The organism is Litoreibacter sp. JB4-2, from assembly GCF_055693445.1.
This window is the reverse complement of sequence record NZ_CM146334.1, coordinates 1,744,900-1,800,691: the sequence shown is the minus strand read 5'-3', so window position 1 is coordinate 1,800,691 and position 55,792 is coordinate 1,744,900. Positions and strand designations below refer to the sequence as shown.

Genomic DNA, 55,792 nt, shown 5'->3' with positions numbered 1-55,792 from the left:
TTCGCGCCAAGCGCCGCAAAGATCGCGGCGAAGGAACGGTTGAGCCAGAGCATGATGCGTTCCGAGCCCAGGATCGCGTCACGCGCCCGCGCGGCAAACAGCCCGTAGAGCACGAACACCGCGAAGGTCAGTGCCATGAAAACCGCGCCCAGCGTGGCCATTTCCAGCGTTGCGCTGGCCGGGTTGCCCGACAGGAACGGCGGAAGCAGGGCCAGAAAGAAGATCGACAGTTTCGGGTTCAAAATGTTGATCAAGGCGCCGCGCCGGGCGATCAACCAGCCAGATTGCCTGGTGGTTTTGGACGTCACCGCCAGCGCGCCATCGGATTTCAACGCCTGCCACGCGAGATACAGCAAATAGGCCACGCCCGCGAATTTCACCGTTTGAAACAACACCGCAGATGTGTGCAGCAGCGCCGCCAGCCCCAAGGTCGCCGCGGCCAAATGCGGCACGATCCCGAAGGTGCACCCAAGTGCTGCCCAAAGCGCCGCGCGCCTGCCTTGGCCAAGCCCCAGCGCCAGCGTGTAGATGACCCCGGTGCCCGGCGCGATGACGACGACGAGGGCGGTCAGCAGGAACTGAAATGTGATCATGGCGCGCTCCGAGCTAGGGATGGATCAGACGTATCACGCTGGTCGGCGATGTCACGGGGGATGTGCCAGAAAAGATTGCGTCGCGTTTCAAACCCGCGCCCTCTCTGCTAGCGTCATAGCTGCGAAGCATTGCGGGGCAGAGGATGGACGCCGAGACGATAAAAATTGTGCTTCCGGTCGCCCTGAAAGACGTGTTCGACTCCATTGCGCCGTCCTTCACTGCCGAGACCGGATATGCGTTTGACGTGGCCCTGATGCTCAACCCCGAAGTGCCCGGCCATATTGCGGGCGGGGCTGACTGGTCCATTGCGCTGTCGAACCCCGTCTATATCCAACAGGTTGTCGCGCGCGGCGGATGCGACGCGGGCGGGCTGCGGCTGCTGGGCTATTCCCCGCTATGCTTTGCGGTGCAGGGCCAAGACGGGGTGAAGTCGCGCACGCAGCCAGACGACATCGCCGGGTTTCTGGAGCGGGCCGACAGCATCGCCATTACGCAAACGGGCACAAGCGGCGCGCAGTTTGCTAAGTTGGCTAGTGACCTGAAGATCACTGATACGCTTCAAGGCAAGCTGCGGTTGATGCAAGGCGGCGGACCAATGGCCGCGCTTCAAAACGGCGAGGTTGAAGTCGCGGCCTTGCCGCTGACCAATGTGGCGCCGGTGCCGGGCGTTTTCGCAAGATGCATCTGCCCGCGCGACTTGGCCGTGCATATTGACCTCGCCTTTTGCCTGGCGGCGGGGGCAAACGCGGCGGCACACCAATTCGCGCACTGGCTGACGGCACCCAGCTTGGCAGACAGGTTGCGCGATCTCGGGCTTGAACCTGCGTCTAAAGGAGCGGCTTCCTAAGTAACGGGATCAACGCACAGCAGCGTTGAACAGAGCGCTGTCAAGTGCCGCGCTTGCGTCTTGATCGACGCAAGCCTGATAGCTGACAACCACGACCGGGTCGCCGCCGAAGCTCACAAAGTAGGACCCTGCGCCTTCGCCGTTCCAACACAGCCCGCCCGCGTGCCAGAACAGGTTCTGGCCCCGACGCTCGCGGTGAAACGCGCCCATGATGTAATATCTCTCGCGGCCCAGATCGGCATGGGGCCAGGCCAACGGGTCGCGCCCGATGTTGCGTTCAGAGCCGAACCATTCCTTTACGAAGCGGGCATAGTCGCCCACTGACATGGCCCAGCCGCCCCATGCCCCATGCGGCCCCCAGACCGGGTCAAGCGCGGCGGTCGTGATGCCCAAGGGCGCCAGAACCAATGCGTTGCAATCGGCGGTATAGCTGTCTTGCGCCACCGCATCGATGACCGCGCCCAGCACGGCAAAGTTTTCGTTATTGTAGCGAAAGCTGGTCTCCCCGCGCGGGGCGGCCAGCGCGGTTTGGCTCGCGATCTGGTGACGTGGCCTGCGGTCCGGGTCCAAATGCCAAGGCTTTCCTTGCGTGCGATCTGGCCCCAACCCAGATGTTTGCGACAGGAAATCCGACAGGCGGCCTTGGGCAGTGGGCATGCCCAGCAGCGCGGCGATCGGGGCGTCGAGATCAAAAACGCCCTCCTGTTGCAGCACGGCGATGCAGGCCCCGGTAATCGCCTTGGACAAACTGGCGAGCGTGACCGGCGCCTCGGCGGGCTGGCCGTACCCTTTTGCGTCCAGCTGACCGGCCTGGTCGATAACAGCGATGGAGGCCGTCTCGATGTTATACGTATCGAGCCAGCCCTCAAATGCGGCCATAATGCGGTCTGTTTTCGCGGTGTCACCGAAGGCAGGCCATGCAATCAAAGCCAGCAAGATGAAAACCGCGCGCATCGCGCCTAGGCCGGTTCGCGCAGCACGCGCGGCACTTTGAATTCGACGTTCTCTACGGCGGTTTCCACCATCTCGACCGTGGTGTCATATTTGTCTTTGAATGCGTCGACGACTTCGTTGATCAGCACTTCAGGCGCCGACGCGCCGGCGGTGATGCCGATGGAGGTGATCCCCTCCAGCGCGCGCCAGTCGATCTCTGAGGCGCGTTGCACCAGCTGGGCGTAACCGCAGCCCGCACGCGCGCCGACCTCGACCAAGCGCTTGGAGTTCGACGAATTTGGCGCGCCGATCACCAGCATCGCAGGTGTCTTGGCGGCCATGGCTTTGACGGCTTCCTGCCGGTTGGTGGTCGCGTAGCAGATGTCTTCTTTGTGCGGGCCGACGATGCCCGGGAAGCGGTTTTGCAGCGCCGCCACGATGTCGGCAGTGTCATCGACGGACAGGGTGGTCTGGGTAATGAAGGCCAGCTTATCGGGGTCGCGCGGGGTGATGGTGGCCACGTCTTCGGCGGTCTCGACCAGCAGGACCTCCCCATCGGGCAATTGGCCCATTGTGCCCACGGTTTCAGGGTGGCCTTCATGGCCGATCATGACCATCTGCAACCCGTTGTCATGGTGGCGTGCGGCTTCGATATGGACCTTGCTGACCAGCGGGCAGGTGGCGTCCACGTAGATCATCTCCCGCTTGGCGGCGGCAGCCGGGACGGCCTTCGGCACGCCATGCGCCGAGAAGATGACCGGCCGGTCATCGGGGCATTCATGCAATTCCTCGACAAACACCGCGCCCTTGTCGCGCAACCCGTCCACGACGAATTTGTTATGCACGATCTCGTGGCGCACATAGACCGGCGCGCCCCATTTTTCCAACGCCATCTCGACAATCTTGATCGCGCGGTCAACGCCCGCGCAGAACCCGCGCGGGGCGGCAAGATAAAGGGTCAAAGGCGGTTTGGTCATTGGGTGCTCCGGTGTTTGTTCCAGAGGTAATTATGTTGACCCCAAACGTCCAGCCCACGCCATTGCGTTCAACTTAAGCCCGTGCGGCGCGCCGCCGTTTGCGCGCAAGGCCCAACCCGGCAATTCCGCTGAGCAAAAGCGCCCCACCCGCAGGCAGTGGCACAGCCGGAACCCCCGGCGTGCTGGACGTTTCTGCCACGAAGGACACAAATTCCTGGTTGATGTCGCCGTTGAAGCTGAACGATGCGGTTGTGGCCAGATTGCCGAGCAAGGCTTCAATGTCGCTCAGCGTGGTCGGCACGGCAGTGCCCGCAGGGGCGAAGAAACGGAAGGAGCCCGCAAGTGCGGTGCTGTCGGGGATCGTCGATGTGTCGATTTCAATCGCCGAGAATGTGCCATTGGCAAATCTAAAATCACCTGCCGGGCCAAAGGCGAAAATGGACGGCTGGGTCAGCCGTGAGGTCATGTCGCCAAAGCTGGCGGACACTTGCAATAGGGCGTTTATGTTTTCGCTCGGGTCGGGGATATCGGGCGAGCCATTGAACATCGTGTCGTTCAGCGTGACCGTCACTGTCCCGGTCGAACCTACATCGGGTAAATCGAAGGCAGGCACAGAAGGGTCAGGTGCTGGGTTGAGGTCGCGGCTTTCTGTGACCACCATGTCGAAGGTAAATGTTGCGGCATTGGCAGCAGCGGGCGCAAGCGCAAGGCACCCCATCAGAAGAATGGCTTTCATATCAAACACTCCGTCTAAAAAGTAATCGTAAAAGCCAAAGCCTACGCGCAACGAAGGCGCCTCGTCAACGCAAGCACCTGTTTTGCGTCAAACGCGGCAGCATGCTACTTATGATTTTTTAACGAATTTTTGGATTTTGATATGTCTGTTTTAAGAAACTTGGCTTTAACCGCTTTTATTCCGCTCGCTGGATGCAGCATTTTTCAGGGCCTTGGCGGCGGTCTGGCAGAATTGGCTGAACAGGCCGAAGGGTCGCCAGACATCTATGTCGCGCGAGAAATCTCAAACTCGAATGGCGACTTCGAACTCATAGACCGGGTGACCGTGATTAGGGGCCGCCCCGGCGCGGCGCGCGATGTGCTTTATGAGGGGTGGCGTCGGGAATTCCAGCAGATCGGGGAAAGTCAGTTTGAGGGCTTTTTCACGGCGTTGTCTCAGCGCCGCGGGGGTGACCGGATTGCTGGCGTCCTGGAGGAATTCGTGGGCGACACCACCGAATACTACGCCTTTTTATATAGCGCGCCAGAGGGTGACGAACTGCTGGAGACCACAGACGGGGGCGTTGCGGGCGACGTGTTTCGGCAGTGTTTTGACGAAGCCCTCGTGCGTCAGGACGTCGACCAATATCTGCGCGAGGAGGAGTTCATCGACCCCGACATGCCCTATGAGTTGAGCTGGGACTACCTGGAATTCGGCGGCCCGCTTGGGGCTTGGGAGGTAGGCTTTGTCGGTTGGACCCGTCGGGGCGATGTTGTGTTCTCTGTAGCGGACCAGGATTTCGAAGTTACGGTCACGCAAGGCGGTCGCATCATTGCAAGTCTGAGCTTTTATTTTGAGATCCCATCCTCGCAGACGTTTTCCGATAGCGTCGTCTACTCCGGGGAAACCGGCGACCCAGTGGCGTGTTTTGAAAACCAACGCCTCGAAGACCGCTCTGAGACGCGTGCCTTTCAGGTCAGGGTCGGGGAACGCGGGACCGGCGACGGTACAACGAGCGATTTCGCGATCCTGCCGCCAGAGGGTGGCGAATTCACGCTGTTCACCTTTCCCAGCGCAGCACCGCCCGCGCCGTTGGTCTTCGGTGGTCAGGTCACGGGAGTGCTCACACCTGCGGCGCCTTAGTCCGGGCACCTTGCCTGCGCGATGAAGCCGAAGGCCAAGAAAAAGGGGGCCGAAGCCCCCGAAGCCTTCTGGCTTACTCGACCGTGGTTTCCACGGGGCGGCTGGTCGGTGCCATCGTTTCCTCACGTGGAGGGCGGCCGATGACGTCGCGCAGCTCGTCTAGCTCGATGAAGTTGTCAGCCTGGCGGCGCAGCTCATCCGAGATCATGGGTGGGTTTGAGCGAATGGTGGACACCACCGACACGCGCACGCCCTTGCGTTGCACAGCTTCCAGAAGCGGGCGGAAATCGCCGTCGCCAGAGAACAGAACAATGTGGTCCACATGCGGGGCCAGCTCCATGGCGTCGACCGTCAGCTCGATATCCATGTTGCCCTTTACCTTCCGTCTCCCCTCGCGGTCGGTATATTCCTTGGCGGCTTTGGTCACCATGGTGAAGCCGTTGTAATTCAGCCAGTCCACCAGCGGGCGGATCGGTGAATATTCGTCATTTTCCAGCAGCGCCGTGTAGTAAAATGCGCGTAGCAATTTGCCACGTCGCATGAACTCATGCCTGAGGAGCTTGTAATCAATATCAAACCCCAAAGACTTGGCGGCAGCATATAAATTGCTCCCGTCAATGAACAGCGCCAGCCGCTCGTCTTTGTAGAACATTAAATTTCCTTCCGATGTGCGCCCGTCCTGATAAGAACCGTGAGTGTGAATGGTCGGATTGAACGGGCCTTGGGGGAAAATAAGGAAATTAATCTATGCCGCAACCCGTGGAACGAACAATTGTAAACAAATTAGGTTATATTGGCCTCGGAGCTAACGTAACGTCAAGCTTTGGGACCCCATTGTTAACCATTCGTGAGGCAATAAGAAGGTTAACCGGTGAGGGGTTAACCATAAGTAAAGTGAGTCGTTTTTACGCGACCCCCGCATTCCCCGCAGGCAGTGGCCCCGATTTTGTGAACGCGGCGGTCCTGGTCCAGACCACCCTTGACGCAGGGGCACTTTTGGCGCGGATGCACGCGGTCGAGGCGTCTTTGGGACGTGAACGGCACGCGCGTTGGGCGGCGCGTGGGATCGATCTGGACCTGCTGGCATTTGACGATCTGGTGCATCCTGATCGGGAGACGTTTTCAACTTGGCGCGACCTGCCGCTTGAAGAACAACAGCGCCGCGCGCCCGACGGGTTGATTTTGCCCCATCCGCGCCTGCAGGACCGCTCTTTTGTGCTGGGCCCGTTCTGCGATCTGGACCCCGATTGGCGCCATCCCGTTTTGGACCAAACCGCGCGCGCGCTGTTTGACGCGTTGCCCGCAGCCGACCGCGCCACGTTGAAGCCGATAAAAGAGTCGTAAAATAAGGGGGTTTCTGCTTGTAAATGCAACGAAACCATCCTATCTGAGCCATCTGATATTCCCTGATAGTTGTCTGGAGAGCCCATATGGCCCGCGTGACCGTCGAAGATTGCGTCGATAAAGTTCCAAACCGTTTTGATCTGGTGATGCTTGCGTCGCACCGCGCCCGCGAGATTTCCGCAGGCGCGTCGCTGACCGTGGACCGCGACAATGACAAAAACCCGGTCGTGTCCTTGCGTGAGATCGCAGAAGAAACCCAAAGCGCAGAAGACCTGCGTGAGCGGATGATCGAGAGCAACCAGACCCAGATCGAAGTTGACGAGCCCGAAGAAGACGCCATGGCGCTGCTGATGGGCGTTGAGCAGGACAAACCCGCCGATGACGACATGTCTGAGGAAAAACTGCTGCGCGCGCTGATGGAAGCCCAAGAGGCCAAGTAAGCGCCCTTTTGGGGCCTCGGACTAGGACATGCTGGACGCAAGCGACCTGATCGACCTGATCCGCGCCTACAATCCAAAGACCAACGAAACGCTGATCAAGGCCGCCTATGACTTTGGCGGCCTTATGCATGAGGGCCAGACCCGCCATTCGGGCGATCCCTACTTCACCCACCCGGTAGAAGTCGCAGCCCTGCTGACCGAACAACAGCTTGACGACGCGACCATCGTGACTGCGCTGCTGCATGACACGGTCGAAGACACGCGGGCATCTTATTCCGACATCTCAGAACGCTTCGGCGCAGAGGTGGCAGAGCTGGTCGACGGCGTCACCAAGCTGACCAACCTGCAGCTCAGCTCCAGCGAGACCAAACAGGCCGAAAACTTCCGCAAGCTGTTCATGGCGATGTCGAAGGATTTGCGCGTGATCCTTGTGAAGCTGGCCGACCGGCTGCACAACATGCGCACCATCCGGCATATGAAGCCTGAAAAGCAGGTGCAAAAGTCGCGCGAGACGATGGATATCTATGCGCCCTTGGCGGGCCGCATGGGGATGCATTGGATGCGCGAAGAGCTGGAGGATTTGTCCTTCCGCGTGTTGAACCCCGATGCACGCGCCTCGATCATTCGCCGCTTTATCACGCTGCAAAAAGAGACCGGCAATGTGGTCCCCAAGATCACCGAAGACATCCGCGCCGAGCTGTTCGCAAGCGGCATTGAGGCGCGCGTCTCGGGCCGGGCGAAAAAGCCCTATTCCATCTGGCGCAAGATGGAGGAGAAGAAACAGGGCTTCTCCCGCCTGTCAGACATTTACGGCTTCCGCGTGATTTGCCAGACCGAGGATGAATGCTACCGCGTGCTGGGCGCGATCCACAGGCGGTGGCGCTCCGTGCCCGGTCGGTTCAAGGATTATATCAGCCAGCCCAAATCGAACGGCTACCGCTCGATCCATACAACCGTGTCAGGCCGCGACGGCAAGCGGGTCGAAGTGCAAATCCGCACCCACCAGATGCATGAAGTCGCCGAAGCGGGCGTTGCTGCGCACTGGGCCTACCGCGACGGCGAACGCGTCGAAAACCCCTTTGCCGTGGACCCGTCCAAATGGGTCACCCAGCTGACCGAACGCTTTGGCACCGAAAAGGACGAGGATCACGACGAATTCCTCGAACATGTGAAGCTGGAGATGTATTCCGATCAGGTCTTCTGCTTCACGCCCAAGGGCGATGTGATCAAACTGCCGCGCGGGGCCACGCCGCTGGATTACGCTTTCGCGATCCACACCCGCATCGGCCATAGCTGCGTCGGCGCCAAGGTGGATGGGCTGCGCGTGCCGCTCTGGACGCGGCTCAGAAACGGCCAATCGGTCGAGATTATCACCGCCGAAGGGCAACGCCCGCAGCCAACCTGGATCGACATTGCCGTGACCGGCCGCGCCAAGGCCGCGATCCGCAAATCCTTGCGCGAAGAACACCGCGACCGCTTCATCAAGCTGGGGCGCGAATTGACGCGCGCGGCGTTTGAACATGTCGGCAAGAAGGCCACCGATAAGGCGCTTGCGACGGCGGCGAAAGAGCTGAACCTTGATGACGCGGATCACGTGCTGGAACAAGTGGGCTCCACCGAGATTTCGGCGCGCGCTGTGGTGCAGGCGATCTATCCCGATCTGGCGGAGCGGTCCATCAAGCCAAAGGTCGACCCCGACCGTGCTGTCGCGGGCCTTCCTGCAGGCATGCAGGTGCGCCGCGCCTCGTGCTGCCAACCGGTTCCGGGCGAGCGTATCGTCGGCATCAAGCAGCGCGGCGAGGGGGTGTTCGTGCACGCCATTGCCTGTGAAGCCCTGGCCAAGCTCGAAGATGAGCCGGACCGCTGGGTCGATCTGCAATGGCATGACGGCGAACATCCCGCCGGCAACCCGGTCACGCTGGACGCTACGATCGGCAACGAGTTCGGCGTCCTCGGGCGCATTTGCACATTGATCGCCGAGCAGAAGGCAAATATCTCGGACATGCATTTCATTGATCGCAAACCGGACTATTTTCGTATCCTGATCGACGTGGATGTGCGCGACGCCGAGCACCTGCACGGCGTGATGATCGCGATAGACGCCGACAGCGATGTGGCCGCCCTCGAAAGGCATCGCGATTTGGACCGCGCACCGTAAAATTTTTGCCGCATTCGGCGGCTAAACCGACACCGTGGCAACGAAGTGCCGCAAGGAACGAGGACGAATTGGTTTTTAAGCGCCGCACACCGAAGACATGGGCTCTCTGGGCCTTGCATTTGCTGTGGCCACAGGGCGGCTGGGGCCGCGCGGCGCAATATGTCAAACACCGGGTGCGGCGGCTGCCGGACGATCCCAAACGCATCTCACGCGGGATATTTGCGGGCGTCTTCACTACCTTCTGTCCGTTCTACGGCTTCCATTTCTTCATCGCCGCAGGCATCGCCAAACTGATGCGCGGCAACATTCTGGCCTCCCTCATGGCCACGTTTTTCGGCAACCCGCTGACCTACCTGCCGATTGGGGTGATCTCGCTCAAAACCGGGCATTTCCTGCTGGGCACCGAGTTTGAGGAAGACATGAATATCGGGCGCCGCTTCGCGGGTGCCGGGCGCGACCTGAAAGACAATTTCATCGCGATCTTCACCGATGACCGGGCCAACTGGCACCGGCTTGGCGGCTTCTATGACGAGGTGTTCTTCCCCTATCTGGTAGGCGGCATCATCCCGGGCCTGATTGCGGGCACGATTGCCTATTACCTGTCCGCCCCGCTGATCACGGCCTACCAAAACCGCAGGCGCGGGCGGCTCAAGGCGAAGTGGCAAGAGCATAAGCAGAAAAAGGCGGCTAAAGCGGCGGAGAAATCCAGCTCCTGACCCCTCTTGCGCCTGCCTGCGCTCCCTGCCTTTATGCGCTCAAACGAACTGTGGAGATGTGAGATGGAATTTGCTGGCAAATTGCGCTTGGGCGTCAACATTGACCACGTCGCGACCGTGCGCAACGCGCGCGGCGGGGCCGTCCCCGATCCGGTGCGCGCCGCCAAAATTGCGCAGGATGCGGGCGCCGACGGCATCACCGCGCATCTGCGCGAAGACCGCCGCCATATCACCGATCCCGACATCGAAGGGTTGATGGACGCGCTCACTGTGCCGTTGAATTTCGAAATGGCCGCCACGGCCGAGATGCAGCAAATCGCGCTGCGCCACAAACCGCACGCAGTCTGCATAGTGCCCGAAAAGCGCGAAGAACGCACCACCGAGGGCGGGCTTGAGGTCGCGCGCGAAGAAAACCAGCTGGCCCATTACATCGCGCCGTTGCGCGACGCAGGCTGCCGGGTGTCCATCTTCATCGCCGCAGACCAAAAGCAGATCGAGGCCGCCCACCGCATCGGCGCGCAAGTGATCGAGCTGCACACCGGCGCCTATTGCGACGCCCATGCCGAAGGCGATGTCGCCACCCGTGACGCCGAGCTGGAAAAGCTGCGCGCCATGTCGACCTTCGCGCATGATCTGGGGCTAGAGGTCCATGCGGGCCACGGGCTGACCTATGATTGCGTCCAGCCGGTTGCGGCTTTTCCCGAGGTGATGGAGCTCAATATCGGGCATTTCCTGATTGGGGAGGCGATCTTTCGCGGTCTCACCCCCGCCATTTCCGAGATGCGCCGCCTGATGGATGAGGCCCGCGCATGACCGAAGCATTTCTCTTTCCATTGCCCCTTTTGCTGCTCGGTTGGGCGCTTGGTGGCGGCTCCCCCGGGCCCGCGACAATGGCCATATCGGGTACTGCAATGGGCTATGGACGTCTGTCCGGTCTGGCATTGGCGGCTGGGGTCGTCGTCGGCTCCGCCTGCTGGGGGATCGCGGCGGCTTTGGGGTTTTCGGCGATTATGACATCGAATGTCTGGCTATTTGAAACCATCCGCTATATCGGCGCGGCCTATCTGTTGTATCTGGCGATCAAGTCGCTGAAATCCGCCTGGGACGGCAAGCCCGTCACGGCCAATGGCAATACGCCGCGCAAGGCGTTTTTCCTCAAAGGGTTGATGCTGCATCTGACCAACCCCAAGGCCATTTTGGGCTGGGGGTCGATCTACGCGATTGCCTTGGTGCCAGAGGCCCCGGCCTCCGCCGTTTGGGTGCTGTTCCTGTGCCTGTCGGCCACGTCTTGCACAGTGTTTCTAAGCTATGCGGTGATCTTCTCCTCCGCCCCGATTGCGCGGGGATATCTCAAGGCGAAACGGGTCTTTGATGCGGGCTTCGGGCTGCTCTTTGGGGCGGCCTCGCTGAAGCTTTTGACGGCTAAGCTCACATGATTTTGGGCGTCGGGACCGATCTGGCCAATATTGAGCGTATTGCCGGCACGTTGGAACGTTTCGGCGACCGGTTCCGCAACCGCGTCTTTACCGAAATAGAGCAGCGCAAGGCCGAACGCCGTCAGGATGTGGCGGGCACCTACGCCAAGCGCTGGGCCGCGAAGGAAGCCTGCTCCAAAGCGTTGGGCACGGGCCTGCGCATGGGGATTTCGTGGAAAGACATGGCCGTCAGCAACCTGGAGACCGGCCAGCCCGTCATGAAAGTCACCGGCTGGGCGGCGGAACGGCTGGCCGATATGACCCCCGCGGGCCATGAGGCGATCATCCATGTCACGCTGACCGATGACCACCCATGGGCGCAGGCCTTTGTTGTGATCGAGGCGCGACCGCTGAACGCTTGACACGAGCTAACGCAGACCGCACTTACCCCCTGTATTGATGAGGAAGAGCGCGACATGGCGACCACGGACGAAAAAGAAGACGGCCTGACCGAAACCATAAAAACGGTGGTTTATGCGCTGCTGATCGCAGGCGTTTTCCGCAGCTTCTTCTTCCAGCCGTTCTACATCCCAACCGGCTCCATGAAAGACACGCTGCTGGTCGGCGATTTCATGTTCGTCAACAAAATGGCTTATGGCTATTCCAAGTTTTCCTGCCCCTTCGGCATGTGCCCGATCCCCGACCGCATTCTGGCGCGTGATCCGAAGCGAGGCGACGTGGTCGTCTTCCGCCATCCGACCTCGGGTCAGGATTACATCAAACGCCTGATCGGTCTGCCCGGCGACACCGTGCAGATGAAGGAAGGCGTGCTGTATTTGAACGGCAAAGAACAGCGTCAATCACCTGACGGCCAGTTCATCGAAGAATACGCGGCCCAAGGGTCGCAAGGCGGCTACCCACGCTGCGAAAATGGCGCTGTGGGCGAGGGCGCGGATTGCCTCAAGTCCCGTTCAATCGAGATGTTGGACGGCTACGGCCCGCACGCTGTGCTTAACATCGAAAGCCGCCCGAAGCCGCCCGCAGGACAAGCCAATGCGGATAACACGCCGATCTTCACTGTGCCTGAGGGCCATTTCTTCTTCATGGGCGACAACCGCGACAATTCAATCGACTCGCGCTTCCCGCAAGGGCCGATTGGCGGCGTCGGCATGGTGCCTTTCCAGAACCTACTGGGCCGCGCGGACCGGGTGATATTCTCCTCAGCCGGCACCCGGATGCTGTTTTTCTGGACATGGCGCGGCGACCGCTTCTTTGAGGCCATCCAATAGGCATGCGGGGCCAATAGGCATGGCAGAGCGGCGCCGGGCAGAATATCTGCTGATCGCCATCCTTGGGCCAATCGCGCTGTGCTTTGTCGCCCTGTTCCTGATCTGCCGTCCTTATTGGATCCCCACCGGTTCGATGAAGCCCGCCTTGCTGGTGGGCGACTATCTTCTGGTCAACCGCGCAGCATACGGCTTTCCCGCCTTGATGTGCCGGGTCAGCGACTGCGCTAATCATATGGGCCCGTTCGGTGGCCTACCCGCACGCGGCGATGTGGCGACTTTTGCGCATCCCAATACAGACACCCATTACATCAAGCGCGTGATCGGCCTGCCCGGCGACACGGTTGAGCTGCGCGCCGGTGTCACCTATCTGAACGGCGCCGCGCTGGATCAGCAACCCATCGCTGATTTTGAAGAACGCTACTCGCTGGAAAACGGCACGGTACGGTGCAGCAACGCGCCCGTAGCAATCGGCGGCATCTGCGCCAAAACCCAGGCGATGGAGACCCTGCCCAATGGCGCGCGCTTCGCGACGCTCAACATCAAGGACGGGCTGTCCGCTGATTTTGCGGGGCCGTTTGACGTGCCCCCGGGCCATGTTTTCGTGATGGGCGACAATCGAGATAATTCGCTGGATCTCGCGCTACCCCGAAGCGGCGGGCGGCATCGGGTTTGTCCCGCTTGAAAATATGGTCGGAAAGGCGGAGATTATCGTCTTCTCGTTAAAGGGCCAAAAAGGACGGATGTTTAAATGGGTGGAATGAAGGTCTCCGCGGATTTGGCCGCGTTCATGCAGCGTCTAGGCCATAAGTTTGCGCAGCCCGAACGTCTGGTGCGCGCGCTGACGCATGGCTCGATCTCGTCGGCCACCCGGCCCGACAACCAACGGCTCGAATTCTTGGGCGACAGGGTGTTGGGCTTGGTGATTGCCGAGGCGATCCTGAAAGATGACACCTCCGCCGCCGAGGGCATCCTTGCGCCCCGCTACAACGCGCTGGTGCGCAAGGAAACCTGCGCAGACGTCGCGCGCGAGATCGAACTGGGCGCCGTGCTAAAGCTGGGCAAATCCGAAATGGTCTCCGGCGGTCGCCGCAAGGAAGCGCTTCTGGGCGACGCTATGGAGGCGGTGATCGCAGCCGTCTATCTGGATGGGGGCCTTGAGGCTGCGCGCGCCATGATCCTGCGTTTCTGGGCCAAACGCATCGCCACCGTTGAGGCCGACGCGCGCGACCCCAAAACCGCGCTGCAGGAATTGTTGCAAGCCCGTGGCCAGAACCCGCCCCAATATGACATCATCAAACGCGACGGACCCGACCACGCGCCGCAATTCACCATTGAAGCCCGCGCCGAAACCGGGCACAGCGCGCAGGCTCGGGCCGGATCAAAACGTCAGGCAGAGCAGGCCGCCGCCAAGGCGCTATTGGAAAGTTTAAGCAATGAGTGAAGCACAGACACGAGCCGGGTTTGTCGCCCTGATCGGGGAGCCAAACGCGGGCAAATCCACCCTGCTGAACCGCATGGTCGGCGCCAAAGTCTCGATCGTGACCCACAAGGTGCAGACCACCCGCGCGCGCATTCGTGGCGTCGCCATGGAAGGGGCCGCGCAGCTGGTCTTTGTCGACACGCCCGGTCTGTTCAAGCCCCGTCGCCGTCTTGACCGTGCCATGGTGGCTGCCGCCTGGACCGGGGCGGGCGACGCCGATGTGGTCGTGCTGATGGTAGAGGCGCATCGCGGCATCACAGAAGGCGTGAAAGCGATCTTGGAGGGGCTGGGCGACCGCGTCGGGACCGCCAAAGTCGCGCTGGCGATCAACAAGATCGACAAGGTGAAATCGGACGCGCTGTTGGGCCTGACGAAAGAGCTGAACGAGGCCTATCCCTTTGCTGAGACCTTCATGATCTCAGCCGAGAAAGGGCATGGCGCCGATGCGCTGCGCCAGTGGTTGGCGGGTGAAATGCCAGCGGGCCCGTGGCTCTACCCCGAAGACCAGATCGCTGATCTGCCGATGCGCATGATTGCCGCCGAGATCACCCGCGAGAAGCTGACGCTGCGACTGCATCAGGAATTGCCCTACCAAATGACCGTCGAGACCGAAAATTGGGAAGAGCGCAAAGACGGCTCCGCCAAGATCGATCAGGTGATCTACGTGGTGCGCGATGGGCATAAAGGCATCGTGCTGGGCAACAAAGGCGAGACGATCAAAGCCGTCGGCAAAGCCGCGCGGGAGGAACTGGTCGAGTTTCTGGGCCGAAAAGTTCATCTGTTTTTGCAGGTCAAAGTGCGCCCCGGCTGGCTGGAAGAAAAAGAGCGCTATTCCGAGATGGGGCTCGATTTCAAAGACGGGAATTCATGAGCGAGCGTCTGACAGCGGACTTTTGGGTCGGCGCCTATCTGCGCCGGTTGCAGCTTGAAGATATCCCGGCCTTTGTGACGGCCAAGGGCGATGCTACAGCGGGCGCGGTGTTGGTGAAGTTGAACACGCTGGACGGGCAGGCCTGCTGCTACCAGCGCAGCTTTGATCTGATGAGCGGAGAGCGGGCCTGGGTCGTGCTGGCGGAGGGCGCTGAGGCCGAGGTCGACGCGGCCCTTGCCAAACAACGCAGTTTTGACCCTGACCTTTGGGTGATCGAGGTCGAAGACCGTGCCGGCCGGCATTTGCTGGACGCGCCCGGCTTGTCAGAATGAGCGCCTGCGGCGCGCATGAGGTTTTGCGCCGCGCTGCGCGCGCCGCGATGGAGGGGGCTCTGCCCCCGGTGCATGCGCACCTCCCCCGGAATATTTTTGAAACAATGAAGTTAGGGGCATTGGGCTGATGGAGTGGCGCGCGGAGGGAATATTGCTCTCAGTGCGGCGTCACGGTGAGCATGCAGCGATTATTGAGGTGTTTACCAAAGACCACGGGTTGCATGCGGGCGTTGTGCGTGGCGGGACGTCGCGCAAACTGGCGCCCGTTTTGCAGCCCGGCGCGCAGCTGGACCTGTCATGGCGGGCGCGGTTGCAGGACCATTTGGGGGCTTTTACTGTTGAGCCGGTGAAGTCGCGCGCGGGTCAGGTCATGGGCGACCGGCAGGCTTTGGCGGGGTTGAATGCGGTCTGTGGTTTGCTGTGTTTTGCGCTTGCCGAGCGCGACCCGCACCCGGAATTTTACACCCAAACGCTTGATCTGTTTGACCGGTTGGGCGGCGACCCGGTCTGGCCTTTGGCCTATTTGTTTTGGGAATTGGCCTTGCTGGAAGAGATGGGGTTCGGGCTGGATCTGGACAGCTGCGCGGTAACGGGCGAAACGCAAGATTTGCGCTATGTGTCGCCCAAATCAGGGCGGGCCGTGTCTGAGAAAGGCGCAGGGGAATGGGCGGATCGGTTGTTGCCTTTGCCCCCGTCCTTGCGCGGGTTGATTGGCAGTGATGCGCTAGACGAGGTGCCTGAAGGGTTGCGCACGACCGGGCATTTTATCGAAGGGTGGATGGCCAGTGCCCTTGGCAACAAGCCTGTTCCGGCGGCGCGGCGACGGCTGATCGACGTACTTTAGCGGCGCCTATTCGGCCAGAAATTCCATCAACGCGCCATCGGCGGTGCTGAGTATCAGGTTCGGGCCGGAGACCTCCGACAGGGTCATGTGTGCGAGGGCCGCGAAATAGTCGGCCTCCGCCGTGAGGTCGGGGCAGGCGCGTTTCGTGGCCCGAATTGGCCCGGCTTTGAACCACGGGTACGGCACGTCTTGCGTGGCGGAAAAGCTGTTGCAGGGGCCTTGGCCGGTGATTTGGCCTTCTTGCGGGAAGGTGATTGTCGCGCGGGCTGGGTATGGCGCGCCGTTTATGCTTTTCAGAACAAAGACTTGGTCTGCCGCGCCGTAACCGGTCAGGGTTTCATCCGTGCAATATCCCATCAGGAATGGGATCAGGAGGGCCAAGCGATACATGGCCCAACCTTATCTACCCCAGCAGCCTGCGCGCAATGACCTGAGCTTGGATTTCCGCGTGCCGCAGGAAAACACTCCCCGGAGTGTTTTCATCCCAAAAGGCGGCGTGCGATGACTTGCGCTTGGATTTCCGCGGCACCTTCAAAGATGTTGAGGATACGGGCGTCGCAGAGGATGCGGCTGATTTTGTATTCCAGCGCAAAACCGTTGCCGCCATGGATTTGCAACCCGTTATCGGCGCAGGCCCAGGCGACGCGGGCGCCGAGCAGCTTGGCCATGCCGGCCTCTAGGTCGCAGCGGCGGTCATTGTCCTTCTCGAAGGCGGAGAAATAGGTGAGTTGGCGCGCGACCATGGTTTCCACCGCCATCATGGCCAGCTTGCCGGAGACGCGCGGGAAGTTGATCAGCGCCTTACCGAACTGCTTGCGGTCTTGGGCGTATTGCGTCGACACGTCCAGCGCGGAGGCGGCGACGCCAATGGCGCGGGCGGCGGTTTGGATGCGGGCGCTCTCGAAGGTTTGCATCAGTTGCTTGAAGCCCTGACCCTCCACGCCGCCCAGAAGGTTTTCGCCTTTGACTTTGAAATTGTCGAAGGCCAGCTCATATTCCTTCATGCCGCGGTAGCCCAGCACCTCGATCTCGCCGCCGGACATGCCGTCGGTGGGGAAGGGGGCCTCATCCGTGCCGGGGGTTTTTTCGGCCAGAAACATCGACAGGCCTTTGTAGTCGGTCGTGTCCGGGTCGGTGCGGGCCAGCAGGGTCATCACCTGCGTGCGGGCCGCGTGCGTGATCCATGTCTTGTTGCCGGTGACGGTGTAGTCGTCGCCGGTTTTCACGGCGCGGGTGCGCAAGCTGCCCAAGTCCGAGCCGGTGTTGGGTTCGGTGAACACCGCTGTCGGCAATGTCTCGGCGGAGGCCAGCTGCGGCAACCATTTCTGCTTTTGCTCTTCCGTGCCGCCGCAGATGATCAGCTCGGCCGCGATTTCGGATCGGGTGCCCAAAGAGCCCACGCCGATATAGCCGCGTGACAGTTCTTCGGAGACGACGCACATCGCGGTTTTGGACATGCCGAAGCCGCCATATTCCTCAGGGATGGTCAGGCCAAAGACGCCGAGTTCGGCCATTTCTTCGATGATCTCCATCGGGATCAGCTCGTCTTTCAGGTGCCAGTCATGCGCATGCGGCTCGACCTTATCGACGGAGAAACGGCGGAATTGCTCCCGGATCATCTCCATCTCGTCGTCAAGGCCGGAGGCACCGACGGTGATATTCGCCGACTGCTCCTGCATCAGCTCAACCAGACGGGTGCGGGCGGTCTGGGTGTTGCCGTTCTGGGTCAGCGCCATCACGGACGGGTTCATCATGGCGCGCTGGTCGTCCTGGGTCAGCCCAAGATCTTGCGGGCGCAGCATTTCGCCCTGGCTCATCGGGATGCCGCCGTAAAGCTGCCAGAGGTATTCGCCAAATGCGATCTGGTGGATCAGCTGTTCCGCCTCGCCAAACTTGCCGTCAGCCTGCAGCCGCTCCGCCCAGTTCTGCATCTGCTGCAGCGCTTGCGCGTAGGTGGCGATCCAGGCCAGCCCATGGGCGGCGGTCTGATTTTCTTCAAGCAGGCGGCCCGATATGCGGCCATTTTCGGTGACCAGGGCGGCCACGCGGGCCTTGGCGGTCGCCATCAATTCGGTCACGGCGGGGACGGCATCGGCCGTCAGCCCAAGCAACCCGTCCAGAATGATGCTCTGCGTGCTGTTCATCTCAATGCCTTGCCCGTCATGTGCCATGGTCGAGATCCTTCAAAAAGCGGTCTCGACCCTTTTAGATATTGTGCAGGTGCAGCGCAATTATAATTCGCGATGTAGTTACGAATTGAACAATTATGTCGCAGGTCCTTTTGGGGCTGCACCCGTTTGCCCGCCAATGTATCACCATTTCATGGAATTTACGCAAACACTGATGGCGCAATACGGGGCGTTCGTTGTGGCCTTCGCCTGCGCTGTCGCTTTCTTGGGCGGGTTGGTCAAAGGTATGGTCGGTTTTGCGCTGCCCGCGATCATGATTTCGGGGCTGGCCTCCGTGATGTCGCCCGAGCTGGCGCTTGCCGGGCTGATCATCCCGACCTTGGCGGCCAATGGCGCGCAATCATTGCGCCAAGGTGGCAAGGCGGCGTGGCAATCGATCAAGCGGTTCCGGTTGTTTCTAGGCGTGGGCGCGGTGATGCTGGTGTTCAGTGCGCAGCTTTTCACGCTTTTGTCGGTCAACATGCTGCTGCTGGGGATCGGGCTGCCGATTGTGCTGTTTTCGGTGTTCCAGCTATCAGGGTGGCGCCCAACATTTCAAAATAGCCCAAAGCTAGAGGTTAGTGTCGGCGCCGTCGCAGGCTTTGTCGGCGGGTTATCTGGCGTCTGGGGCCCGCCAACCGTGGCCTATTTGACCGCCATCAACACCCCAAAGCAGGAACAATTGCGGGTCCAGGGCGTCGTCTTCGGGCTTGGGGCCGTGGCTCTGGTCTTGGCGCACCTCAATTCCGGCGTGATCCGGGCGGAATCGCTCAAACTGTCGGCGGTATTGATCGTCCCGGCCATGATTGGCCTGTGGCTGGGCTTTCAGGTGCAAGACCGCATCAACCAGGCCACGTTCCGCAAAATCACGCTGTGGGTGTTGCTTCTGGCCGGGCTCAACCTTGTGCGCCGCGGGCTGTTTTGAACCTACCCAACCGGCCCTAAATCCGACAGCAAATTGGCAAAGGACGCGCCATGCATGTCGCGGTCAAACCTTGTACCTTGTATTTCAGGGCGCGGCAGGCTGAATTTCAGGACGTTCAAGTCAGCAATCTCGTAGCGTTTCAGCGTCGCCACTGATGTGCCAAGCGCCTGTGCCACTCGCGCGTCATCGGCAATCTGGCACACTTGGTCAAACGCGGCGCGTGTTTCGCAGAAAATGTCGATTGTCAGCCAAAACGGGCCCGCATTTTTTGACCGGATTTTCATCGCTAGCTGGGACAAAGTGGTCACGCGCGCATCTCCACCACATTAATTTCAAACGCATCCATCGGGTTCTCCAGCTCAAGAACGTGGTTCAGGCAAAATTCGTAAATCTTACCCCGACCCATTTCGGTGGGCGAAAATGGGAAGGCGAAGGTTGGCATTTCCTCTTGTTCGGTTAGCGGGTGGTGCAACAAATACGGGTTCAGGATTTTGGCGACCTCGCGCGAAGTGGCTTCCGACGCCGCCGTGACAATGCCCATAACGCCGACTTCGCTGCCAATGCGCGCGGCTGTTTCAAGCGGACCCAGCGTTGCGTCGGCCCCGATCAAGCGGATTTCTAGGGTGAAGGCCTCATTCACCCGCTCGATGGCCTTTCGGGTGCATTTTTCCTCAATATCGGCCACCCATTCGCGGATATGTTCGACATATCTGGGCTCACGCACCAAGGCGAGCGAGACGGTCTGATACCCGCCACTGCGCGCCCCCTCCAGCTTGACCGTATAGGTGTCGCTCGGCACCCATTCGCTGCCCGTCACCCGCACTGTTCTGTCGTCAAGCGCCTCATATTTGGCCTTGATTACATCCAGATGGCCGCCGGGCTCATACAGCTGATAAGGGTTCGAGTTTTCGTAAAGCATATGCGCCGAGGCCGTGTAGGGCGTGGCTTTTGCGCTCTCGCCCATCGGCTCCATCGTGAAGCCCGCCTCGTCAAAACTGATCATGATCGTGCCGGAATTCGGGCTGGTGGTGGCCAAGGCCCCGCATTCGCCGATCTTCGCGCCATGCCAGGCCGCGCCCGCATGACAGCCGCGCGACAAGGGCAGCGCCGCAATGGTGGCGGTGTCAGTTGTGCGCCCGGCAATGACGATATCCGCCCCGGTTTCTAACGCTGCCTGAATCTGCTCGGCGCCAGCCAAAGCGACGATATTGGTGCAGCTTTCCAGCAGCTCGGCGCTGATATCGATCACCGGTTCCAGCGGTTTGATTTTCTGGGCCTGCAAAGCCGCGACCATTTTGGCGTTCACTTGGCCCGATTTCAGCACCGCGACTTTTACAGGCTGCCCGGTCTCGGAAACGATTTCACGGGTGATATCAACCAGCCAATCCACGGCGTCATCCGCGCCGCTTGTGCCCGCCGTCCCAATGACCAGGGGCACGCCTGCTTGGGCGCGGGCGTCCATCAATTCGCGCCATTCGGATTTGATCGAGCCGCGCGAATATTTCGACGTCCCCGTGCCAAGGTAATGCGGCCCGCTATCGGTCGACCCGCCGTCAATCGCAATCAGGTCGGGTTTCTCAGACACCCCGCGCGCAAGCGCCGCGCGGTCATAGCCGAGGCCAAGCGCCCCGGAAGGGATCAAGATTTTGGTAGTCACTGGTTGCGCCATGTCATCCTCGCTTTCGCTGGCCTTGCGGTAAACCACCGACCTGACAGGGTGCTGACGCCCGCCGTGTAACCGCGCTATTCCTGCAGAATAGACCGTTCCCATTCCGCAATAAAGTTGCGGCTCTTGAACTGGTCGAGATAGACCAGCAGCCCCGGCCCAAGGCTGATGCGGTATAGCGAAGTCTCGTTCGCCTGATCCAGAACGGTCGATTGCAGCAGCGGCAGAATCCCCGTCCGGGAAGGTCTGCCCCAGCACGAAATCCAAAAACTCCGCCGCCAGCTGCGGGTTTTCCGCGGTCGTCGGGATCAGCATCGTGCGCAGCATCACGATAGAGAAGTCGGAGGGCAAAATGATCGTGAACGCGTCCGAATCCTCGCGCTGCTCCGCGTAGCTGGCCAGCACGTTGTAAACGATCGCCAGCTTCCCGCTCACCACGTCGTCGATCATGTTCGAGGTGCAGCAGTAAAGCTGCGGGTCCAGCGTGCCCATCACCTCCGTCAGCCGCCAATAGGTGTCCGACGCGCGGGCGTCCTGCGTGGCAAACAGGTAGCCCGACCCGGATTGGCGAATGTCATAGGTCCCGACCCGCCCCTCAAAAATCTCGGGGTTCTGGCGCAGGGTGTTGATCAGCTCTTGGCGGTTCTCCGGCACGGGCAGGTCCGCAAACGCGTCGTTGGAGATCACAAAAGCCGCCGGCTCCTGCGTGAAGGCAAACACCATCTCGTTCCACACCGCCCAGTCCGGCAAATTCTCGGTTTGGTCCGAGCTATGCCGCCGCGCCATCCCGTCATTGGCCAGCTTGGTCTGCAAATCCATCGCGCTGGAAATCGCCAGATCAAACGGCTGCTGCTCGTCCAGCACCGCGCGCATCACCTCGGTGGAGCTGGCGACCGTGTAGTCAATGCTCACCCCCGGATGAACGGCCAGGTAGGACTGGATCATCGGCTCAAAGAAGCTGGTATCGGCCGTCGACAGGATGCGCAGCACCCGATCGGCGCCCGCGTCGCCAAACACCGCGCGGTCTTCGATCTCAAAGGCATGAGCCAGTGTTGAAACCCAAATCAGCCCAAAGGAAAGGACAAGGTTACGCATGCGCCGCCTCCTGAATTGTTGCCAAGCGCGATGGTGCCGCCATGGGCGCGCATCACCTCGTCGACGATGGTTAGCCCAAGGCCGGAGCCCACGACGCTTTGCGCGTTCTCCCCGCGCTCGAACCGTTTGAGCAATGTGTCGGTGTCAATTTCCGTGAACCCCGGGCCGGAATCCGACACGACGATGCGAAACCCGTCGCCCGCATTAACCAGTGAGACTTCGACCGCGGTCCCCCCGCTGGAATATTTGATCGCGTTATCAAGCACGTTATGCAGCGCATTTTGCAGCAAAATGGCGTCGCCCACGATCTCCGCCGGGTCAAGGCGCGCGATCTCCACGCGGATCTCTTTCAGATCGCAGACGGGTCGCAACCGTTCCACGGTTTCGGTGATCAGCTCATGCAGCTGAACACGCGTCGATGACAGGTTGTCGGTGCGAAACGTCACCATCGCATGATCCAGCAGCTGCCCGGCCGTGCGGGAGCTTTCGTCAATCGCCCGGATCATTTCGCGCACCGCGTGGCGGTTTTCTTCTTTCTCGACGCGGCGCAGGGTAATCTCGGCCTGCGTGCGGACAATCGCCAACGGGGTGCGGACCCTATGGGCGGCCTCGGTGATAAAATCCTCGGACCGGGCCAGCGATTTTTGAAGCCGCGCCATCAGGTTGTTCAACGACACCACCAGCGGGGCCATCTCGCTTGGCACCGGTGCCGCCACCGGGCGCAGGTCGGAAGGACCCCGGCGCGACACCGATTCCGTCAAGCTGTGAAGCGGGCGAATGGTACTGCGCGCAATCACCATCGCCATGATCGCCGAAAGTGCGAAAAACCCCGCGCCAATGCTCAGTGATATCCGCGAAATGCGGGCGAGGTCGCGGGTCATGCCGGTCAGCGTCTGGGCGACCGACACTTCCAGAAACGCCTGCTTGTTGTCGATGGAAAAGCTGCGCCGCGTCGCCGCGATCCTGATGTCCTGACCAAGATAGGTCACGGATTGGAACGTCATGTCGTTGCTGCCAAAGGTCTCGGGCCGGGGCAAGTTGTCGTAGCCCGACAGAAATTCGTCCTGCAACCGGATCGCGTAAAACGCGCGCTCATCCGTCACCCGGTCCAGCATCGACAGCGCCGAATAGGGCAGGTCGACTGACATCTCGCCCTGCGACACTCGGGCGCTGTCCAAAATCGAAATCGCCGACGCGGCAAGGATGTTATCTTGCGTTTCCTGCGCGATCTGCTGGAAGACCGATTGCATCACAATATACAGCAGCACCCCCGTCAGCGCCGAGCTGACCAACAGCATGAACAACAATCGCTGCCGAATGCTGCTTTTGGTGTTTGGCGCTGTCATGCCAGTTCTAATTTGTAGCCCAATCCGCGGACCGTTGTGATCGAGACATCGCTGTCATCAAGATGCTTGCGCAGGCGTCCGACATAGACCTCAATCGCGTTCTCGGACGCGTCTTCGTCGTAGGAAAACAACCGGTCCACCAGCTTGGGTTTTGAAAAAACCTGGTTCGGCGCATTGACGAAAATCTCGAAAAGGCGCAGCTCGCGCGTGCGCAATTTGGTCTCGGTGCCATCTATTTTCAGCGTGCCCGCGAGGGAATCAAATTCCAACGCCCCGAAGGACACCACGTTGCGCGCCTCGCCGCCCTGACGGCGCAAAACGGCCCGGCAGCGCGCTTCCAGCTCTGAAAAATCGATGGGTTTGACCATGTAATCATCGGCCCCAAGATCCAGCATCCCGACACGATCTGACACCTCAGAACGGGCGGTCAGAACAATGATCGGTGTGCGTGATTTTGCTGCCCGTTGTTGCGCCAGAAAGCTGCGCCCGTCGCCGTCTGGCAGCATAATATCCAATAAAATCAGATCGTAATCAGCCGTGTGGATGTAATCCGTTGCCGTCGCCAGATCGCCTGCATGATCGACCACATGCCCGTCCAGACCAAGCCGGTCCACCACGGCGCGTGCCAAGGCATCATTGTCTTCAATAAGCAGAAAACGCATGTCGGGTTTTTCTTTCTCGCACCTTGTCAGCCGTGTGTCAGTTTGGACCGTCAAACTTGCCCGACATGAGCGGCCTGTGCCGTAAATGTCAAATGGGAGGAAATTTACATGACTTTTAAAATGGGCCGCCGCGCCCTTATCTCTGCTGTTGCAGCATTCGGACTTGCTGGCCCCGTGCTGGCGGATGGCCATCAGGTTGTCGACAGCATCCACTTCTTGATCCCCGGCGGTGCCGGTGGCGGCTGGGACGGAACCGCGCGCGGTACTGGCGAAGCTTTGACAGCTGCGGGGCTTGTGGGCTCTGCATCTTATGAAAACATGTCTGGTGGTGGCGGCGGTAAGGCCATCGGCTACCTGATCGAAAACGCCGATAGCAACCACGGCACGCTGATGGTGAACTCGACACCTATCGTGATCCGGTCGCTGACCGGTGTGTTCCCGCAAAGCTTCCGTGACCTGACACTGGTTGCAGGCACAATCGGCGACTACGCAGCGCTAGTTGTTGCAGCCGATAGCGACATCAAAGACGTGAATGGCCTGATCGATGCGTTCAACGCGGATGCCTCTGCTGTTGCCATCGGCGGTGGCTCGGTTCCGGGCGGTATGGACCACTTGGTCGCGGCCATGGTGTTCCAGGCTGCGGGCGCTGATCCTGTTGCGATGAAATACGTCCCCTATGACGGTGGCGGCGCGACAATGGCGGGTCTTCTGTCTGGCGAAGTTCAGGCTGTCTCCACCGGGTTTTCTGAGGCCGTTGAGCTGGCCAAAGCCGGCGAAGTGCGCATCATCGGCGTGACCGCTGACGAACGCGTCGACGCCTATGCCGACGCGCCCACAATGGTCGAGCAAGGCAATGACACCACGTTCGTTAACTGGCGCGGGTTCTTTGCGGCACCTGGTCTGCCAGCCGACAAGCTGGCCATGTACCAGGACGCCATCGACAAGATGTACGCCACTGAGGAATGGGAAGCCGTGCGCGCTCGCAACGGCTGGGTCAACATCCACAACCCTGGCGCCGAGTTCGAGACATTCCTGGAAAATCAGGAAACCGTCATTGGCGATCTGATGAAGAAGCTGGGCTTCCTCTAAAACACCGCACTTATGGCGCGCCCGGCCTGCATGGATCGGGCGCGCCTCCTTGGGAGGGGACACACTAATGGCGATTGATCGCTGGATAGCCTTCGTGATCTTGCTGCTCTGCCTGGCATATGGGTACGGCGCCTATTTCACGATGGACGGGCTCTTGCCGCCCATCATGAAGCAACGCCCGATCTGGCCCTCAACCTTCCCGAAGGTCTTGGTCACAGGCGGCATCATCTTCTCACTGATCATCCTGCTGGGCCTGGAGAAAACCCCCGCCAAGGAAGACACCGGCGACATCAGCCTGTCCCGCCTCAGCGAATACAAATACGGCCAAGCGATCCTGCTGCTGGGCCTTATGGTCGCCTACGCGGTGCTGCTGCGCCCGCTGGGGTTCATCGCGTCGACCTTCCTGTTCCTGACGCTCGGCAGCTTCATCCTGGGCGAGCGCCGCTACCTGCTGATGGCCGTCGTCTCTGCCATAGCCGCCGGGTTTGTCTGGTATCTGGTGGACGCGGTGCTGGGCATTTTCCTGCGCCCGCTGCCCCTATTCCTGGTCGGAGGCTGACATGCTGGACGGGCTTCTCGTCGGTCTGCAGACCGCGTTTACATTCACAAACATCATGATGGTCATCGGCGGCTGCCTGATCGGCACGTTCATCGGCATGCTGCCCGGGCTGGGCCCGATGTCGATCATCGCGATCATGATCCCGGTGGCGATCACCATCGGCGATCCGTCCACGGCGCTGATCTTGCTGGCGGGGGTCTATTATGGCGCGGTCTTCGGCGGCTCCACGTCCTCCATCCTGATCAACGCGCCGGGCGTTGCCTCCACGGTCGCCACCTCCTTCGATGGCTACCCGATGGCGCGCGCGGGCATGGCGGGCAAGGCGCTGACAATCGCTGCGATCTCGTCCTTTGCGGGCGGCACAATCGGCGCGGTGCTGCTTGCCATTTTCGCCCCTGCGCTCGCCTCGGTCGCGCTGCTGTTCCACAGCTCGGAATATTTCGCGCTGATGGTGGTAGGCCTGTCGGCAATCGCGGCCTTCGCGGGCACGGGGCAGGTCTCCAAGGCGCTGCTGATGACCTTCGTGGGCCTGATGATGGCCACGGTGGGCGAGGGCGTGCTCTTCAACATGCCGCGCTTCACGATGGGGGTCATGGACCTGCAGTCGGGCTTTGGCTTCATCACGCTGGCCATGGCCATGTTCGCCCTGCCGGAGGCGATCTATCTGGTGCTCGACCCAAGCCGGTCCAAAACCGGCGACGGCGACTCCGGCAAAATCACCAACCTGCGCATTTCGCGGGACGAGGCGCGCTCGATCGCCCCCGTCATTGGCCGCCAATCCCTGCAGGGCTTCTTCATCGGCGTACTGCCCGGCGCGGGCGCCACAATCGCGTCCTTCCTCGGCTACGCGGTGGAACGCAACATCGCGCCCAAAGAGGAACAGGCACAATTCGGCAAAGGCGCGCCCAAGGGCATCGCTGCGCCGGAGGCTGCGAATAATGCCGCCTGCACCGGGTCATTCGTGCCGCTGCTGACGCTGGGCATTCCCGGCTCCGGCACCACGGCGATCTTGCTGGGCGCGTTGATCGCGCTCAATGTCAGCCCCGGCCCGCGCCTGATGGTTGATGAGCCGCAGATCTTCTGGGCGGTGATCATCTCGATGTATCTGGGCAATCTGGTGCTGCTGATCCTCAATCTGCCGCTCATCCCCTACATCGCCAAGGTGCTGGCGGTTCCGCGCAACTACCTGATCCCGTTCATTTTGTTCTTCACGCTGATGGGCGCCTATATCGGACAAAACAACGCGACAGAGCTGCTGATCCTTGTAGGTTTCGGCGTCTGTGCCACGATGCTGCGCTTTGCCGACTACCCGCTCGCGCCGCTGCTGATCGGCTTCATCCTCGGCCCGCTATTGGAGAATAACTTCTCCCGCGCCATGCAGCTTTACGATGGGGTCGCCTTCATCTGGGAACGCCCGATGACGCTTGGCCTGCTGATCCTGGCCGTCATTCTTGTGGTCCTGCCCAGCTATCGCCAGCGGCGCGCGCGCATTCGTGCGGAAGGCGTTGCAGATGGGGACTAGCCCGCTGGCAGGGATCAGGGTTCTTGACCTGACAAATGTGCTGGCCGGGCCCTATTGCTGCTACCAGCTGGCGTTGATGGGGGCGGATGTCATCAAGATCGAACGGCCCGGTTCGGGTGATCTGGCGCGCGTTCTGGGCGCTGATCCGGCCCGCAACAAGGCCAATATGGGGATCAGTTTTCTGGCCCAAAATGCCGGGAAAAAATCTGTTACGCTCGACCTGAAATCCCCGCGCGGCAAGGAGCTGTTGAAAACTCTGGTGCAGGGCGCAGATGTCCTTGTCGAAAATTTCAGGCCCGGTGTGATGAAGCGACTGGGCCTCGATTACGACGCGCTGAAACGCGTGAACCCCAAGCTGATTTACTGCGCAATCTCAGGCTTCGGGCAGACCGGTCCGCGCAAAGATGACCCGGCCTATGATCAGATCGTGCAAGGCGTGGCCGGCGTCATGTCGATCACCGGCGCGCCCGCCACAGGGCCGTTCCGCGTGGGCTATCCGCTGGCCGACACAACAGGCGGCATGACCGCCGCCATGGCCATAGCGTCTGAACTGAACGCGCGTCCGCGCGGCGCATTTCTGGATGTGTCGATGACAGATGCAGTGGTCTCGGCCATGGGGTGGGTAGTCTCAAACCACCTGATTGGCGGGGTCGCTCCGGCGGCGCATGGCAATGAAAACACCACATCTGCGCCCTCGGGCACCTTTGCCACAGCCGATCAACCGATCAACATCGCCGCCAACCGGGATGAACAATGGGACGCATTGGCCCGCCATTTGGGCCGTGCCGATCTGTTGGACAATCCGGCCTACCTGACGCGCGAAGATCGCAAAGCCAATCGCCACGCCCTGCGTGCTGAGCTGGAAAAAGCGCTCACCACAAAACCCGCCGCTGGTTGGGTCACAGCGCTCAACGCGCTTGGTGTGCCGACCGGCCCGGTTTTGACCGTGCCGCAAGTTCTTGAAGACCCGCAATTGAAGGATCGCGGCATGATCGCCACGCTTCCCATGGGGGCCGAGCAGATCCAAGTGACCACCGCCCCTGTCGTTGTCGATGGCGTCAGACCCGCGCCTGATACGCCGCCGCCGACGCTTGGGCAGCACAATGCAGAGATTTGGACCGAAGCCGGGCTCTCAGCAGATCAGATTTCAACGCTGAAAGACGAGGGCGTGATATGAGCGATGTTTCAGATTGGTGGCGCACCTCCATCATCGACATGGAACCGGGCCGCATTCATCTGCGCGGCCATCCGATTCAGGACCTGATCGGCAATACCAGCTTTGCTGAAATGATCTGGCTTATGGTGCGTGGCGACAGGCCCAGCCCTGACCAAGCCCGATTGTTCGAGGCGGCTTTGGTTTCAGCCGTTGATCACGGCCCCCAAGCCCCCTCCATCGCCGCCGCGCGCATGGCCGTGACCTGCGGTTTGCCGCTTAACAATGCCATGGCGAGCGCGGTCAACATGCTGGGCGACGTCCATGGCGGCGCGGGCGAGCAGGCGGTAGAGCTTTACTATCACATCCGCGATTTTGACGGGGACACCAGCGCCGCCTTGGATGACTGGATCGCTGCGCACGGAAAAATTGTCCCCGGTTTCGGGCATCGGTTTCACGACCCCGTGGACCCGCGCGCACCACGCCTGATGGAACTGGTTGATGAGGCTGTTGTTGCAGGCGCTTGCATGGGCACGTTCCGCCAGATCGCGGGGCAGGTTGAACAGAACCTCGCGTCGCGGAAAACCCGCGCCATCCCGATGAATATCGACGGCGCAACAGCCGTGATCTACGCCGAGCTGGGGTTCGAACCGCCGCTTGCCCGCGGTCTGTTTTGCCTGTCGCGATCCGTCGGCATCCTCGCCCATTCCTGGGAACAGCTTCAACAAGGCGGGCGCAACAAAGGCCCGACGCCGCCCGGATATCGCTGGACATATGACGCGACCTGAAGGCGATCTGCGGCGCGTGCCGCAGAGGTTTCTAAATCGTTAAAATTTTTTGAGAAGTGTTTTTGATCAAGTACTTGCCGGATTCCCCGCATGCGGGGCGGCGCGATTTCAGGCGCGATGCGCCCCATCAGCCAGGGATTTCACAAAAGCCAGCACCTGCTCCGGGCTCTCTCCATCCGCGATCTTCTGAACGATGGCCGAGCCCACAACGGTCCCATCAGCCACCCCAGCAATCGCCTCCGCAGACTCGGGTGTCTTCACCCCGAAGCCCACGATAATCGGCAAATCCGTGCTTTCTTTCATCCGCGCCACCTCCGGCGCCACATCACCCGCCTGAGCCTCCGCAGCCCCCGTGATCCCGGTGATCGAGACGTAGTAAACAAACCCCGACGTATTCTGCAGCACCTTCGGCAACCGCTTGTCATCCGTCGTCGGCGTCGCCAGCCGAATGAAGTTCAACCCCGCCGCCTGCGCCGGAATACACAGCTCGCTGTCTTCCTCCGGCGGCAGGTCCACCACGATCAACCCGTCCACCCCCGCGTCCTTCGCATCGACCAGAAACCTGTCCACGCCATGCGAATAGATCGGGTTGTAGTATCCCATGATCACAATCGGTGTCACTGCATCGCCGGTCCGAAAATCCCGCACCATCTGCAGAGTTTTCTCCAACGTCATGCCAGCTTCCAGCGCCCGCTGCCCGGCCAGCTGAATGGTCGACCCGTCCGCCATCGGATCGGTGAAGGGCAGACCCAGCTCGATGATATCAACGCCCGCCGCCGGCAATCCTTTGACGATCTCCAGCGACGTGTCGTAGTCGGGATCGGACGCCATCACATATGTCACGAAAGCCTTTTTGCCTTCGGATTTCAAACGGGCGAACGTGTCGTCGATGCGGGTCATGGGCGTCTCCAAATCTGCTCGCGCAGTCTTGCCGCAAGCCGGGGGGATGTTCAATCGCCCAATCATGCCTATATGGGGGTCATGAACTACGTATTAGCGCTTTTTCTGCCCCCGTTGTCGATCCTGCTACTTGGCCGGGTCTTTCTCGCAATCTTCGTTTTTATCATCTGGATCCCTGCACTGATCTTTTCGGGCGGGCTGACACATCCGATGTTCATAGCGCTCGCCTGGCTTTTGATCTTCCAATCCCAAGAAGACCGCCGCGCCCGCTGAGGCTTGCGCGCGCCCAGCCTTGCCCGTAGGTAGCGGCGAGCGAGAGAGAAGGAGCGTCAGATGGGTTTCAAAATGGGCATAGTCGGGCTGCCAAATGTCGGCAAATCGACGCTATTTAACGCGCTGACCAAAACTGCTGCCGCGCAGGCCGCGAATTTCCCGTTTTGCACGATTGAGCCGAATGTCGGCGAGGTTGCCGTACCAGACGCACGCTTGGACACGCTCGCAGGGATTGCGTCGTCCAAACAGATTATTCCGGCCCGGATGACATTTGTGGACATCGCAGGGCTCGTGAAAGGCGCCTCCAAGGGGGAGGGGCTGGGCAACCAGTTTCTGGCCAATATCCGCGAAACAGACGCTATTGCCCATGTGCTGCGCTGCTTTGAAGATGGTGACATCACCCATGTCGATGGCCGCGTGGACCCGGTCGAAGATGCCGAAACGATCGAGACCGAGTTGATGCTCGCCGACCTAGAATCCATCGAAAAGCGGCTGGTCAATATCGTGCGCAAAGTGCGCGGCGGTGACAAAGAGGCGGTCCAGCAAGAACGCCTGATGAAAGCCGCGCAAGAGGCCCTGGAAAACGGCAAGCCGGCACGCAGCGTCGACGTGGATGACGATGACATGAAGGCTTGGAAAGGCCTGCAACTTCTGACCACCAAGCCGATCCTTTATGTTTGCAATGTCGACGAAGCCTCCGCCGCTGAGGGCAATGCATTCTCGGCGAAAGTGGCTGAGATGGCCGCGGCGCAAGGCGCGGGAACCGTCGTAATTTCCGCTCAGATTGAAGAAGAGATATCGCAGCTAGAGGCTGACGAAGCCACCATGTTTCTTGAGGAAATGGGTCTGGAAGAAGCCGGACTCGACCGCTTGATCCGCGCGGGCTACGAGCTGCTGAAGCTAGAGACCTATTTCACCGTAGGTCCGAAAGAAGCCCGCGCCTGGACGATCCGCGAAGGCACCTCAGCGCCGAAAGCGGCGGGGGTCATTCATGGTGATTTTGAAAAAGGCTTTATCCGCGCTGAAACCATCGCTTATGACGACTTTGTCGCGCTTGGCGGCGAACAACCGGCTAAGGAGGCAGGCAAGATGCGCGCCGAAGGCAAGGCCTATACCGTCAAAGACGGTGATGTGCTGCATTTCCTGTTCAACACCTAAAGCGTTTACTGAACCTAAAGCGTTTACTGACGGGCCAGATCAAAATTTGCGATCTGTGCCCAGGCCTGTAGGCGGGCGATAACGCCCATCTGACGCGCGATCAGATATTCACCCGCATCGCTGACCGTGATGCGTGGCGCACCACCAAGCTGGGTTGGCTTTTGCTGATGTACCTTGGAAAAACCGCTGGTATTCATCTTGATCACGACCTGTTTGTACTCGGTCAGCCGTTCCAGATAGGCGCGTGCGCGCTTTGCCTCATAGGGCGTCGTCCCAATTGTCGCTAAAAACCTGTCTAGGGCACTGCGACAGCTATCCGACAAAACCGCGTTGAGATGCATATTGGGGCCGCGATCCAAGAAGCGCGCGCGGTTCTCGAAATAGTGGCAGGTTCGTGTAAGCGGGTCGACCTGAAGCTCTGCCCATGGCGAAGCAGAAAAGCCAGGCCGCACAACACCCAGGCTGATCAAAAACAGAAACAAAATCCATCTGGCCATACAAAACACCTCTACGTTCTTGGCCGTGAACCGAGGCAGCCCCGGCAGTGTAATATGAATTGTCATGGAACCGTTACAATTTTGTTGAGCCAATTTTTTGACGCTCGTAAGGCAAGCCAAATTTCAATGCTTGCGGAGGCTGCGCGGCATCGCTAAACGGGCAAGTGGAGACGTGGCCGAGTGGTCGAAGGCGCTCCCCTGCTAAGGGAGTAGGCCCGGAAGGGTCTCGAGGGTTCGAATCCCTTCGTCTCCGCCACCACACCATTATTGCTAGTTTGATCGGGCCGCCTTGGGTGGCCTTTTTTCTTTGTTTTATTGATCAGAAGGTACTCTTTCGTCGGCCTTGAGTTTTCTTCGATTGGATCTATATTCGTTCCTTGAGTGGTATTGAATGTGGTATTTTTGATGGCCCTATCGGGCAAATTGACAAAGAAGCTTGTCGAGAACCTTGGCGCTGGGCGGCATGGCGATGGCAATGGATTGTATCTGGTGGTCGATCCATCAGGCGCGCGGCGCTGGATCGTGCGCGTCGTGGTCAAAGGGGCCAAAAATAAGAAGGGCGCGCCTTTGCGGACCGACTTCGGACTTGGCGGGGCGGATATTGTAACAATCAACCAAGCGCGCGAACGAGCGCTCGAATATCGGCGCATGGCCAAGCAAGGTCTGAACCCGCGATTCAACGCCCAGCGCGAAATTCCGACATTCGAAGAATTTGCACAACAGGTTCATCTTGAGCGGATGCCAACGTGGAAGAACGCCAAGCATGGCCAGCAATGGATCAATACCTTGCGCGACTATGCCTTTCCCAAGATTGGGCGGATGCCCTTGGATGGTATCGATCAGCCAGAAGTCATGATGTGCCTGTTGCCAATTTGGACGGAAAAGCACGAAACAGCTCGGCGATTGGCACAGCGGATCAAGACGGTTTTGGATGTGGGAAAATCCAAAGGTTTCCGTTCTGGTGAAAATCCTGTGATGGGGATCAAGGACGCGGGGGCATTGCCCAAGGTTAAAGCCAAACCAAGACATCACAAAGCGATGGCTTGGAGTAAAGTGCCTGCCTTCTACGCTGATCTGAAGTCGCGCAATGCGATGGCGGCAAACGCTTTGCGGTTTACCTGTTTGACAGGATCGAGGACGAATGAGGTTCTTGGGATGCGGTGGGATGAAATCGACTTGGATGCGCGGTTGTGGGTCTGCCCAGACGAGCGAATGAAAACGGGCGAAGAGCACCGCGTTCCGCTTACGGATGAAATGCTGGCGATCATTGAACCATTGCAGGCATTAAGGTCTGAATACGTGTTTGAGGGCCAGAAACGGCACAAACCACTTTCAAACATGGCGATGTTGATGCTGTTGCGCCGCATGAATGTTGAAGGAGTTACGGTCCACGGGTTCAGGTCTACGTTTCGCGACTGGGCGTCGGAAGTCGCCAACGCGCCACGTGAAATCGCCGAAATGAGCCTTTCGCATCGGTTTGGGTCGGATGTGGAACGGGCTTACGCGCGTTCTGATTTGCTGGACAAACGACGGGCATTGATGGAGCGCTGGTCTCTATATGTTTCGGACCAAGGCGGCAAAGTTGTGAGCTTGGCGCGATGAGTAGACGAAAAACGATATTTTATGGAGGGAGCCTCGATGAACGGCTAAACACCTGCCTTGGTTTCCCAGAATATGAGCGCGCTCGGGAGCTTTTGCGGGAGATTGATTTTGAGGTGCCTGAGATCGATTGGTTCTCAATTGAGTCCGTTTGCGATCACGAAATTTCAGCCTATTCACGGGAAGAGATCGATCTAGCATTTGAAGCAGAAATTGGGTTCAGGGTGCGTAGAGCCGTCACTCAAGAACTGAGTGGGTCAATGCCCAAAGACGAGACGTCGGAAGCTGAATTTCTTAGAAAAGCTGATAGGATCGCTTCGCTTGCTCAAAAGCTGACGCAAGAGATTGATGAGTTGGCCGAAATTGGTAGCGCGTTGATTTTAAGGCCTTTGCGTAAAGATGGCCTGACTTCTGTAGAAGAGCCGGAAGAGTTCTATGCCAAGGTTACTGGTAGAACAGAACCACCAACTTCCGGTTGTTTTGCTGACTACTACTCATTCAGGAAGGTGTTGGATTACTACGCAACATTTTCGGCTATGAACGGTGACTTTCAGTCACTCACGGGTGACAGATTTGGTCGAATGCTCGATTATTCTTGGTATGAAACGTTTGTTAGAAGAGTGGTATTGGCGCTGTGGCCGACGAGCTTTCCTATGACTGTCACAATCCCTACAGATACCAATATGGACTACGCTTCGCCTGTAATACTGGTTCTTGAAGAGCTTCGCAGGCAGTTTAAAGAATTGGCGGACCAAATGCCGGGACTGTCCGATATGCGTGAAGAGTGGAGCTATCGCCAACATGCCCGCCTTGTTTTGAAGCTCAGAGAGGATTTTGAGAAAAGCGAGGTATTCTGGGCGCAAGTGCAACTTCGAAAATATGAAGCGGATCAATCCGCTATTCGCAAAAATGAATTGTGAAAGCGGATTACCAATCAAATAGAATCGAAGGCAGTTAGGTCGCGTTGAAGCATCCTGAGCGGAGTTAAATGCGATGAAACTGTTCGACCAAAACCGAAATTACGTCCTTGTTGACGAAGAACTCAACCTCATTGGGGACCGCGATAAACTGGCGCAATGGCGTCACAAAGGCGTGGGGCCAGCCTTCTACCGATTGGGCCGCAAGATCATCTATCGCGGAGCCGATTTGAATGCCTGGGCCGATGCCCAGCGTGTTGATCCGAGTGATGGCCGCTCCTAATGTCGCGGCGCTTCAAGACGCGTCGTATCAAAGGTAACAAAGCCTATCGAATTGATGAGCTAGCGGATGCCGCGGACGTAGTGCCTGCGACGGTCCGACAATGGCTTAAAGCCGGCATGGATCGGCTCGATGGCAACCGTCCGACGATTATTATGGGGTTTCAGGCGCTCGCCTTTCTCGAAGCTCGCAAAGCAAATGCAAGTCGCCCATTAAGCTTGGGGGAGTTCTATTGCTTCCGTTGCAAAGCCCAAAGAAGCGCGCTGGGCGCGATGGCGGACTATGTGCGCGCGAGTACCACGGGCGGTCGTTTGAAGGCGCTATGTTCCGTATGTGAGTGCCAATGCAATCGTAATGTCAGTGCCCGTGAGATGCCCGCCATTCGCAAAGTTCTGGAAGTCGTGAACAGGGACAGTCGGTTACCCTAAAGGAACCCCTCAACCCCCTCTTAAACCTACACTTCGGAAAGGACGCTGAGTCATGCGGAAATACAATGCAGAAAACGAGCGATTGAAGCGGCGATATGAGCAGTATCTGCGTGAAGCCAAAGGGCAAGACGACAAGTCCATTGACAAGATGCGCGCGGCCCTAGTGAAGTTTGAAGAGAGCACCAAGTACAAGCCGTTCAAGGTGTTCCGTGTCGATCAGGCGCGTCAATTCAAGGACGCCTTGAGCCGCGCTAAGACCGTCCAAGGCAAGCCGTTGGCCCTTACAACGATTGATGCAACGCTGAGGTTGGTCAAAGGGTTCTTCCATTGGCTGGCAGGCCAACAAGGCTTCAAGAAGGTAGTGACCTATTCGGAGGTCGAATACTTCAACAACAACCGAAACGATGCCCGAGCGGCCCGCGCCCAGCGCACCGTTCAATATCCTTCAACGAAAGCCATCTATCATGCGTTTCAAGGGATGGCTGATCGAACTGAGTTGGAACGGCGCAACAAAGCCATGTTTGCCTTCTTGGTGATCACGGGCGCGCGGATCGGGGCCGTGTCTTCGTTGCGTCTCAAACATATCAACCTTGTTGATGGGTTTGTGTTTCAGGACGGGCGAGAGGTTCGCACGAAAGCTGGCAAGACCTTCACAACATGGTTCTTCCCAATGCATCCAGACTATCTAGCGTTTTTCACCAAGTGGGTGACTTATCTGCGCGGTGAAATGATGTTCGGCTCCGAAGACGCGGTATTCCCACGGCCCGAGCGGCGGTTGGTCAACGGAAAGTTCGTCTTCGATACCGTCTCACGCGACATCTATGCCAACGGGTCCATCGTCAACGAGGTTTTTAAGGCGGCATTCACGCAAGTCCAGATGCACGCTTACGGCGCGCACAGCATCCGCAAAACACTTGTTCAAGAGATGAACGACCGCGATCTGACACTTGCCGAACAAAAAGCATGGTCGCAGAACTTGGGGCACGAGAATTTTGCCACAACTGTGTCTAGCTACCTACCTGTTTCAAATCAGCAACAGGGCGCACTAATTAGAGGGCTGACGAAAGCTTGAGGCACCCCCATGATCTTTGGGTGAACAATGCCGAAATACTCGCAGTGACGGCGCATAAGGGCCGACTTTATCTCAGCTCTTCTTCACGTTCCCGCAGTAGGCTCACTAACTCACCACGCGCCTTACTCCTATTCTTTCTTGGCCATGACCATTGGGGCTCTGCTTTGCTCTGCAATGTATCTCGCAATCGTTTTAGTCTCGGATCTTCCACCGCCGTCTGAAGTGGCGCAAATCGGCATGAGATTTCGTTTTCAAGCCCATCGCAGCACAAGTGGCCATAAGTTCGGCTAACGGTATAAGTGTTGGTGTGGCCTAGTTGCTTCGCAACCATCGCAAGCGGCGTCCCTGCCTGTACCAGTTGGCTTGCGTAGGTGTGTCGCAGGCCGTGAAACACGAAACCTTCGGGCAAGCCAGCCCGCCGCACGGCTTCCTTGAATAAGTGTTTATGGCAGCCAGACCATGCCCGACCCGAGGACATCCGGAAGACGAGGTCTTCGTCATCTGAGTCTACAACTTGATCCAAGAAAAATGTCATGCCTTCGTTTGGCAGTACTACGTATCGCCCACGATGACTCTTCATTGGTTGAACATAGATTCCAAAAACGTGTCCCCCGACCTCTCGTGCTTTCAGGCGCGTCAATTCGGACACTCGGCAGCCTGTATAGAGAGCACCCTGCACCAAGAGGGCTAAATCGGGGCGGCAGGAAGCGATGAGGCGCTTTGCCTGTGCGCGTGTCAAAAAGAACTGCCGCGGTGTGTCAGCGTGTGGAACCCGTCTGATACGCCTCCAGTACAGTTCACTTTTAACATCACCATTTTCCCAAGACATCTCGATTGCCGTTCGTAGAAGTCCGATGACCGTGTTGAGGGTCTTTTTTCTTTTGCGAAGTCGTTCGTGATCTATTTCCTCGAGGCGCACCCGGCCTCCTCGGGTGCCCCGTCCCCGTTTGGGCGCTGTTTCGAGGACGTCTATACAGAACTGCGTAAGAACGGATTGGCTGAGTTCCTCGACTGGCAATTAGCCAAGGCGAGGAAGGATGTGATGGTTGATCAGCGACAAGGTTGTCTCGAAGTATGTCTTTGCGGCCGCGACACGTTTCCATTCCACATAGGAGCGCATAGCATCGCCGACTGTGAAGCGGCTTTCCGTTTTGGTGTAGTGGAGCTGACGATTTACCCCTGCTTTATAAGGCTCTGAAGCTGTGGCAAGAACATTTGGTTCGTTAAACCAGTTATTTGCACGCTCCAATGCTTCAACGTAGGTCAACCCATCACGTTGTATCATCCTGTGCGGCCCAAGCCTTGTCTGGGAGTAGCCACCGTCCAACCTTCGAATGCGCGCCATCCAATGCAGGCTGCCAGAAGCTTTTTTCTGCAAACCAATATGGCGGCAGAATTCCAAAATGTTCCAGTATGGGCTGTTTCTTGGCTGTAGCTTTCTCACGTTCTCCTCAGAGGACAGCGAGGGTGCGTGTGCAAATTTTCGCATGTCTTTATTGCTCCGTTTTGTTAGACGAAGTGAGTGTCACTGAGGAGATCAAATTGGCAACTTTTTTCCTTAGCGCTTGGAGGATCGAGTGTCTGCTCGGTGGATGCTGTTGCGCAGCGCGGCATTTCAATTTGAATTGCTGGTTTGGGCCGTCCCCGCATCGCTGGGCACCTTCGGCCATGGTCATGCCTATGCCGCGCTATATCCGACGTCGGCTCTGAGTCTAGAGTACCCAATGCTGCTCATTGCACAAATGACTGCATTGATCATTTGACACAGAGCTACTCTAACCCTCTATCGAAGGATTGGAGGAGCAATCGCACAGATGAAGGTTTCCGATTTGTCCGAAGCGTGCGGGCCGTCTGCACACACAATCCGGTTCTATAAAAAGTCCGGCATGCTGCCCGAGATTGAACGTAGCGCAGATGGCCACCGTCACTTCGCGCCGCGCCATATCGAGTGGCTGACACTTCTCTACTAGTTCCGCGAGGCCGGTATGTCACTCAAGCAGATGCGTCGGTTCACCGCTCTTGCGAAGGAGGGGGAATGGGGATCGCCGAGAGGCGCCAGATCCTTGCCGACCATGCAGCGACCCTCAAGGCCAAACTCGCAGCGCTTGACAAATGCGAGAGCGTCTTTTGAGCACAGAGTATGTGTGCTAGTTTTTTGGTTCGAGAAAATGAGAAGAAACTGCGAAATATGTCCACAGAATACATCGATGATCCCAAACCTCATCTTTTTCGTGGTGTTGAGCCGTTATTTGGTTCTAATGTACCATAGGTACAGAAACGTCAAAAACGAGATGGTTGGCTATCAAGTTAGGCTAACGCGAGGTCATCGCACTTGTTAACCTTTGATTTACCATCTTTGACGATAAGTTGCTTAGGTTTCGCTGGACATCGTCCAGCCTCTACCCTTCGGAACGAACTTTTTTGCTCCGGTAGAACCTGACTTCTTAGCTCTAGTTTTTCACTACAAAGTTGACTACTTTCTTCCAAAGCGAAGCCACGCAGGCTAAATTGACCTTTCGTTAACTATTTTGCTCGTGAATCTACCTCGCCAGCGTTGAGGGTAGTTATGCTTAAATTCATTGAACACCTAAGCCAAGTTAAGCATTTAGCCGAGCTTGAGGGGGATGACCTCTGGGAGCGTTGACCTGAAGCGGTATTGGACTATTTGATAATCTGCTCTGAAGTAATCGAGAAAAGCTTGTTGGCGCGAGAATAGCCCCTCTCGTTCCGACATAAATCCTCGTAAAGGTGCTCATGTGGGTTCTCAGATGAGCGAGTTTTAGCCAAATGTGAATCAATCGTACTGTGAGTTAAGCTTCTGTTAAGCTGTAGAGATGAGTTTACGGGTGCGTAATGTGGAGGCTTGAGATGTCCAAAAGTGAACTTATCGAACGTACAAACCAAGCACTTCTGGCGGCAGAAGCAAATGGATTTCCAGAAACAGAGAAAGCGCTGCGCTTCTTCCTCGCGGAGTTAGAAAAGGAACTACGGTCTACACCGGGCAGTTTGGAGAAGTTTTTAGAATCGTCTTATGAAACCCTGTGAGAATTCGGATTTTTTTATTCTTTGAATGCTCTTTGATAGTTCCCTTGCGTAGATATCGCGGATGGTTTCTAAGTCGGATATTATCTTTTCATCCTGGATCTGCGCAGCAAAGACATGTAGCTCTTTGAGCATTTCCCCCAACCTATCGTCATTTTGCATAACTTCCTCAAAAAATCGCTTTGCTCGCTTGTCCACGAGCCTCGCTGAGCCAATAGCCTTTTCGGCTAGTGGTTAACAAAGGGTTAGCATTTCAAAAAAGTGCTTTTCGAACCACATCTGTGTTGCTGACTTATCGCTGTCTTCGCTCGGGTGTCCTGCCAATTGGCTTTGTGGAGATGTTCAGCTTCTGACCAGGTTGTGAAAAGAACATCTTGGTAACGACTTGTTAGGGGAATCGGCCCATCCAAGATGCAACGGGTGCGAGGCCAACCTGCCAAACCTGAGGGGATACTGATGAGCATTGATTGTCTAGTGGATGCGATAAACAGCCTACGCGCCGAGGCTGTGGTACAAAAAGATCAAAAACTGCTTTGGAAGATAGCGACAATCGAAACGGTCTTCAAGGACGAGCTTATCAGTAAGCACCGTCATACGAAGTTCGCGAATGAAACGATCAATGTATCCAGCCCCATTGCCTCAATGCTTGAAGAAACCTGTTCCAAGACTTGATGGGCTTAGAACGCTGTCGGTATCATTTGAGACCTTAGCTGCGCATCCATGTCGGCGGTCAAATCCTCGGTACCATCGCCGACCGCCGCCAATACAGCTAAGCAAAGGCCTATGAGGATTGCAGCTAGCAGGACCCAATCGACAGTGACGGCGCCTGTCTCGTCTTCTTGAAACCTTTGTGCAAACCTGTTCATAGAATCTCATTTTTAATTCAAATACATATGGCCTCAAGGCTTGGCAAACCTTGTCACGCCCAGGCTTATAAGAAGAAATATCGTCAAAAGCGGATTGCAAATTAGGCAATTGCTTCAAAAACCGGAAACTGAATATTTTAGCCCTCATGTGCCAAAGAGCGATTTTGTGGCGTGAGTACGAGGCGTGCTAACCTAGCCATAAGCACGCCTGTGATTGTTGGTGTAATTGTTGTTAGCGTTGTGCCTTTTCTCGCCCGAGATCGCGCGCGCATCATCGGCGGCAACAAGGTCGAGCAATAGGCATCATCTACCTCATTTATGGCATATTCCAGCATGGTGGACAGCTACAACGGGACCGAACTGACTAGAAACGCGACGCTCAAATGGAAAGCAAACCGATAGGACGGTTGTCACTCGCTGGGCTAACAGTACCCATGCAGAACGGCCTGATCGTAAGCTAGAAAGCATGGATGTGCGAGGAGTGCCTCAACGAGCACCTACGCCCGTTGCTTCGCCGAGCCTGAGCATGATTGCTGCATGGCCGGCCGACCACAATCACACCTGGCCTCCCGCCAGGATCACCGAGCTGACGCCACATGAATATGCTCGCCTGTCAATTGAAGGCCAAAACCTGAACAAAGAAAACTATGAGCGTGAACACAATTGGGGGCATATCACGCAGCCCAAAAAATTCTGTGAGTAGGCGACACTTAATTGTGATCCCTAAGTTTGTGTTAAGACCTGTGTCCAAAAAACGCTCCCGACGCTCTACTGGGGATATCAGTACTCAACCACTACCTCATTGAGGCTGCCATTCAAGCAGCTGCTGAAGCTGATGCCAATGGCTGCAAAAAACTCCTGCCGCATTGATTGAGTTTGCTCTTGATCTTTGCAATCCAATACAGGTTGTATGTGATACTCAGATACGAGATATATCTTTAGACACAGCTTATTATTGTTTCCAAAACGGAAACGGCAAAGTAACTCTTTGTTAACAATTCAAATTAATTCTTAGACGGACAGGGAGGCCCGAGGACAAGCGGGCTGAAATTGGAGCTTAGGTATTTATGGAAGAAGCAAACTGGCTAGCAGGCTTGCTGGACGACCTTCGCGCGTCTGCCGCGTACGAAAAAGACTGCGAATTATTGTCGCGCGTCGTGCAAATTCAAGAAATTTTCAAGCGTGAGTTAGAGGAACGCGTTCGTAATGCGGAGGCAGATGATCACATCCAATAATTGTATCAAGCGAGACGTACTAAGTGCTTTGAAGGTCGAGGAGGGGCAAGCATCCCTTATTCTAGATCTGCAGGAAAGAACCTTAGAGATTTTTCTATTTCTTAGAAGCCATTCAGCCTGCGGAAAATAGCGCTAAGTTCGCGCGTTCCATGTGTCTGATTTTCGACATTCTCTACTTGGATTCAACTTTCCTTCAATCTCCAAGCTGGCCCAGACCAGAACTTTGAGCAACGGTGCGGTAGGTTGGCAATTGGTTAAAATTCGCTTAATTTTAAAAAGGCAAATGCTCAAATGCGTTCAATTGGGCGCAATCAGGATTGTAGCTCAGCCGGAGCACTGAGCGGTTTGCAAAGCCAACAACGCGGATCACAGCCCCAAGTTTGAAGTAGTGTTAGGCGAAGTGAATCCCAAGACAAACAACTGTTGGAGCAGCATCGGTCCACGGAGAAGCGGCTGCTAAGCTAAGAAAGAATTGTGTCGTAAGTCAAGAAGACTCCCCAAGACATTTGAGAATGCAAGGCATTCTGATCGATGGGAAAGTCGCTTTGGGTCGTGGTGAAACGCCCTTTCTTTTTCGGATTTTCTCGAAGACCGTCGTCGGACCGACTTTCTTGGCGTTCATTCAGCACAAAGGCGATTGTGGATATCTGAACGGTAGCTCCAAAGATTTGTTTGAAAACATTGAGGGCTCGGAAGAGAGTGTGGAGTGTGCTGAAATCTAGTTAGTAGGGCTCGCTTCAGAGCTTTCTTGAATGCTAACAGTTCTTAAGCGGAGTTTGTATTTTGCAACACTCTAACATGCGGAAGCAGCTGGTTCCTTTAGGGAAACAATTCGTTAAGGCTTCGTTAACTTTTTCGTACAACGCTCCGTTCTATGGGAAGGTATTTGACTGAAGCGCTAAAGGACGGTTGAGGACTTATGAAAGAAGTAGACTGGCTAACGGAGATGCTAGACGAACTATATCGGTTTGCAGTTGATCAAAAAGACCAGGCACTTATCTGGCAGGTAGGGTACACGCGTCGCATCTATGAAAAAGAGCTTGCGTTGGAACGTGCTCTAAGGATTTCGTGCAGCAGTTTAGAAAGTTAGAGTTTTTGAGCGGATTGCGGGTCCTTGCAGGCAAAAAGCTCCCCACCCAGCCGATCCTTAGACACCTCAATCATAAGTTTACTAAGCGCTGTTTTCGTGGCGGGAAAGCCATTCGCTTCCGCTACGAGTATAGCCTCGTTTGTAAGTTTGATCATACCAATCTTAGACATACAGACCTCCACATTACGTAGGCGTAAGCTGATCTCCAATGTTTAACAGTGTCTTAACGAGGGCGTTGCATTGCAAAAATTTGGCTGAAACTCGCCATTAATTGTGTGCGGATGAGCGCGGTATGGCCTAGAATAGTAGGTATCGGGGACATGATTGCAGAACCTAAGGAGCTTGCGATTTCGATCGTATACCAAGGGAGTTTGATTGGGAAGGTTTGAAAGCGGACCAACTAGTCGTGTTTAGAGGCGAATGTGTAACCAATCAGTAGTATTTCTGAAGGAAAAAATTTTACGTCGACCTTTGAGACTTGAAACATGCTTCTAGCGAAGTTTTGCCCCAACCAGGCATCGTTTCCTCTATTTAGCTCAGATTAGTCGAGCGCCTCTTGAGTCTTAGTGCGCAACTAAATTTTAAGTCAAACTTAAGAAAATGAGCAGTAAAACGTCGTTACCGATGTTCAATCTTTACGGCAAGTTGTCGCAGGCGTTGAATGATGATTGGTTGAAAGGGCACTAATATTGGAACACCATGCGCGCGAGGGCATTAGACGAAAAAAATACCCAGAGGTATCAGATATTGCTGTTTGTATCGAAAGAGCTGAAACACTTGACCAATTAGCTGGGGCTTTTGCAAAGATCCCTACTGCGTTTGGGTTCGATCATGCGACAGTTTTCGTCTTAAGTGAGGGGAAGAATTTATTACTAAATTACTTGTGTTTAACAAGCTTGCCAGAAAGGCGTCGAAATGAAATTTTCAAAAAAAATTTTTTTACCAAAAATTCTGTCCTAAATAGAGCCCGAAATGGTGAAGAGTTGGTCTTTTTTGGAGCAACGAAAGCTGCTTCCGATAAGATTGAATCAGCAAAGAATCTTCCCAAGTATTTTGCGGATCAATTTGGTGTTTCTTTCCAAATTTTTCATGAAAGCGGGCTTAGATTTGCATGTGTTCTAACGACTGTTAAGTCGTCAAGATGGGTTTCAGAAACCATTGATTGTTCGCTGGGCGAGCTGAGAGAGATCCTAGAAGAAGCTACTGACTCATTCGTCTATTTATCAAAGGTGGGTGCCTGTCAACATTATGTGTTGACGGAAGATGAAAAGCGCTTCTTGAGGCTTGTTGCGACGAAAGACGATCCAACAATAGCTCTAACGCATGAGTACATCTTTGGAAGCGCGAGAACAATCGAAACCTCTTTGGTTCGCAAATTAGGCGTCAAGACTATATATCAAGCCCTAACGATTGCTGTTAAAAGAAAAATGTTAGATCTTGACGTGCTTACCCGTCACGATATCGTTTCCTCACAAACGGGATTAGTAGGGTTGCGCAAGAGCGAGCAACTCGAGTTCTCAGAATAGATCATATCTTGATTTTAGATAGGTTAGATCACCACCTATATAAGTCTAACAATAAATAGGCTCATGGCTCGCTGTTGGCAGTTAGAAATCGTTGAACCAAGGTCATAGTAAGGTCAAGATAGTTAAGAGGGCTTAGCTCCGCTTACGGCTCGCGCCCAACAAAGATATCCAACGTATTTTTTCGATGCTCCTGTTTGATAGAAATTTACGAACCCGCCACGATTTTTTACAGCGTAGCGCTGGTTGCTATTTTTAATGCACTATTTCTTATGACTGCAGTCAACTCTTCCAATCAAGAAATATATAATTAAATAGGTCTTTTCAGAATTCAAGAGGGTTCAATTAATGGAGGTGGGAGGGCGATGCATTGGTAAAATATAAATAGTTCATAGTTACAAAGTTGAGTCAATTCTACCTAAATTGAATGGATTCAAGAAAATGCTTCGCTTTGTTTACTCCAATGGTCTTAGCCGATTTCCGTTGCTAGAGAATACAATGTTTTCTGACCGAACATTGCAGTTTCGGGACAGGTTAAATTGGCCAGTTTGTGTTGATTCTTTGGGGCATGAGCGCGATGAGTATGATAGCTTTCATGTGAATCCGCTCTATGTTATTTGGGAAGACAAGTTCGGTAAGCACGGAGGTTCCATGCGTTTTTTGCCAACAACAGGGTCGACGATGCTAAATGATCATTTTTTGTTTTTGATCGGTGGTGTAAAAATTTCTAGTTGCCGGATTTGGGAATGTACGCGCTTCTGTTTGGCACCAAATGCCGATCGAAGGGTTGCAGCCGCTCTTGTGCTAGGCGCATCAGAACTAATGGAGCAGCTTGATATTCAACAGTTTGTTGGTGTGTTTGATGCCCCCATGGAACGGATTTATCGGCGTATGGGCGTAAATCCGGCAGTGATTAACCGCGTAGAGTTAGAAGAGGAATTGCTTGGTGTCGGGCTTTGGAGTTTTGATCAAAGTGCCCGAAATAAATTAGAAAAGATCGCAGGATTTGGTAAGGCACAAGCCAAGGAATGGCTTAACTTTTCTTTTGGACCAAGCGGGGAGGGTGAACAATTTTCTGAAATGGCGACGGGTGCATGAAAAGTATCCTTGGTGGTGCCAGCCGGTGTCAAAATAGGCAAAATAGTTGTTTGCCATAGTACCATCTATATCTATGTTAATCGACCCAAATTGGATACTAGAGGTATTGGTTGGCGATACGCAAAGGCGTTTTCAAGAAGTATCATTAGGTCGGTAGCTCCAATGCAAGGCAAAGTGTTCAATGTCGGCGCATGTATAAGTAATTTGAGTTTTCAAGATAAATAACTAAGAATTAAGAATAAATAACTAAGAACTAAGATTGGAACAACTTTGAAGCTGTACGTAGGCTCTGCGAGGGCGTGATTTTTTCGGTAGCAGTAGCAGGAAAGTGACTTGATTTGAACTGATCTAGTTGGAAAATTTGGAAAAAATTTTGTTTCCGAAAGAGATTTCAGGTTAGCTTTCTAGGTATGGACATAGCAAGAGGCAAATTTAATTTAAGTCAATAGTTGATCTATCCAAGTTGTATGCAACTAAAAGTTTTAGTGAAGGCGCGTTGTAGAAATGGTTTGTGATGTCTCATTGTTATCTTTTGTTTCCCAGTCGTTAGTCTGAAGTTCTAAAACGACCTCAGCAATTTTTTTTGATGTTTTCTGAAGTCCAATAGCATAACAGTGTTCCCTTAGATCTTTTAGGATTTCTTGCAAGCACTCGTTTTTCACAATAGATTCTTCTTTCTTAGTTCAGGTTCACAGAGTTGAACAAACATCCAATGAGAATTTTCTAAGCTGTTTTGGCTCTCTTTTTTTGGATCGTCGATATTACGTTCATAGTTTGAATAATTTTCGAACCTGCTAGGAATCGAATGCCGGAACTACATAAATAAGCTGTGATCCTCGACCGGGATATCCTCGACCGGGTCATCGGGGTAGATGCCATGGCCATTGGTCAGGGCTGACCACAGTTCGGAATTGGATTTGGCGCTGTCCTCTTCGCCCAGGGTCAGGGTTTCGATCTTGCCCGACCCCATCCCGTCAGTTCCTAGTACTAAGTGTACGGAGTCTTTGTCATAGTTGATCAATATGGTGGCGTCCTGGCCGTTGCCGAGCCCGACAATCTTGACCGCATCAAAGGCGCCAATCACCTCATCAACAGAGATCAGGGTCTCGTCCAGCGCGCTGCCGCCGGCCAGCTCGGAGATATCAAGATGCAGCTCCGCGCCGCCCAGATTGACGCCCGATTGCACATCCGGGCCGCCATCTTTGAAATGCCCGCTCTGGAATTCCGAGATCGTGCTCATGCCGTCCTTGTCGGCCGTCATGCTCAGGATCGCGTCATCGGCCAGAAGCAGGGTCGCAGTGTCGCCCTTTTCGCCATCAAAGCCGATTTTGACGTCGCTGCCGACGATAGACAGGATGCTGTCATCATTCAGCGCGAAATCGGCGCCGTCGCTGGCCAGGATCACCTGGGCATTGTCGGTGGCGGTCAGTGATGTGGTGCCCACGAAGGTGCCGGTATTGGCGAAACGCCCGCCATCGGCCTCGATGGTCAGCATGTCGCTATCGGCGTAGCCATCCATCCAGAACTGCCCGGCCCGGTCGATGCTGAGCGTCGCGCCGTCATCGCCAACGGCGGTGTAATCCTCGACCTCAAGCAGGCCATGGGTGACGTTGAGCGTGCCGCCATTGCCGAAATTCAGCTCGCTGATCTGCGTGGTGCCGCCATATTGGACCCAGTTGCCGCCCAGATCGACGCTGTCAGCCTCGCCGGGCAGGACTTCCTTGTCCCAGTTCAGGCGGTTGTCCCAGCGCGTGCCCTCGCCCAGATCATTGGGGATGAAGCGTAGCTCGTCGACGCCGGCGCCCGACAGGTCGGGAGTGACGCCAAAGCCTTGCTGGAAATAGGCGATGATCAGATCGGCATCGACAATTTTGGAGGTGTCGCCATCCATCTGCGCGCGCAGATGGTCGGCCAGATCGGCAATCGTGGCGTCGTTCTTGCCCAGAAGCTGCGCGGTGAACAGCTGGATCGTGGTCTGGTTCAAGGTGCCGTAATTCAGCCCATCCGTGTTGACGTTGCGCTCATCGAACTGGTCGAAATGCTTTTGGCCGACCCAGTTATAGACGATCGTGTTGTCGAAATAGGCATCCTCGCCCGAATTGCCCGAGATCGCCGCGTCGGCGCGGTATTTATCGTCCAATTCGTCGGTATTGTTGGGGTCGTAGAGATGCGTGATGATGTTGTCATTCAGCGTCGTGTCTTCGCCCTTGTTGACCGCACCCAGCGTGACAGCGCCCTGACCTTTGACCACGGTCTTATGCGCCCCGGAGGTGATGATATTGTCGGTAAACAACGTGTATTCCCCGACCGCCACATTGGTCTTGTAGGTGCCGCCCAGGAAGTTCAGCCCGGCATTGTTGTCGAGGAAGATATTGTCCTCGATAAAGCCGCCGCCGCGGATCTGGGCGCCATTCGAGGCCGCGCGCATCGAGATATTGTCGCGGAAGGTGACGTCGGTGGTGTCATATTGCAGGTAGACATTGTGGCTGTAATAGCTGGGGGCCTGCGGGTCGTCGGCCGACAGGTTAAAATCATAGCCCTCGGCCCAGCCATTGTGGTCAAACAGGTTGTTTTCCAGCAATATCCCGTCGGTATCCTTGGAAAACAGGCCCGTGGTGCGGTTTTGGGAAGGTTCCCAGATGTCTGTGTTAACTGCGTTTTGCGGCGCGTCATGAGTGATGTCGGTGATGTCCGAATTGCGCAGCGTGAAGCCGTCCCAGCCTTGCACGTTCACGCCGCGACTGCCGGTGAAGGACAGGTCGTCGCCGATCAGATTCTCGCCGTTATAGGCTTTGAACCCGTCGCTGAAATGCAGGTTGGAGAACACGATATTCTCATAGGTGTCGGTTTGGGTCATCGACGCAATTGAGGTCAGCTCGGGGTCGTCGCCCTCGCCGTAAGCGGTGATATGGAGCGGGTTCAGCTCGGATTCACCGCTGGAGCCCTTCGAGACCACCCATTCGATATCGTCATATGTGTGGCCACGTTCAAACAGTAGCCAGTTGGAGGTCGGCTCGAGATCCTTATGGGTGATGGTGTTCCACAACATCATCCCGGCCTCAGTGTTGAGCGCGGTGTCGGGCGTGTCGCCGAGATCCGTCAGGTCAGCGGCGTTTTGGGTGAACCACTTCTCGTCCAGATCCTCGACCTTAAGCCCTTTCATCTTGGCAATATCGGCCAGGCTGATCGCGTCTTTATCTTCGGAGATATGCACTTTGCGGTGGTTGTCGCTATGCTCGACCACGACCTCACCGTCGGCGCCTTCCTCCAGCATATAGAAATCGCCATTGCCCCAGCCTTTTTCCTGGGACAACTCGGTGACATTGAGCTTGATATCCTGGGTGCTGGTCTTGCCGTCGGCGGTCTCGATCTCGACCTTGAAACTCAGATTTGAGGTGTCATCCGTGCCTGAAAGCACCAGCGCCAGCGTGTTGTCGGGGTTGATGCTGAGATGGCCATATTCGGGACCATCAATGATTTTGGCCGACACGATGTCATCGGGATCATCGGACAGCTTCAACGTCGTCACCCGGCCGCCAGCGACGGTGGCGTTGATGTTTTGAGACATGTCGAGCACCACGCCGCCGGGTTCAGGTGGCAGGTCGGGGACTGGCTCAGGATTGGGCTCAGGATTGGGCTCTGGATCAGGCGTCGGTTCTGGGTTTTCAAAAGAAAACACGAAGTCACTATCGCTGAATTCATCGGCATCGGCATAGCCGTAGACCTTGAGGATATTGGTGCCGTCAGTGATCAGGACATAGTCGCTGATTTTCTCGAAGGTTAGGTCTTCTATACTTGCGGCATCCCAACTGGACAGATCCAGTTTATCTTCGCCAATGGTGAAATCACGCAGACGGGCGCCGTCATGCGAACCTTCAACCCATGTAAAAATCTCATTGACTCCGTTGGTCGCATAAGTATTTCGCTCAGAACCAATTTCCAAGACTGTGTAGGCATCAATAGTGGGCGGTTCTGTAGGTTCTTCGCCGACTATGGGTCTTACATATTCATCTGGGGTCTGAGGACGCGGACTCATGTCTGCTAGTTCAGAGACTAGATCGAAACTTTCATCTTTGGAGGAGAAATTTGCTTCTAAAGGCGAAAAAATAAAGTCACTATAAGAAAAGTCATCTGCGTCAGTGTAGCCGTAAACCTTAAGGATATTAGTGCCATCGGTGATCAACACGTAGTCACGAACCTCTTTGAATGTCAGGTCTTCGATGTGCCTGGCATCCCAGCCAGACAGGTCCAGCTTGTCCTCTCCAAGAGTAAAATCACGTAGACGTGCGCCATCATGCGATTCGTCTATCCATTTGAAAGTTTCCGTCGCACCTTCAGTGGCGTAAGTATTTCGCTCGGGGCTTATTTTCAAAGAGATAGAGTCATTTCCATAAAAAGGAAAAAAATCGCTCGATTTGGAAGAAAAGCTCTGAGGAGATTTTTTCTCTAACCCGAAATGTTCTTGTTCTGATATTCCGATGGGAAATTGAAAGGTCTGTATTGTGGTATTAAAAATGTCAAAAAAACTTTCAAATACAACTAAAGGAAATGCATCTACCCCTGTTTGATCAGGTGATTTTTGGTGCCAGCCTGAATTCACGATATTGCTATAGATAGTTGAATTACTTTGGTGTTCACTTATCCTTAAAGTCGGAATCTTCGAGGAAATTTCTGATTTTACAATGAGTGAGTCGTATTGAAACCAGTTAAAATTCGTTTGATGTACCTGAACATCATCCGATAAGTCGTCTCCGATATGGCGAAGGAAATCGCCATGTTTGGAAAAGTCAAATGTTTGACGAAGGTTAAAAAGCGCCGGCCAGTTTCGATCAAACATCTAAGTCTCCAAAAGGTTTCTAGTTCGTCTCAGACGGCGACGCCAGATATCAAAGGCTTTGACGCTGAGCCTAGAGGCTTCTTAATAGGTAAGACTTAAAGAACCGTTTCGAAGAAATGATCGAGTTTATAAAACATGAACTCCAAAAAAAGAGATTTAGTTTCAATTGAGCGGAAACGGAGATTGGCCAGGACTAAGCGCGCCTTCTATCTGGTTGCAACGAGATAGTTTAAACATCCCTATTTGCGCATCAAAAAAGTATGACAGGCGATATATGGGCGGTCAAATGTACCACTCCTTTCTTCTGTTCAAACAAGCCAGCCGCCCCATTCTCCACCCGCAATCGCGACGCTGGCTCTGCCTCCAGCACTGCCTCGAACCGTAAAAGCGCACCTGGGACCAGCCGCACCAGCATATAGGGTGCAAAGGTCATGTGTCACTTATCCGCAAACACCAAACAGGCTGCGAGTAGCAAAGGCTATCGGAACAAACGGCGAGGATATGGGGGTATAGTGGCGTCGCAATACTGCTTCGGCGGGCGAGCGGTAAAATTCAACAACATGTTGCTGAGGCACTTTTTGGCTCTTCTGGGGCGATATGGCGCAGTGCGTCGATCCACGGACAACGCAAAATTGCGGAAGCTGCCGCCATAGTAGATTGCGAAGAGTTGGGCCGGAAACGGTTTCTGGCGTCCGAAGGGCAAGGCCAAGGTCGCGTTTTGGCGACTGAGAGTGTTATAGGCTCGGATGTGGCGATACCCAAGCTGATTGCATTCATTCGCTATCGCGCAAGTGGTATTGGCTGTGAGGGAGGCTTGCGCAGGTGGCTGATGGGTGACAATTTCAAGATCGACAATGCCTGTCCGGTATCGCTACGCCCGTCTCGTAAGATCATCCACATGAGGAGCGAATTCTGCCTTTGCGGTCTCGTTCTCTTGCCGCAGCAAGCGCAGTAGTTATCGTTTGCGTAACTTCTTAAGTGTTCTTAGGCCAGTTTCATAGCACCGATGTGGGGCTGCCACTGTCTCCAAAAAGAACTATTAAGACTGCAGGCCTTGTACGGCAATATGGTGCAACCGACCAAGCTCGCGGTCCTCATTGAGACTACAGCGAGGTCAGAAAGGTGCCGTGGATAGAGGTCGCTGCAATTACCAGCAGCACACTGCTAATTGCAACGCCCACTTGAATTGACTTCTTTGCGAAGCGTTTGTCTTTACTCGGAACATGAATGCTGACTCGCGGAAGTATGCACGCGCGCAGGCAGACGTTTCGAAATGAAAACTTTTGACTGTGTTCATGAAAGCATTGTAAGGAAAAAAACCACTGCAACCAAAGAGCCCAAGTTTCCGAATACGATATATTCTATAGTAGCTTGCCAGAAGCTTGGGCCTGTAAGAAGCATTCCAGCTAGTGTTGAAAAACTGATCAGAACTGCGATAGAGATAAGACCAAGAACTGTGGGTTTTGAGTCCATATGAACTTGATATCCCAGCGCAGCTAAAAGGTAACTTCTGCCAAAGTCAGGGCAACTACAGAATATCGCGCAACGTCTTGCCGAAGGAGTCTCTCATTTTTCTCAGAGATGGCTGTAGCGCGAAGACCGTTTAACGCTTCCACCATGCAATCAATTCTCATTAGTTTTTCCTTTGGTGAGGCAAGTTGTACTTACGCCCCAAACAGCATTGTTAGTGCGATTTCCCTAACGATTTATTACCGCACGCTGCGACGTTGTCACTTTAGAGGGGTAGGGTGGGCGCGGCGTCGAAGTCCATACTATCAGACTTATGCCAGTTCTTTTCCATAACCCCAAAAATTTTGTGTGCAGTTAATGCTCTAGTGTATACGTTTGCTTTCCGTTAAGATTTGTAGCCGAAAAGCGTTCCCAACGCTGTACTGGGGGTACCGATGCACAACCACTACCTAATTGAGGCAGCGATTCAGGCCACCAAAAAAGATGAAATTGATTATTTTAAGGAAACTTCAGCCGCTCTTCTTGTATTCGCTAGGTTCTTCTGTTCGTCTCCCCGTTAAAATCTATCTTAACGGAATCGGATACTTTTGTTTCCGAACCGGAAGCAAAAGTTTAACTTTTAATTAACTTTTCTGTACAAATTTTTGTCTCAGAAATGGCACTAGATTTTTGCGTTGATTGACGGTTGAGGTTATGTGCAAAAGGAAGATTGGTTAGCTGCCATGCTAGACGAACCGCACCAATATGCATCGCAGGGCAAAAACGAAGCATTGGTAGCGCGCTCAGAACGAGCACAACAAATTTAAAGGCTAGAGTTGATATTGTTACGTGAACCAGTGAGGCCGCTAAGTCGAACCCACTAGATGCCTTCTTAAGCTAATTGCCGTCTCTTCGGAACGGAAAAGTCTGGGTTGATTCCTTTGCCCGTAAGCTCGAGCAATAGTTTGCGAAGAACTTCTTCAGTCGCACTAAAGCCATTTGCCTCTGCCATCAAAATTGCTTGGTTAGTGCGTTTAATCATATCGCTATTAGACATATCAAGCCTCTGCATTACGTGTGCAAAAGCTAGGCAATCTTGCTTAAGGGACCGTTAACGCCCCAAAGCGCCCATTCATCATTGGCAAATTTTTGCTAACATGTTTGGGCGGGTGAGCCAAATCTTGCTAGCAAGTTGTCCGTCGTCAGGGTTTTTGGGACCAATAGTGGCCTAACCTAAGAGAGAGTTTGGCTCATCTGGATGGTTTGATTATGCTGCGTGCTGGCGGTGACGCAAGCGCCGCGCTTCGAGTGTCTTTCGTTTGATCCTTTCCCTTTGTTTTAGAATGGCTTTGTCACGGCCGAAGTAGACGTCGGCAGGTCTGACTTTGTTGATGCTCTCGTGGTAGCGCTGATGATTGTAGTGGTCGACGAAGGCTTCGATCTGGGCCTCGAGATCACCTGGCAGGAAGTAGTTTTCCAGCAAGATGCGGTTTTTCAAGGTTTGATGCCATCGTTCGATCTTGCCTTGGGTTTGCGGATGATACGGCGCCCCGCGAGAGTGTTTCATGCCCTTGTTCTGCAACCATTCCGCCAAATCCCCTGAGACGTAGCTGGACCCGTTATCACTGAGCAGGCGCGGCTTGTGAGCGACATGCACCTGATCGCAGCCAGACGCCTGCAACGCGAGTTCCAGCGTGTCCGTCACGTCCGCCGCCCGCATGTTTGTGCAGAGTTTCCAAGAGACGAGGTAGCGACTGTAATCGTCGAGGACCGTGCTGAGATAGAACCAGCCCCACCCCAGCACCTTGATATATGTGAAGTCTGTCTGCCAAAGCTGGTTGATCGCGGTTGTTTTGTCTTTAAACTCGTTCGCCGCCTTGAGCACGATGAAGGCCGGGCTGGTGATCAAATCATGCGCCTTGAGCGTGCGAAAGACGGTGGATTTCGAGACAAAGTAGCGTTCTTGGTCCGTGAATGTCACGGCCAGCTCGCGTGGTGACAGTTCCGTCTCCTGCAACGCGAAGTCGACAACCTTGCGTTTCACCTCGTCGGGAACGCGGTTCCAGACATGTTTTGGCTTGGGGGATTGATCCTTCAAACCAGCCTCGCCGCGCTGAAGATACCGGTCATACCAGCGATAGAATGTGGTTCGCGGAATGCCGAGTTTTGTCAATGTCAGACGGGCCGACAGATGGCTTTCCTCGACCAGCCGTATGATCTCTAACTTCTCAGATGCAGGGTATCTCATTCGTGGTCGCCCCCATCGCCTGTCATGCTTTTTTTGAGAAGGCGGAATTCAAGCGTCTGTTCCGCGACGACTTCCTTGAGATCCTTTGCCTCCCGGCGCAGTTCTTTCACCTCGTCAGTGTTCGCCGCGCGTGCCGTATCACCCGCCAGACGCTTCTTTCCGGCCTCCATGAAGTCCTTGGACCACTTGTAATGGATGCCCTGCGAGATCCCCTCGCGGCGACACAGCTGCGCGATGCTGTCTTCGCCACGCAGGCCATCCAGCACAATGCGGATCTTCTCTTCGGATGAATAGTGTTTGCGGTTTGCACGCTTGATGTCTTCGACGATCTTCTCGCCGGGGCTCTTCGTTGTCTTTCTCATCGTCCACTCCTTAGTGGTTACGATGAGCAACAAACCCTCTCTTAGCAAATACAGCCATTTGGACCCATAGGCGCTGACGTCAGACACCTGCGTGTTCAAAATCGGCTCTCAGGAGCTTGCGTTTGAAACAAACGTACAAATTGAGGCTGTACTTAAGGCATATCGAGACAACTTGCTTGATCAAGACTATGATGCAACGAAGGCGACAGTTGAACACTGTAGTAGAGGATCAGACGGACGGTTCTACGTACCGGTAACCTACAAGAGCTTTAGTCGAGGCTGCCAGCTTATAAGCACAGAATACGTGAGCTACCTCTCAATCCGAGATAATGAGATCAAGCTTCGGATTATCGCTACCGAGTATGTCGACGATCCCAAACCTCATCTATTTAGGGGCGTGGAACAGTTTTTTTAGCACTAACGCCACTTAGGAGCTTTACAACCTGCCTCTATGGCCTCGCCCTTATCGCAGAACCAACGCTACCCTTCGCAGAGTTAGTCTTCGTTCGCGAATATCAAGGCGACCACGGCGGGTGATAGGTGTGCCCGCTTTGAGAGACAGCGGTTTGTAAAATGTTCGCTCACGGATATGACGATCCATTTCTGATCCTACTCGTACAAGATGCGAATTGGGAAATTGATCTGGTTGATCCAGATGAAGGACAGGCTCTGGTGTCTCGCTTATCTGGTTTCGGCGTCATCTTGATCGATTCAGATGATGCGCCGACCTATGCGCCGGAGTTGATTGCGCAACTACGAAGCCTGAGTGGGACGGGTGAGCATCCGTTGATGGTTGTTATCAGCGCGCTGTTGTCGCGGTCCTTTCGTGCACAGCTAAAACAAGCAGGAGCCGATTTGTTCCTATATAAACCCCGGTCCCTTAACGACTGTTTTCCAATGTTTTTGGAGACGGTTTCAGAGCGCCTCTGTAGTCATGCGGGGTGAACAGCCTCGGTTGGCAGAAGAGCTTGGTGCGATGTCAACTCATCGCAGATCTACGGCGGAGAACCACACATATTCAGCCTACGCCATGACATCGTTGTTAGTTGGCGCTTGCTTTGTACTCTTCGCTGCGATGAGTAATGAATTCGGAGGAGTGGGCCAGAATGCCAAACGACATAGGCAAACTGGAGCTAGAACAGCTCAAGATTCGCATACGCGAAATCGAAGGCGAGATTGAGTCACTCATGTACAAAAGGTCTAAGCTTCTGAAAAAGCTGCGGGCGCTCGAGAAGTACAGTTCTGGCAACGTAGCCAACTAAGAGAACACGCAGAAAATACGTGCATAGAGTGATCGAATGAAGAATAGTTAACGCAAGGTCAGCGCATTTGTTAACTTTTAATTTACCTTAATTGCCGATACGGAGGTAAGGTTTCGTCGGACATCGTCCAGCCCCCGGATCGAACTTTCTAGCTTCGGCGAAACCTGACACCATCCTTTGCGCATCGCCTCAAAAACGATCACTTTTCTCGTAACTCTTACCCCAAAGCGAACCCACGAAAACGAGGTTAATTCTTCGTTAAGACTTTGGTCGTGTAATAATATAACAAACACTGAGGATGCCTGTGTCTAAAACTGGGGATGCCTGTGTCTAAAAATGAATTTATTGAACACCTAAACCAAGCCAAACTAAAGGCACAGCTTGAGGGGTTTTACGAGACAGTTAAGTCTCTCAACGCCCTAATGTCCGAGCTTAAAGGCGATGGGCTCCGGGAACGCTCACCTGAAGCGATATTGGAAGATTAATTGGCTGATCAAGAGCACCTTTGATGCACTTGATTGTTCCATGGTGCCCGTTTCTACTCTGCAACCGAAAAAACGCTACTTGCGTGCTCGCGCGGGTTCA

General features: G+C 55.7%; 53 protein-coding genes and 1 tRNA gene (1 of these 54 cut by a window edge). 36 read left to right on the top strand and 18 right to left on the bottom strand.

What is annotated here, in order from left to right:
• Nucleotides 1–593: the 5' portion of a LysE family translocator gene (locus ACZ1G7_RS08975; protein WP_472663475.1), read on the bottom strand. 22 nt of this gene lie to the left of the window's left edge; the window shows 593 of its 615 coding nt (coding positions 1–593); the start codon lies at nucleotides 591–593; its stop codon lies off the left edge, out of view.
• A gap of 143 nt (nucleotides 594–736) precedes the next feature.
• Between ACZ1G7_RS08975 and ACZ1G7_RS08970 the strand changes: the two genes are divergently transcribed.
• Nucleotides 737–1,441 (top strand): substrate-binding domain-containing protein, encoded by a 705-nt coding sequence (locus ACZ1G7_RS08970; RefSeq protein ID WP_472663474.1) that lies wholly within the window; start codon nucleotides 737–739, stop codon nucleotides 1,439–1,441.
• A 9-nt stretch (nucleotides 1,442–1,450) separates the two neighbouring features.
• Here ACZ1G7_RS08970 and ACZ1G7_RS08965 read toward each other — a convergent pair whose 3' ends face one another.
• The 3 genes from ACZ1G7_RS08965 to ACZ1G7_RS08955 all read right to left on the bottom strand — a co-directional run bounded on the left by ACZ1G7_RS08965 (nucleotide 1,451) and on the right by ACZ1G7_RS08955 (nucleotide 4,087).
• Nucleotides 1,451–2,395 (bottom strand): serine hydrolase domain-containing protein, encoded by a 945-nt coding sequence (locus ACZ1G7_RS08965; protein WP_472663473.1) that lies wholly within the window; start codon nucleotides 2,393–2,395, stop codon nucleotides 1,451–1,453.
• Between the two features lie 5 nt (nucleotides 2,396–2,400).
• Nucleotides 2,401–3,351: a 4-hydroxy-3-methylbut-2-enyl diphosphate reductase gene (gene ispH / locus ACZ1G7_RS08960; RefSeq protein ID WP_472663472.1), complete on the bottom strand. Its 951-nt coding sequence runs from the start codon at nucleotides 3,349–3,351 to the stop codon at nucleotides 2,401–2,403.
• Nucleotides 3,352–3,424: 73 nt separating this feature from the next.
• Nucleotides 3,425–4,087: a VPLPA-CTERM sorting domain-containing protein gene (locus ACZ1G7_RS08955; RefSeq protein WP_472663471.1), complete on the bottom strand. Its 663-nt coding sequence runs from the start codon at nucleotides 4,085–4,087 to the stop codon at nucleotides 3,425–3,427.
• 141 nt (nucleotides 4,088–4,228) lie between these two features.
• Between ACZ1G7_RS08955 and ACZ1G7_RS08950 the strand changes: the two genes are divergently transcribed.
• Nucleotides 4,229–5,209: a hypothetical protein gene (locus ACZ1G7_RS08950; protein WP_472663470.1), complete on the top strand. Its 981-nt coding sequence runs from the start codon at nucleotides 4,229–4,231 to the stop codon at nucleotides 5,207–5,209.
• A gap of 73 nt (nucleotides 5,210–5,282) precedes the next feature.
• Here the strand turns inward: ACZ1G7_RS08950 and ACZ1G7_RS08945 are convergent, their stop codons facing one another.
• On the bottom strand, nucleotides 5,283–5,861 hold the full coding sequence (locus ACZ1G7_RS08945; protein WP_472663469.1) for a LabA-like NYN domain-containing protein: 579 nt from the start codon (nucleotides 5,859–5,861) through the stop codon (nucleotides 5,283–5,285).
• Between the two features lie 95 nt (nucleotides 5,862–5,956).
• Between ACZ1G7_RS08945 and folK the strand changes: the two genes are divergently transcribed.
• From folK to recO, 13 genes are all read left to right on the top strand, one after another.
• Entirely contained in the window at nucleotides 5,957–6,553 is a 597-nt protein-coding gene (gene folK, locus ACZ1G7_RS08940; protein ID WP_472663468.1) for a 2-amino-4-hydroxy-6-hydroxymethyldihydropteridine diphosphokinase, read from the top strand.
• An 86-nt stretch (nucleotides 6,554–6,639) separates the two neighbouring features.
• A complete protein-coding gene (rpoZ, locus tag ACZ1G7_RS08935; RefSeq protein WP_472663467.1) occupies nucleotides 6,640–6,993 on the top strand; it encodes a DNA-directed RNA polymerase subunit omega in 354 nt (117 codons plus the stop codon).
• Nucleotides 6,994–7,021: 28 nt separating this feature from the next.
• Nucleotides 7,022–9,151, top strand: coding sequence for a RelA/SpoT family protein (locus ACZ1G7_RS08930; protein WP_472663466.1), 2,130 nt, complete (start codon nucleotides 7,022–7,024; stop codon nucleotides 9,149–9,151).
• 68 nt (nucleotides 9,152–9,219) lie between these two features.
• Entirely contained in the window at nucleotides 9,220–9,867 is a 648-nt protein-coding gene (locus tag ACZ1G7_RS08925) for a DUF2062 domain-containing protein (RefSeq protein WP_472663465.1), read from the top strand.
• A 63-nt stretch (nucleotides 9,868–9,930) separates the two neighbouring features.
• Nucleotides 9,931–10,680: a pyridoxine 5'-phosphate synthase gene (locus ACZ1G7_RS08920; protein WP_472663464.1), complete on the top strand. Its 750-nt coding sequence runs from the start codon at nucleotides 9,931–9,933 to the stop codon at nucleotides 10,678–10,680.
• Complete coding sequence (locus ACZ1G7_RS08915; protein ID WP_472663463.1) at nucleotides 10,677–11,303, top strand: LysE family translocator; 627 nt, start codon at nucleotides 10,677–10,679, stop codon at nucleotides 11,301–11,303. Before ACZ1G7_RS08920 ends, ACZ1G7_RS08915 begins: the two co-directional genes overlap by 4 nt.
• The gene (gene acpS / locus ACZ1G7_RS08910) at nucleotides 11,300–11,704 is read left to right on the top strand and encodes a holo-ACP synthase (RefSeq protein ID WP_472663462.1); all 405 of its coding nucleotides are present in this window, start codon (nucleotides 11,300–11,302) and stop codon (nucleotides 11,702–11,704) included. Before ACZ1G7_RS08915 ends, acpS begins: the two co-directional genes overlap by 4 nt.
• A 54-nt stretch (nucleotides 11,705–11,758) precedes the next feature.
• Entirely contained in the window at nucleotides 11,759–12,571 is an 813-nt protein-coding gene (lepB, locus tag ACZ1G7_RS08905; RefSeq protein ID WP_472663461.1) for a signal peptidase I, read from the top strand.
• Nucleotides 12,572–12,590: 19 nt separating this feature from the next.
• Entirely contained in the window at nucleotides 12,591–13,253 is a 663-nt protein-coding gene (lepB, locus tag ACZ1G7_RS08900) for a signal peptidase I (protein ID WP_472663460.1), read from the top strand.
• A 75-nt stretch (nucleotides 13,254–13,328) separates the two neighbouring features.
• A complete protein-coding gene (rnc, locus tag ACZ1G7_RS08895; protein ID WP_472663702.1) occupies nucleotides 13,329–14,012 on the top strand; it encodes a ribonuclease III in 684 nt (227 codons plus the stop codon).
• On the top strand, nucleotides 14,005–14,922 hold the full coding sequence (gene era / locus ACZ1G7_RS08890) for a GTPase Era (protein ID WP_472663459.1): 918 nt from the start codon (nucleotides 14,005–14,007) through the stop codon (nucleotides 14,920–14,922). The genes rnc and era overlap by 8 nt, the downstream gene beginning before the upstream one ends.
• Nucleotides 14,919–15,254 carry a DUF1491 family protein gene (locus ACZ1G7_RS08885; RefSeq protein WP_472663458.1) on the top strand — a complete coding sequence of 112 codons (336 nt, stop codon included), beginning with the start codon at nucleotides 14,919–14,921 and terminating at the stop codon, nucleotides 15,252–15,254. Before era ends, ACZ1G7_RS08885 begins: the two co-directional genes overlap by 4 nt.
• Nucleotides 15,255–15,381: 127 nt before the next feature.
• Complete coding sequence (gene recO / locus ACZ1G7_RS08880) at nucleotides 15,382–16,098, top strand: DNA repair protein RecO (RefSeq protein WP_472663457.1); 717 nt, start codon at nucleotides 15,382–15,384, stop codon at nucleotides 16,096–16,098.
• A 6-nt stretch (nucleotides 16,099–16,104) separates the two neighbouring features.
• Here recO and ACZ1G7_RS08875 read toward each other — a convergent pair whose 3' ends face one another.
• Both ACZ1G7_RS08875 and ACZ1G7_RS08870 read right to left on the bottom strand, forming a co-directional pair.
• Nucleotides 16,105–16,488, bottom strand: a complete 384-nt coding sequence (locus tag ACZ1G7_RS08875) for an META domain-containing protein (RefSeq protein WP_472663456.1) — start codon at nucleotides 16,486–16,488, stop codon at nucleotides 16,105–16,107.
• A gap of 89 nt (nucleotides 16,489–16,577) precedes the next feature.
• Nucleotides 16,578–18,269 carry an acyl-CoA dehydrogenase family protein gene (locus ACZ1G7_RS08870; protein ID WP_472663455.1) on the bottom strand — a complete coding sequence of 564 codons (1,692 nt, stop codon included), beginning with the start codon at nucleotides 18,267–18,269 and terminating at the stop codon, nucleotides 16,578–16,580.
• A gap of 151 nt (nucleotides 18,270–18,420) precedes the next feature.
• On the opposite strand from ACZ1G7_RS08870, the gene ACZ1G7_RS08865 reads away from it, so the two are divergent.
• Nucleotides 18,421–19,191: a sulfite exporter TauE/SafE family protein gene (locus ACZ1G7_RS08865; protein WP_472663454.1), complete on the top strand. Its 771-nt coding sequence runs from the start codon at nucleotides 18,421–18,423 to the stop codon at nucleotides 19,189–19,191.
• 2 nt (nucleotides 19,192–19,193) lie between these two features.
• Here ACZ1G7_RS08865 and ACZ1G7_RS08860 read toward each other — a convergent pair whose 3' ends face one another.
• The 4 genes from ACZ1G7_RS08860 to ACZ1G7_RS08845 are packed head-to-tail and all read right to left on the bottom strand — an operon-like array spanning nucleotide 19,194 to nucleotide 23,960.
• A complete protein-coding gene (locus ACZ1G7_RS08860) occupies nucleotides 19,194–19,499 on the bottom strand; it encodes a DUF4387 family protein (protein ID WP_472663453.1) in 306 nt (101 codons plus the stop codon).
• The gene (locus ACZ1G7_RS08855) at nucleotides 19,496–21,952 is read right to left on the bottom strand and encodes an extracellular solute-binding protein (RefSeq protein WP_472663452.1); all 2,457 of its coding nucleotides are present in this window, start codon (nucleotides 21,950–21,952) and stop codon (nucleotides 19,496–19,498) included. Before ACZ1G7_RS08855 ends, ACZ1G7_RS08860 begins: the two co-directional genes overlap by 4 nt.
• Complete coding sequence (locus ACZ1G7_RS08850) at nucleotides 21,922–23,298, bottom strand: sensor histidine kinase (protein ID WP_472663451.1); 1,377 nt, start codon at nucleotides 23,296–23,298, stop codon at nucleotides 21,922–21,924. The genes ACZ1G7_RS08855 and ACZ1G7_RS08850 overlap by 31 nt, the downstream gene beginning before the upstream one ends.
• Nucleotides 23,295–23,960, bottom strand: a complete 666-nt coding sequence (locus tag ACZ1G7_RS08845) for a response regulator transcription factor (protein WP_472663450.1) — start codon at nucleotides 23,958–23,960, stop codon at nucleotides 23,295–23,297. Before ACZ1G7_RS08845 ends, ACZ1G7_RS08850 begins: the two co-directional genes overlap by 4 nt.
• 108 nt (nucleotides 23,961–24,068) lie before the next feature.
• Between ACZ1G7_RS08845 and ACZ1G7_RS08840 the strand changes: the two genes are divergently transcribed.
• The 5 genes from ACZ1G7_RS08840 to ACZ1G7_RS08820 all read left to right on the top strand — a co-directional run bounded on the left by ACZ1G7_RS08840 (nucleotide 24,069) and on the right by ACZ1G7_RS08820 (nucleotide 29,071).
• Entirely contained in the window at nucleotides 24,069–25,049 is a 981-nt protein-coding gene (locus tag ACZ1G7_RS08840; RefSeq protein ID WP_472663449.1) for a Bug family tripartite tricarboxylate transporter substrate binding protein, read from the top strand.
• Between the two features lie 67 nt (nucleotides 25,050–25,116).
• A complete protein-coding gene (locus tag ACZ1G7_RS08835) occupies nucleotides 25,117–25,608 on the top strand; it encodes a tripartite tricarboxylate transporter TctB family protein (protein ID WP_472663448.1) in 492 nt (163 codons plus the stop codon).
• Nucleotide 25,609: 1 nt separating this feature from the next.
• Entirely contained in the window at nucleotides 25,610–27,130 is a 1,521-nt protein-coding gene (locus tag ACZ1G7_RS08830; protein WP_472663447.1) for a tripartite tricarboxylate transporter permease, read from the top strand.
• Entirely contained in the window at nucleotides 27,120–28,307 is a 1,188-nt protein-coding gene (locus tag ACZ1G7_RS08825) for a CaiB/BaiF CoA transferase family protein (protein WP_472663446.1), read from the top strand. The genes ACZ1G7_RS08830 and ACZ1G7_RS08825 overlap by 11 nt, the downstream gene beginning before the upstream one ends.
• Entirely contained in the window at nucleotides 28,304–29,071 is a 768-nt protein-coding gene (locus ACZ1G7_RS08820; RefSeq protein WP_472663445.1) for a citryl-CoA lyase, read from the top strand. The genes ACZ1G7_RS08825 and ACZ1G7_RS08820 overlap by 4 nt, the downstream gene beginning before the upstream one ends.
• Before the next feature lie 108 nt (nucleotides 29,072–29,179).
• Here the strand turns inward: ACZ1G7_RS08820 and trpA are convergent, their stop codons facing one another.
• Nucleotides 29,180–29,971 carry a tryptophan synthase subunit alpha gene (gene trpA, locus ACZ1G7_RS08815; RefSeq protein WP_472663444.1) on the bottom strand — a complete coding sequence of 264 codons (792 nt, stop codon included), beginning with the start codon at nucleotides 29,969–29,971 and terminating at the stop codon, nucleotides 29,180–29,182.
• 81 nt (nucleotides 29,972–30,052) lie between these two features.
• Between trpA and ACZ1G7_RS08810 the strand changes: the two genes are divergently transcribed.
• Together ACZ1G7_RS08810 and ychF are read left to right on the top strand one after the other, a co-directional pair.
• Nucleotides 30,053–30,244, top strand: a complete 192-nt coding sequence (locus ACZ1G7_RS08810; protein ID WP_472663443.1) for a hypothetical protein — start codon at nucleotides 30,053–30,055, stop codon at nucleotides 30,242–30,244.
• Nucleotides 30,245–30,304: 60 nt separating this feature from the next.
• Entirely contained in the window at nucleotides 30,305–31,402 is a 1,098-nt protein-coding gene (gene ychF / locus ACZ1G7_RS08805; RefSeq protein WP_472663442.1) for a redox-regulated ATPase YchF, read from the top strand.
• Nucleotides 31,403–31,425: 23 nt separating this feature from the next.
• Here ychF and ACZ1G7_RS08800 read toward each other — a convergent pair whose 3' ends face one another.
• Nucleotides 31,426–31,899 carry a hypothetical protein gene (locus ACZ1G7_RS08800; RefSeq protein ID WP_472663441.1) on the bottom strand — a complete coding sequence of 158 codons (474 nt, stop codon included), beginning with the start codon at nucleotides 31,897–31,899 and terminating at the stop codon, nucleotides 31,426–31,428.
• A 166-nt stretch (nucleotides 31,900–32,065) separates the two neighbouring features.
• On the opposite strand from ACZ1G7_RS08800, the gene ACZ1G7_RS08795 reads away from it, so the two are divergent.
• The 5 genes from ACZ1G7_RS08795 (at nucleotide 32,066) to ACZ1G7_RS08775 (ending at nucleotide 36,195) form a co-directional block, all read left to right on the top strand.
• A tRNA-Ser gene (locus ACZ1G7_RS08795) sits at nucleotides 32,066–32,155 on the top strand.
• Nucleotides 32,156–32,322: 167 nt separating this feature from the next.
• A complete protein-coding gene (locus ACZ1G7_RS08790; protein ID WP_472663440.1) occupies nucleotides 32,323–33,501 on the top strand; it encodes a tyrosine-type recombinase/integrase in 1,179 nt (392 codons plus the stop codon).
• Nucleotides 33,498–34,418: a hypothetical protein gene (locus ACZ1G7_RS08785; protein ID WP_472663439.1), complete on the top strand. Its 921-nt coding sequence runs from the start codon at nucleotides 33,498–33,500 to the stop codon at nucleotides 34,416–34,418. Before ACZ1G7_RS08790 ends, ACZ1G7_RS08785 begins: the two co-directional genes overlap by 4 nt.
• A gap of 73 nt (nucleotides 34,419–34,491) precedes the next feature.
• A complete protein-coding gene (locus tag ACZ1G7_RS08780; RefSeq protein WP_472663438.1) occupies nucleotides 34,492–34,698 on the top strand; it encodes a MerR family transcriptional regulator in 207 nt (68 codons plus the stop codon).
• Between the two features lie 477 nt (nucleotides 34,699–35,175).
• Complete coding sequence (locus ACZ1G7_RS08775) at nucleotides 35,176–36,195, top strand: site-specific integrase (protein WP_472663437.1); 1,020 nt, start codon at nucleotides 35,176–35,178, stop codon at nucleotides 36,193–36,195.
• 67 nt (nucleotides 36,196–36,262) lie between these two features.
• Here ACZ1G7_RS08775 and ACZ1G7_RS08770 read toward each other — a convergent pair whose 3' ends face one another.
• Nucleotides 36,263–37,024 carry a tyrosine-type recombinase/integrase gene (locus ACZ1G7_RS08770; protein WP_472663701.1) on the bottom strand — a complete coding sequence of 254 codons (762 nt, stop codon included), beginning with the start codon at nucleotides 37,022–37,024 and terminating at the stop codon, nucleotides 36,263–36,265.
• Between the two features lie 189 nt (nucleotides 37,025–37,213).
• Nucleotides 37,214–37,684, bottom strand: coding sequence for a hypothetical protein (locus ACZ1G7_RS08765; RefSeq protein ID WP_472663436.1), 471 nt, complete (start codon nucleotides 37,682–37,684; stop codon nucleotides 37,214–37,216).
• Nucleotides 37,685–38,009: 325 nt separating this feature from the next.
• Here ACZ1G7_RS08765 and ACZ1G7_RS08760 point away from each other — a divergent pair, with 325 nt between their 5' ends.
• The 3 genes from ACZ1G7_RS08760 to ACZ1G7_RS08750 all read left to right on the top strand — a co-directional run bounded on the left by ACZ1G7_RS08760 (nucleotide 38,010) and on the right by ACZ1G7_RS08750 (nucleotide 39,909).
• Complete coding sequence (locus ACZ1G7_RS08760) at nucleotides 38,010–38,165, top strand: MerR family transcriptional regulator (protein WP_472663435.1); 156 nt, start codon at nucleotides 38,010–38,012, stop codon at nucleotides 38,163–38,165.
• Between the two features lie 898 nt (nucleotides 38,166–39,063).
• Nucleotides 39,064–39,240, top strand: a complete 177-nt coding sequence (locus tag ACZ1G7_RS08755) for a hypothetical protein (RefSeq protein ID WP_472663434.1) — start codon at nucleotides 39,064–39,066, stop codon at nucleotides 39,238–39,240.
• 453 nt (nucleotides 39,241–39,693) lie between these two features.
• On the top strand, nucleotides 39,694–39,909 hold the full coding sequence (locus ACZ1G7_RS08750) for a hypothetical protein (protein ID WP_472663433.1): 216 nt from the start codon (nucleotides 39,694–39,696) through the stop codon (nucleotides 39,907–39,909).
• Between the two features lie 5 nt (nucleotides 39,910–39,914).
• Here ACZ1G7_RS08750 and ACZ1G7_RS08745 read toward each other — a convergent pair whose 3' ends face one another.
• Complete coding sequence (locus ACZ1G7_RS08745) at nucleotides 39,915–40,103, bottom strand: Flp family type IVb pilin (protein WP_472663432.1); 189 nt, start codon at nucleotides 40,101–40,103, stop codon at nucleotides 39,915–39,917.
• A gap of 1,067 nt (nucleotides 40,104–41,170) precedes the next feature.
• On the opposite strand from ACZ1G7_RS08745, the gene ACZ1G7_RS08740 reads away from it, so the two are divergent.
• From ACZ1G7_RS08740 to ACZ1G7_RS08725, 4 genes are all read left to right on the top strand, one after another.
• Complete coding sequence (locus tag ACZ1G7_RS08740) at nucleotides 41,171–41,338, top strand: hypothetical protein (protein WP_472663431.1); 168 nt, start codon at nucleotides 41,171–41,173, stop codon at nucleotides 41,336–41,338.
• 512 nt (nucleotides 41,339–41,850) lie between these two features.
• On the top strand, nucleotides 41,851–42,060 hold the full coding sequence (locus ACZ1G7_RS08735) for a hypothetical protein (protein WP_472663430.1): 210 nt from the start codon (nucleotides 41,851–41,853) through the stop codon (nucleotides 42,058–42,060).
• Between the two features lie 1,057 nt (nucleotides 42,061–43,117).
• Complete coding sequence (locus ACZ1G7_RS08730) at nucleotides 43,118–43,954, top strand: helix-turn-helix domain-containing protein (protein ID WP_472663429.1); 837 nt, start codon at nucleotides 43,118–43,120, stop codon at nucleotides 43,952–43,954.
• A gap of 438 nt (nucleotides 43,955–44,392) precedes the next feature.
• Entirely contained in the window at nucleotides 44,393–45,049 is a 657-nt protein-coding gene (locus tag ACZ1G7_RS08725; RefSeq protein ID WP_472663428.1) for an acyl-homoserine-lactone synthase, read from the top strand.
• Between the two features lie 814 nt (nucleotides 45,050–45,863).
• On the opposite strand, the gene ACZ1G7_RS08720 is transcribed toward ACZ1G7_RS08725, so the two are convergent.
• Both ACZ1G7_RS08720 and ACZ1G7_RS08715 read right to left on the bottom strand, forming a co-directional pair.
• Nucleotides 45,864–49,085, bottom strand: a complete 3,222-nt coding sequence (locus ACZ1G7_RS08720; RefSeq protein WP_472663427.1) for a right-handed parallel beta-helix repeat-containing protein — start codon at nucleotides 49,083–49,085, stop codon at nucleotides 45,864–45,866.
• Nucleotides 49,086–52,602: 3,517 nt separating this feature from the next.
• Nucleotides 52,603–53,945 (bottom strand): IS3 family transposase gene (locus ACZ1G7_RS08715; protein ID WP_472663426.1). Its coding sequence is split into 2 segments (ribosomal slippage): nucleotides 52,603–53,618 and nucleotides 53,618–53,945, totalling 1,344 coding nucleotides; the frame shifts between segments, so codons are not numbered across the junction.
• Nucleotides 53,946–54,518: 573 nt separating this feature from the next.
• Here ACZ1G7_RS08715 and ACZ1G7_RS08710 point away from each other — a divergent pair.
• Nucleotides 54,519–54,890 (top strand): response regulator, encoded by a 372-nt coding sequence (locus tag ACZ1G7_RS08710; protein ID WP_472663425.1) that lies wholly within the window; start codon nucleotides 54,519–54,521, stop codon nucleotides 54,888–54,890.
• The last annotated feature ends 902 nt before the right edge of the window (nucleotides 54,891–55,792 follow it).

Coding starts and splice junctions, on each gene's coding strand:
- ACZ1G7_RS08945 (WP_472663469.1), bottom strand. CDS start 5,861: ATGTTCTACAAAGACGAGCGGCTGGCGCTGTTCATTGACGGGAGCAAT.
- ACZ1G7_RS08745 (WP_472663432.1), bottom strand. CDS start 40,103: ATGAACAGGTTTGCACAAAGGTTTCAAGAAGACGAGACAGGCGCCGTC.
- ACZ1G7_RS08950 (WP_472663470.1), top strand. CDS start 4,229: ATGTCTGTTTTAAGAAACTTGGCTTTAACCGCTTTTATTCCGCTCGCT.
- ACZ1G7_RS08770 (WP_472663701.1), bottom strand. CDS start 37,024: ATGTCTTGGGAAAATGGTGATGTTAAAAGTGAACTGTACTGGAGGCGT.
- ACZ1G7_RS08830 (WP_472663447.1), top strand. CDS start 25,610: ATGCTGGACGGGCTTCTCGTCGGTCTGCAGACCGCGTTTACATTCACA.
- ACZ1G7_RS08820 (WP_472663445.1), top strand. CDS start 28,304: ATGAGCGATGTTTCAGATTGGTGGCGCACCTCCATCATCGACATGGAA.
- ACZ1G7_RS08870 (WP_472663455.1), bottom strand. CDS start 18,269: ATGGCACATGACGGGCAAGGCATTGAGATGAACAGCACGCAGAGCATC.
- ACZ1G7_RS08725 (WP_472663428.1), top strand. CDS start 44,393: ATGCTTCGCTTTGTTTACTCCAATGGTCTTAGCCGATTTCCGTTGCTA.
- ACZ1G7_RS08780 (WP_472663438.1), top strand. CDS start 34,492: ATGAAACTGTTCGACCAAAACCGAAATTACGTCCTTGTTGACGAAGAA.
- ACZ1G7_RS08865 (WP_472663454.1), top strand. CDS start 18,421: ATGGAATTTACGCAAACACTGATGGCGCAATACGGGGCGTTCGTTGTG.
- acpS (WP_472663462.1), top strand. CDS start 11,300: ATGATTTTGGGCGTCGGGACCGATCTGGCCAATATTGAGCGTATTGCC.
- ACZ1G7_RS08740 (WP_472663431.1), top strand. CDS start 41,171: ATGGAAGAAGCAAACTGGCTAGCAGGCTTGCTGGACGACCTTCGCGCG.
- ACZ1G7_RS08735 (WP_472663430.1), top strand. CDS start 41,851: ATGCAAGGCATTCTGATCGATGGGAAAGTCGCTTTGGGTCGTGGTGAA.
- ACZ1G7_RS08800 (WP_472663441.1), bottom strand. CDS start 31,899: ATGGCCAGATGGATTTTGTTTCTGTTTTTGATCAGCCTGGGTGTTGTG.
- ACZ1G7_RS08785 (WP_472663439.1), top strand. CDS start 33,498: ATGAGTAGACGAAAAACGATATTTTATGGAGGGAGCCTCGATGAACGG.
- ACZ1G7_RS08915 (WP_472663463.1), top strand. CDS start 10,677: ATGACCGAAGCATTTCTCTTTCCATTGCCCCTTTTGCTGCTCGGTTGG.
- rnc (WP_472663702.1), top strand. CDS start 13,329: ATGAAGGTCTCCGCGGATTTGGCCGCGTTCATGCAGCGTCTAGGCCAT.
- ACZ1G7_RS08885 (WP_472663458.1), top strand. CDS start 14,919: ATGAGCGAGCGTCTGACAGCGGACTTTTGGGTCGGCGCCTATCTGCGC.
- ACZ1G7_RS08840 (WP_472663449.1), top strand. CDS start 24,069: ATGACTTTTAAAATGGGCCGCCGCGCCCTTATCTCTGCTGTTGCAGCA.
- ACZ1G7_RS08965 (WP_472663473.1), bottom strand. CDS start 2,395: ATGCGCGCGGTTTTCATCTTGCTGGCTTTGATTGCATGGCCTGCCTTC.
- ACZ1G7_RS08825 (WP_472663446.1), top strand. CDS start 27,120: ATGGGGACTAGCCCGCTGGCAGGGATCAGGGTTCTTGACCTGACAAAT.
- ACZ1G7_RS08755 (WP_472663434.1), top strand. CDS start 39,064: ATGTCCAAAAGTGAACTTATCGAACGTACAAACCAAGCACTTCTGGCG.
- ACZ1G7_RS08760 (WP_472663435.1), top strand. CDS start 38,010: ATGAAGGTTTCCGATTTGTCCGAAGCGTGCGGGCCGTCTGCACACACA.
- ACZ1G7_RS08930 (WP_472663466.1), top strand. CDS start 7,022: ATGCTGGACGCAAGCGACCTGATCGACCTGATCCGCGCCTACAATCCA.
- ACZ1G7_RS08775 (WP_472663437.1), top strand. CDS start 35,176: ATGCGGAAATACAATGCAGAAAACGAGCGATTGAAGCGGCGATATGAG.
- ACZ1G7_RS08850 (WP_472663451.1), bottom strand. CDS start 23,298: ATGACAGCGCCAAACACCAAAAGCAGCATTCGGCAGCGATTGTTGTTC.
- ACZ1G7_RS08720 (WP_472663427.1), bottom strand. CDS start 49,085: ATGAGTCCGCGTCCTCAGACCCCAGATGAATATGTAAGACCCATAGTC.
- ACZ1G7_RS08835 (WP_472663448.1), top strand. CDS start 25,117: ATGGCGATTGATCGCTGGATAGCCTTCGTGATCTTGCTGCTCTGCCTG.
- ACZ1G7_RS08845 (WP_472663450.1), bottom strand. CDS start 23,960: ATGCGTTTTCTGCTTATTGAAGACAATGATGCCTTGGCACGCGCCGTG.
- rpoZ (WP_472663467.1), top strand. CDS start 6,640: ATGGCCCGCGTGACCGTCGAAGATTGCGTCGATAAAGTTCCAAACCGT.
- ACZ1G7_RS08810 (WP_472663443.1), top strand. CDS start 30,053: ATGAACTACGTATTAGCGCTTTTTCTGCCCCCGTTGTCGATCCTGCTA.
- ACZ1G7_RS08710 (WP_472663425.1), top strand. CDS start 54,519: ATGTTCGCTCACGGATATGACGATCCATTTCTGATCCTACTCGTACAA.
- ACZ1G7_RS08765 (WP_472663436.1), bottom strand. CDS start 37,684: ATGCGAAAATTTGCACACGCACCCTCGCTGTCCTCTGAGGAGAACGTG.
- lepB (WP_472663461.1), top strand. CDS start 11,759: ATGGCGACCACGGACGAAAAAGAAGACGGCCTGACCGAAACCATAAAA.
- ACZ1G7_RS08855 (WP_472663452.1), bottom strand. CDS start 21,952: ATGCGTAACCTTGTCCTTTCCTTTGGGCTGATTTGGGTTTCAACACTG.
- trpA (WP_472663444.1), bottom strand. CDS start 29,971: ATGACCCGCATCGACGACACGTTCGCCCGTTTGAAATCCGAAGGCAAA.
- lepB (WP_472663460.1), top strand. CDS start 12,591: ATGGCAGAGCGGCGCCGGGCAGAATATCTGCTGATCGCCATCCTTGGG.
- folK (WP_472663468.1), top strand. CDS start 5,957: ATGCCGCAACCCGTGGAACGAACAATTGTAAACAAATTAGGTTATATT.
- ACZ1G7_RS08970 (WP_472663474.1), top strand. CDS start 737: ATGGACGCCGAGACGATAAAAATTGTGCTTCCGGTCGCCCTGAAAGAC.
- ispH (WP_472663472.1), bottom strand. CDS start 3,351: ATGACCAAACCGCCTTTGACCCTTTATCTTGCCGCCCCGCGCGGGTTC.
- ACZ1G7_RS08750 (WP_472663433.1), top strand. CDS start 39,694: ATGAGCATTGATTGTCTAGTGGATGCGATAAACAGCCTACGCGCCGAG.
- ACZ1G7_RS08875 (WP_472663456.1), bottom strand. CDS start 16,488: ATGTATCGCTTGGCCCTCCTGATCCCATTCCTGATGGGATATTGCACG.
- ychF (WP_472663442.1), top strand. CDS start 30,305: ATGGGTTTCAAAATGGGCATAGTCGGGCTGCCAAATGTCGGCAAATCG.
- recO (WP_472663457.1), top strand. CDS start 15,382: ATGGAGTGGCGCGCGGAGGGAATATTGCTCTCAGTGCGGCGTCACGGT.
- era (WP_472663459.1), top strand. CDS start 14,005: ATGAGTGAAGCACAGACACGAGCCGGGTTTGTCGCCCTGATCGGGGAG.
- ACZ1G7_RS08920 (WP_472663464.1), top strand. CDS start 9,931: ATGGAATTTGCTGGCAAATTGCGCTTGGGCGTCAACATTGACCACGTC.
- ACZ1G7_RS08955 (WP_472663471.1), bottom strand. CDS start 4,087: ATGAAAGCCATTCTTCTGATGGGGTGCCTTGCGCTTGCGCCCGCTGCT.